The sequence below is a fragment of the Streptomyces sp. JJ36 genome (assembly GCF_021696945.1).
GTDB lineage: Bacteria > Actinomycetota > Actinomycetes > Streptomycetales > Streptomycetaceae > Streptomyces.
The window spans coordinates 1-57,671 of record NZ_JACYHE010000025.1 but is presented as its reverse complement, the minus strand read 5'-3'; the positions used below and the strand labels follow the sequence as shown (position 1 = coordinate 57,671).

42 protein-coding genes (1 of these 42 running past the window's edge) are annotated in these 57,671 nt (G+C 74.2%); 10 read left to right on the top strand and 32 right to left on the bottom strand.

All coding sequences use genetic code 11. The annotated features are described in order from the left end of the window. Positions 1 to 761, top strand: the 3' portion of a protein-coding gene (lexA, locus tag HOY81_RS12760) for a transcriptional repressor LexA (RefSeq protein ID WP_237320431.1). It extends 37 nt beyond the left edge of the window; 761 of the gene's 798 nt are visible here — the last part of the coding sequence; its start codon lies beyond the left edge, outside the window; the stop codon is at positions 759 to 761. A 160-nt stretch (positions 762 to 921) separates the two neighbouring features. Here the strand turns inward: lexA and HOY81_RS12755 are convergent, their stop codons facing one another. The 4 genes from HOY81_RS12755 to HOY81_RS12740 all read right to left on the bottom strand — a co-directional run bounded on the left by HOY81_RS12755 (position 922) and on the right by HOY81_RS12740 (position 7,820). Continuing rightward, a complete protein-coding gene (locus HOY81_RS12755; RefSeq protein WP_237320430.1) occupies positions 922 to 2,934 on the bottom strand; it encodes an ATP-dependent DNA helicase in 2,013 nt (670 codons plus the stop codon). A 50-nt stretch (positions 2,935 to 2,984) separates the two neighbouring features. Continuing rightward, complete coding sequence (locus tag HOY81_RS12750) at positions 2,985 to 4,757, bottom strand: IucA/IucC family siderophore biosynthesis protein (RefSeq protein ID WP_237320429.1); 1,773 nt, start codon at positions 4,755 to 4,757, stop codon at positions 2,985 to 2,987. 15 nt (positions 4,758 to 4,772) lie between these two features. Further along, positions 4,773 to 5,531, bottom strand: coding sequence for a GNAT family N-acetyltransferase (locus tag HOY81_RS12745; RefSeq protein ID WP_237320428.1), 759 nt, complete (start codon positions 5,529 to 5,531; stop codon positions 4,773 to 4,775). A gap of 219 nt (positions 5,532 to 5,750) precedes the next feature. Further along, complete coding sequence (locus HOY81_RS12740) at positions 5,751 to 7,820, bottom strand: IucA/IucC family siderophore biosynthesis protein (protein ID WP_237320427.1); 2,070 nt, start codon at positions 7,818 to 7,820, stop codon at positions 5,751 to 5,753. Between the two features lie 269 nt (positions 7,821 to 8,089). Between HOY81_RS12740 and HOY81_RS12735 the strand changes: the two genes are divergently transcribed. Continuing rightward, on the top strand, positions 8,090 to 9,271 hold the full coding sequence (locus HOY81_RS12735; RefSeq protein ID WP_237320426.1) for a serine protease: 1,182 nt from the start codon (positions 8,090 to 8,092) through the stop codon (positions 9,269 to 9,271). A gap of 26 nt (positions 9,272 to 9,297) precedes the next feature. Further along, the gene (locus HOY81_RS12730) at positions 9,298 to 10,488 is read left to right on the top strand and encodes a serine protease (RefSeq protein ID WP_237320425.1); all 1,191 of its coding nucleotides are present in this window, start codon (positions 9,298 to 9,300) and stop codon (positions 10,486 to 10,488) included. Positions 10,489 to 10,603: 115 nt separating this feature from the next. Here the strand turns inward: HOY81_RS12730 and hflX are convergent, their stop codons facing one another. The 6 genes from hflX to miaA all read right to left on the bottom strand — a co-directional run bounded on the left by hflX (position 10,604) and on the right by miaA (position 18,737). Then, positions 10,604 to 12,100, bottom strand: coding sequence for a GTPase HflX (hflX, locus tag HOY81_RS12725; RefSeq protein ID WP_237320424.1), 1,497 nt, complete (start codon positions 12,098 to 12,100; stop codon positions 10,604 to 10,606). Positions 12,101 to 12,256: 156 nt separating this feature from the next. Then, a complete protein-coding gene (locus HOY81_RS12720; RefSeq protein WP_237320423.1) occupies positions 12,257 to 13,753 on the bottom strand; it encodes a M1 family metallopeptidase in 1,497 nt (498 codons plus the stop codon). 90 nt (positions 13,754 to 13,843) lie between these two features. Next, on the bottom strand, positions 13,844 to 16,084 hold the full coding sequence (locus HOY81_RS12715) for a bifunctional (p)ppGpp synthetase/guanosine-3',5'-bis(diphosphate) 3'-pyrophosphohydrolase (RefSeq protein WP_237320422.1): 2,241 nt from the start codon (positions 16,082 to 16,084) through the stop codon (positions 13,844 to 13,846). 194 nt (positions 16,085 to 16,278) lie between these two features. Beyond that, positions 16,279 to 17,145: a diaminopimelate epimerase gene (gene dapF, locus HOY81_RS12710; RefSeq protein ID WP_237320421.1), complete on the bottom strand. Its 867-nt coding sequence runs from the start codon at positions 17,143 to 17,145 to the stop codon at positions 16,279 to 16,281. A gap of 86 nt (positions 17,146 to 17,231) precedes the next feature. Next, complete coding sequence (locus tag HOY81_RS12705) at positions 17,232 to 17,681, bottom strand: hypothetical protein (RefSeq protein ID WP_237320442.1); 450 nt, start codon at positions 17,679 to 17,681, stop codon at positions 17,232 to 17,234. Between the two features lie 108 nt (positions 17,682 to 17,789). Next, positions 17,790 to 18,737: a tRNA (adenosine(37)-N6)-dimethylallyltransferase MiaA gene (gene miaA, locus HOY81_RS12700; RefSeq protein WP_237320420.1), complete on the bottom strand. Its 948-nt coding sequence runs from the start codon at positions 18,735 to 18,737 to the stop codon at positions 17,790 to 17,792. 317 nt (positions 18,738 to 19,054) lie between these two features. Here miaA and HOY81_RS12695 point away from each other — a divergent pair, with 317 nt between their 5' ends. Next, on the top strand, positions 19,055 to 19,273 hold the full coding sequence (locus tag HOY81_RS12695) for an antitoxin (protein WP_237320441.1): 219 nt from the start codon (positions 19,055 to 19,057) through the stop codon (positions 19,271 to 19,273). 146 nt (positions 19,274 to 19,419) lie between these two features. Here the strand turns inward: HOY81_RS12695 and HOY81_RS12690 are convergent, their stop codons facing one another. Together HOY81_RS12690 and miaB are read right to left on the bottom strand one after the other, a co-directional pair. Further along, positions 19,420 to 20,145, bottom strand: a complete 726-nt coding sequence (locus HOY81_RS12690) for a class III extradiol dioxygenase subunit B-like domain-containing protein (protein ID WP_237320419.1) — start codon at positions 20,143 to 20,145, stop codon at positions 19,420 to 19,422. A 145-nt stretch (positions 20,146 to 20,290) separates the two neighbouring features. Then, positions 20,291 to 21,781 (bottom strand): tRNA (N6-isopentenyl adenosine(37)-C2)-methylthiotransferase MiaB, encoded by a 1,491-nt coding sequence (gene miaB, locus HOY81_RS12685; RefSeq protein ID WP_237320418.1) that lies wholly within the window; start codon positions 21,779 to 21,781, stop codon positions 20,291 to 20,293. Positions 21,782 to 21,858: 77 nt separating this feature from the next. On the opposite strand from miaB, the gene HOY81_RS12680 reads away from it, so the two are divergent. Together HOY81_RS12680 and HOY81_RS12675 are read left to right on the top strand one after the other, a co-directional pair. Next, positions 21,859 to 22,869 carry a TAXI family TRAP transporter solute-binding subunit gene (locus HOY81_RS12680; protein ID WP_237320417.1) on the top strand — a complete coding sequence of 337 codons (1,011 nt, stop codon included), beginning with the start codon at positions 21,859 to 21,861 and terminating at the stop codon, positions 22,867 to 22,869. A 160-nt stretch (positions 22,870 to 23,029) separates the two neighbouring features. Then, the gene (locus tag HOY81_RS12675; RefSeq protein ID WP_237320416.1) at positions 23,030 to 26,083 is read left to right on the top strand and encodes a glycoside hydrolase family 38 C-terminal domain-containing protein; all 3,054 of its coding nucleotides are present in this window, start codon (positions 23,030 to 23,032) and stop codon (positions 26,081 to 26,083) included. 129 nt (positions 26,084 to 26,212) lie between these two features. On the opposite strand, the gene HOY81_RS12670 is transcribed toward HOY81_RS12675, so the two are convergent. The 5 genes from HOY81_RS12670 to HOY81_RS12650 all read right to left on the bottom strand — a co-directional run bounded on the left by HOY81_RS12670 (position 26,213) and on the right by HOY81_RS12650 (position 31,378). Next, a complete protein-coding gene (locus HOY81_RS12670; protein WP_237320415.1) occupies positions 26,213 to 27,874 on the bottom strand; it encodes an FAD-dependent monooxygenase in 1,662 nt (553 codons plus the stop codon). Between the two features lie 190 nt (positions 27,875 to 28,064). Next, positions 28,065 to 28,961 carry an amino acid ABC transporter permease gene (locus tag HOY81_RS12665; protein ID WP_237320414.1) on the bottom strand — a complete coding sequence of 299 codons (897 nt, stop codon included), beginning with the start codon at positions 28,959 to 28,961 and terminating at the stop codon, positions 28,065 to 28,067. Beyond that, a complete protein-coding gene (locus tag HOY81_RS12660) occupies positions 28,958 to 29,626 on the bottom strand; it encodes an amino acid ABC transporter permease (RefSeq protein ID WP_237320413.1) in 669 nt (222 codons plus the stop codon). Before HOY81_RS12660 ends, HOY81_RS12665 begins: the two co-directional genes overlap by 4 nt. A 77-nt stretch (positions 29,627 to 29,703) precedes the next feature. Further along, entirely contained in the window at positions 29,704 to 30,534 is an 831-nt protein-coding gene (locus tag HOY81_RS12655) for a glutamate ABC transporter substrate-binding protein (RefSeq protein ID WP_237320412.1), read from the bottom strand. A 52-nt stretch (positions 30,535 to 30,586) separates the two neighbouring features. Next, the gene (locus tag HOY81_RS12650; RefSeq protein WP_272892717.1) at positions 30,587 to 31,378 is read right to left on the bottom strand and encodes an amino acid ABC transporter ATP-binding protein; all 792 of its coding nucleotides are present in this window, start codon (positions 31,376 to 31,378) and stop codon (positions 30,587 to 30,589) included. A gap of 283 nt (positions 31,379 to 31,661) precedes the next feature. On the opposite strand from HOY81_RS12650, the gene HOY81_RS12645 reads away from it, so the two are divergent. Further along, a complete protein-coding gene (locus tag HOY81_RS12645; RefSeq protein WP_237320411.1) occupies positions 31,662 to 32,372 on the top strand; it encodes a response regulator transcription factor in 711 nt (236 codons plus the stop codon). A 23-nt stretch (positions 32,373 to 32,395) separates the two neighbouring features. Further along, a complete protein-coding gene (locus HOY81_RS12640; protein ID WP_237320410.1) occupies positions 32,396 to 33,790 on the top strand; it encodes a HAMP domain-containing sensor histidine kinase in 1,395 nt (464 codons plus the stop codon). A gap of 365 nt (positions 33,791 to 34,155) precedes the next feature. Here HOY81_RS12640 and recX read toward each other — a convergent pair whose 3' ends face one another. The 7 genes from recX to HOY81_RS12605 form a co-directional block, all read right to left on the bottom strand. Continuing rightward, positions 34,156 to 34,752 (bottom strand): recombination regulator RecX, encoded by a 597-nt coding sequence (gene recX / locus HOY81_RS12635; RefSeq protein ID WP_237320409.1) that lies wholly within the window; start codon positions 34,750 to 34,752, stop codon positions 34,156 to 34,158. Positions 34,753 to 34,755: 3 nt separating this feature from the next. Further along, on the bottom strand, positions 34,756 to 35,886 hold the full coding sequence (gene recA / locus HOY81_RS12630) for a recombinase RecA (protein ID WP_237320408.1): 1,131 nt from the start codon (positions 35,884 to 35,886) through the stop codon (positions 34,756 to 34,758). Positions 35,887 to 36,139: 253 nt separating this feature from the next. Next, positions 36,140 to 37,408, bottom strand: a complete 1,269-nt coding sequence (locus HOY81_RS12625) for an AI-2E family transporter (protein WP_237320407.1) — start codon at positions 37,406 to 37,408, stop codon at positions 36,140 to 36,142. Positions 37,409 to 37,463: 55 nt separating this feature from the next. Continuing rightward, on the bottom strand, positions 37,464 to 37,658 hold the full coding sequence (locus HOY81_RS12620; RefSeq protein WP_237320406.1) for a DUF3046 domain-containing protein: 195 nt from the start codon (positions 37,656 to 37,658) through the stop codon (positions 37,464 to 37,466). Positions 37,659 to 37,700: 42 nt separating this feature from the next. Then, the gene (locus HOY81_RS12615) at positions 37,701 to 38,018 is read right to left on the bottom strand and encodes an AzlD domain-containing protein (protein WP_237320405.1); all 318 of its coding nucleotides are present in this window, start codon (positions 38,016 to 38,018) and stop codon (positions 37,701 to 37,703) included. Beyond that, positions 38,015 to 38,830 (bottom strand): AzlC family ABC transporter permease, encoded by an 816-nt coding sequence (locus tag HOY81_RS12610; protein ID WP_237320404.1) that lies wholly within the window; start codon positions 38,828 to 38,830, stop codon positions 38,015 to 38,017. The genes HOY81_RS12615 and HOY81_RS12610 overlap by 4 nt, the downstream gene beginning before the upstream one ends. Positions 38,831 to 38,840: 10 nt before the next feature. Next, a complete protein-coding gene (locus HOY81_RS12605) occupies positions 38,841 to 39,716 on the bottom strand; it encodes an AraC family transcriptional regulator (protein ID WP_237320403.1) in 876 nt (291 codons plus the stop codon). A 45-nt stretch (positions 39,717 to 39,761) separates the two neighbouring features. Here HOY81_RS12605 and HOY81_RS12600 point away from each other — a divergent pair, with 45 nt between their 5' ends. After that, positions 39,762 to 44,531 carry an ATP-dependent helicase gene (locus tag HOY81_RS12600; protein WP_237320402.1) on the top strand — a complete coding sequence of 1,590 codons (4,770 nt, stop codon included), beginning with the start codon at positions 39,762 to 39,764 and terminating at the stop codon, positions 44,529 to 44,531. A gap of 39 nt (positions 44,532 to 44,570) precedes the next feature. Next, positions 44,571 to 45,410 carry a DNA-formamidopyrimidine glycosylase family protein gene (locus HOY81_RS12595; RefSeq protein WP_237320401.1) on the top strand — a complete coding sequence of 280 codons (840 nt, stop codon included), beginning with the start codon at positions 44,571 to 44,573 and terminating at the stop codon, positions 45,408 to 45,410. Between the two features lie 491 nt (positions 45,411 to 45,901). On the opposite strand, the gene HOY81_RS12590 is transcribed toward HOY81_RS12595, so the two are convergent. The 8 genes from HOY81_RS12590 to HOY81_RS12555 form a co-directional block, all read right to left on the bottom strand. After that, entirely contained in the window at positions 45,902 to 46,294 is a 393-nt protein-coding gene (locus HOY81_RS12590) for a helix-turn-helix domain-containing protein (RefSeq protein ID WP_237320400.1), read from the bottom strand. Positions 46,295 to 46,446: 152 nt separating this feature from the next. Then, a complete protein-coding gene (locus HOY81_RS12585; RefSeq protein ID WP_237320399.1) occupies positions 46,447 to 47,001 on the bottom strand; it encodes a CinA family protein in 555 nt (184 codons plus the stop codon). Then, positions 46,991 to 47,644 carry a CDP-diacylglycerol--glycerol-3-phosphate 3-phosphatidyltransferase gene (pgsA, locus tag HOY81_RS12580; RefSeq protein WP_237320398.1) on the bottom strand — a complete coding sequence of 218 codons (654 nt, stop codon included), beginning with the start codon at positions 47,642 to 47,644 and terminating at the stop codon, positions 46,991 to 46,993. The genes HOY81_RS12585 and pgsA overlap by 11 nt, the downstream gene beginning before the upstream one ends. Then, positions 47,641 to 49,185 carry a 30S ribosomal protein S12 methylthiotransferase RimO gene (gene rimO / locus HOY81_RS12575; RefSeq protein ID WP_237320397.1) on the bottom strand — a complete coding sequence of 515 codons (1,545 nt, stop codon included), beginning with the start codon at positions 49,183 to 49,185 and terminating at the stop codon, positions 47,641 to 47,643. The genes pgsA and rimO overlap by 4 nt, the downstream gene beginning before the upstream one ends. Positions 49,186 to 49,288: 103 nt before the next feature. Beyond that, on the bottom strand, positions 49,289 to 50,128 hold the full coding sequence (locus HOY81_RS12570; RefSeq protein ID WP_237320439.1) for a helix-turn-helix domain-containing protein: 840 nt from the start codon (positions 50,126 to 50,128) through the stop codon (positions 49,289 to 49,291). A 195-nt stretch (positions 50,129 to 50,323) separates the two neighbouring features. Beyond that, positions 50,324 to 53,113 carry a DNA translocase FtsK gene (locus tag HOY81_RS12565; protein WP_237320396.1) on the bottom strand — a complete coding sequence of 930 codons (2,790 nt, stop codon included), beginning with the start codon at positions 53,111 to 53,113 and terminating at the stop codon, positions 50,324 to 50,326. A gap of 135 nt (positions 53,114 to 53,248) precedes the next feature. Then, the gene (locus HOY81_RS12560; RefSeq protein WP_237320395.1) at positions 53,249 to 53,932 is read right to left on the bottom strand and encodes a two-component system response regulator; all 684 of its coding nucleotides are present in this window, start codon (positions 53,930 to 53,932) and stop codon (positions 53,249 to 53,251) included. A gap of 245 nt (positions 53,933 to 54,177) precedes the next feature. Continuing rightward, positions 54,178 to 57,671, bottom strand: a 3,494-nt coding sequence (locus HOY81_RS12555) for a HAMP domain-containing protein (protein ID WP_237320394.1), incomplete at its 5' end; no start/stop codon positions are given.

Here is a 57,671-nt window from a genome sequence, read left to right as displayed (position 1 = left end):
ACCGCGCCGTCACGACACTCGACGAAACGCCGTCGCCGGTGCCGGGCGACGCAGGGGACCCCCCACCCCCGGAGGGGCCCCAGCCCACCCGCGCGCTCCCCGGCCGGCCGCCGGGCATCCGCGCGGACAGCTCCGGTCTCACCGACCGGCAGCGCCGGGTGATCGAGGTGATCCGTGACTCGGTGCAGCGCCGTGGCTACCCGCCGTCCATGCGGGAGATCGGGCAGGCGGTCGGCCTCTCCAGCACCTCCTCGGTGGCCCACCAGCTCATGGCGCTGGAACGCAAGGGCTTCCTCCGCCGGGACCCGCACCGGCCCCGCGCCTACGAGGTCCGCGGCGCCGAGACCCCCGCCCCGCAGAGCACCGCCGACACCGCGGGGAAGCCTTCGGCGTCCTACGTTCCCCTGGTCGGCCGCATCGCGGCCGGCGGCCCCATCCTGGCCGAGGAGTCGGTCGAGGACGTCTTCCCGCTCCCGCGTCAGCTCGTGGGCGACGGGGAGCTGTTCGTGCTGAAGGTCGTCGGCGACTCCATGGTCGACGCCGCGATCTGCGACGGCGACTGGGTCACCGTGCGCCGTCAGCCCGTCGCGGAGAACGGCGACATCGTCGCCGCCATGCTCGACGGCGAGGCGACCGTCAAGCGCTTCAAGCGCGAGGACGGCCATGTGTGGCTGCTCCCGCACAACGCCTCCTACCAGCCCATCCCCGGTGACGAGGCGACCATCCTCGGCAAGGTCGTGGCCGTGCTCCGCCGCGTGTGACCACGCCTCCCTGTACGGGCCCCGGGACCCCTGCGCCGGTCCCGGGGCCCCGCTGCGTCGGAACCCGGCGGACGCCTGCGGATCGCCGTCCCTCATCGGCGCGGCCGCCCGGGGACCGACGCGCAGACAGGTGCCTGCCGCCGAAGGCGGGCCCGCCCTCTCAGCCCTCGCCGGCCGCCCGGTCGATGGCGGCCAGCGACCGCCGTACCTGGTTCCGGTCCGTGGTGTACCAGAAGTCCGGCATGGACGCCCGCAGGAAGGAGCCGTAGCGGGCCCGCTCCAGCCGGGGGTCGAGCACCGCGACCACGCCCCGGTCCCCCGAGGCCCGGATCAGCCGCCCGGCACCCTGGGCCATCAGCAGCGCCGCATGGGTCGCCGCCACGGCCATGAAGCCGCTGCCGCCGCCCTCCTCCACGGCCTTCTGGCGGGCGCTCATCAGCGGGTCGTCCGGGCGCGGGAAGGGGATGCGGTCCATCACCACGAGCTGGCAGCCGGCGCCCGGAACGTCCACGCCCTGCCAGAGGGAGAGGGTCCCGAAGAGACAGGTGCCCGGGTCGTCGGCGAACCGCCGGATCAGCTCGCCCAGCGTCTCCTCACCCTGCAACAGGATCGGCAGCTCGAGCCGCCCGCGCAGCTCCTCCGCCGCCGCCTGGGCGCCCCGCATCGAGGAGAAGAGCCCGAGGGTCCGTCCGCCGGCCGCCTCCACCAGCTCGGCCAGCTCGTCGAGCATGTCCCGGCGGGACCCCTCCCGGCCGGGCGGCGAGAGATGGGTGGCGACATAGAGGATGCCCTGCTTGCGGTAGTCGAACGGCGAGCCCACGTCCAGGCCGCGCCACGGGGGAGTCACCCGCGTCTCGTCGCCGGAGTCGCCGGAGTCGCCGGCCGTCCCGGCGTCCGGACCCGCCGTCCCCTCCGGGGCGAGGCCCAGCGAGGCGCCGACGCCGTTGAAGTCGCCGCCGAGCTTCAGGGTGGCCGAGGTCAGGACGACGGAACGGTCCGCGAAGAGCTTCTCCCGCAACAGGCCGGCCACCGACAGCGGCGCCACCCGCAGCGAGGCGCCGAACCGGTCGTGCCGCTCGCACCACAGCACGTCGTAGGCGTCGGCCTCCACCATCCGCCCGGCGACCTCGTGCACGTTCTCCAGGGAGGCCAGCGCCTGCTTGCGCACGGCGTCCTCGTCCTGCACGGAGCGGTCCCGGGTGTCGCCGAGAGCGGTGAGACAGGTACGGGCGGCGTCGCGCAGCAGCATCAGGGCGTGTGCGAGATCCTCCGGCAGCTCCGTCAGCCGGCCCGGGAGGGCCAGCTCCATCAACCGCTCGAACGACTCCGCCGCGGTCTGCAGGCCGTCCGCGGCCTTCTCGTCCACCAGCTTGGCCGCCCGGCGGACCGCGCGATGGACACCGCCCGGGGTCAGCTCGCCCGTGGCCACCCCGGTGACCCGGGAGACCAGCTCGTGGGCCTCGTCCACGACCAGCACGTCGTGCGGAGGGAGCACCGGGGCGCCCTCGATGGCGTCGATGGCGAGCAGCGCGTGGTTGGTGACGATCACCTCGGCGAGCTTCGCCCGCTCCCTGGCCGCCTCGGCGAAGCACTCGGCGCCGTATGCGCACCGGGAGGCGCCCAGGCACTCCCGGGCCGAGACCGACACCTGCGACCAGGCCCGGTCGGAGACGCCGGGCGTCAGGTCGTCCCGGTCGCCCGTCTCCGTCTCGTCCGACCAGTCGCGCAGGCGCAGCAGGTCCTTGCCGAGCCGGCTCGTCGGGGCCGCGGCCTCGAACGGATCGAAGAGCCCGTCCTCCTCTTCCTGCGGCACCCCCTCGTGCAGACGGTGCAGACAGAGGTAGTTCGACCGGCCCTTGAGCATCGCGAACTCCGGCCGGCGGCCCAGCAGCGGCCGGAGCGCCTCGACCGTCCGGGGCAGGTCGCGCTGCACGAGCTGCCGCTGCAGCGCGAGGGTGGCCGTGGCGACCACGACGCGGTCGCCGGCCGCCAGCGCGGGCACGAGATAGCCGAGGGACTTCCCGGTGCCGGTGCCCGCCTGCACGAGCAGGTGGCTGCCGTCCGCCACGGCCTCGGCGACGGCTTCGGCCATGGCCACCTGGCCGGGGCGCTCCGAGCCCCCGACGGCGGTGACGGCGGCATGGAGGAGTTCGGTGAGGGCGGGCTTGCTCATAGCTCGTACAGCCTACGCGCCGGCACCGACAACGGGCCCGGCGGCGGGTCTCACGGCCCGTGCAGCGGGTTGGGCACGGTCCCGTGCACGGCGGCGTGCGGACGGTCGGGGCGGTCCCGGTAGCCGTCCAGATGCAGCCGGTTGCGGTTCAGGCAGAGCCGCTCGATGCGCGGGGTGAGCAGGTCGAAGGTCTCGAAGCGGTTCTTCAGCCCGGGGAAGCGCCGGTGGTGGCGGCGGATCTCCTCGCGCACCAGGGCCCAGAAGTCGTCCTCCGGGACCCCGAGCTGCTCCTCGCAGAGCGGCGCGAGGTAGCGGAAGACGCCGACGAACAGCCCCGCATGGATGAACTGGGTGAGGAAGGACGGGTCCTCCGTGAGCAGGACGGCGCGCACCTCCTCGGGCATGCCCGCGTGCTCGGGCAGCGGCTCGGCGCTGACGTTGATGTCGTCCACGAAGTCCTTGATCGCCAGCCGGACCGGCACGTCGTCCGTGTCGAAGACGACGACGGCGTTCTCGCCGTGCGGGGAGAAGACGATGCCGTAGCGGTAGAGGAAGTGCAGCAACGGCGGCAGCAGGGCGGCGAAGAGATGCCGCAGCCAGACCGTCGGGGGCAGCCCGGAGCGCTCCACCAGCTCCGCGGTCAGGGCCCGGCCCGACGGGTCGGTGTGCAGCAGGGCAGCGAGGGTGCGGGCCCGTTCGCCGTGGTCGAGCCGCGGCCCCAGGGGCTCCCGCCAGATGCAGCCCAGCAGCTCCCGGTACTGGTAGGGGACCTGCGGCAGTGCGTCGTACACCGGGTGCGGCACCGCGACCGAGGCCACCTCGCCGAGCAGGATCACCCGGCAGTCGTCGCGCAGGAACGGGTCGTCGTCCCGCAGCGCGTGCACCCAGGAGGTGACGGCGGGCGCCGCCAGCGTCCGCTCCGTGGGCAGGCCGCGCCAGACCAGGGTGTTCAGCACGGAGAGCGGCAGCTTGACGGTGTGCCGGTCGGGGCGGCCGGCGTTCAGGAAGGTGCGCACGGACTGCTGCGGCAGCCGCACGTCGTCATCGGCCTCCAGCGGGACGATGGCACCCCGCGCGAGATCGGCCGCGAAGAGCGGCACGATCGTTTCGTCCCACTGCCACGGATGCACGGGGAGCAGCAGGTGGTCCGCGGGCTCGCGCCCCTGGGCGCGGAGGATCGCCTCGAAGCGGCCGCGGGTCGCCGGCCCCAGCTCCTGTGCGTAGAGGCGGTCCGGCTCGGCCAGCGCACGCACTCCTCGGTAGACCGCACGGTCGCGGTGCACGGCGATCCAGGGAAGCCTGCGGGGCGTACGGGCTTCCGGCGCCCAGCGCTCCGCGTCCACGGCGGAGAAGCCGAGCCGGCCCTTGTTCGCGACGAGCCAGGGGTGGCCGGTCTGGTGGCCCTCCAGCTCGGCGTAGCCGAGGTCGGCGAGGTCGGCGGCGCTGAGCGCGTCGGCGGCCAGCCGGACGTCCGCGGTGAGGGTGGCGGTCAGTTCCCGGATGAGGTGGCCGGTGGTGTCGCCGGCCAGCCCGAGGACCCCGTCGTGCGCCCGGGCGAGGAAGTGGAAGGGGTCGGTGGCGGGCGTCAGCGACGCGGGGTCGATGCGCCAGTGCCCGTACGCGCCCCTGCGGGCCCGGAAGCGCAGGGTGAGGTCGGGGGCCACGGCGAGCCGATAGCCGTCCGGGCCCTCCGGTTCGGGACGGATGATCTCCTCGTAGGCGAATTCGGCGAGCATCTTCACGAGCAGTTGCCGAGCGGCTCGGTCCCACGCGTCCTGATCGAGGCCGTGGGGCAGCCGCAGTGCGGCGGGGTGCTGGGGCACCGGGACGTCTCCTTGTCAGTGGCCGTCGCGCTGGGCGCGATCGCGGATCATCAGTGCCGCGCGCTTCCCCGGCAGGTCCACCTCCGCGGAGAAGCGGAAACCCGCGCCGAGGAAGGCGGCGATCGAGGGGGTGTTGCGCAGGTCGGGCTCGGCCAGGACACGGGTGCAGCGCGGCCGGTGGCCGAGGACGAGGTCGCGCACGGCGCGGAGCAGGACGGTGCCCAGACCGCGGCCGCGGTCGGCGACGCGGCCGATGAGCAGGTGCACCCCGGTGTCGTGCGGCCGGGCGGGGTAGTGCCGCGCGAGCGGGTCGAGGTCGGCGCGGTAGATCTCCCAGTAGCTCATGGGGGTGCCGTCGAGGACGCCGAGGCACGGCAGGCTGCGCCCGTCGCCGTCGAGCTGGGCGCGCAGGTGCACGGCGGTCCGCTCCTCCTCCCCGGCGAGTTCCCAGAAGGCCGCGACGGCCGGATCGTTCATCCACGCGGTGATCAGCGGGAGGTCCCGGCGGAGGCGGACCGGCACCAGCTGGAAGACCCCGCGAGGCGTGCTGGCGGCGGGCCACTCCGCGACGTCGTCCAGGAGGTCCGGATCGAGGAGCCGGGCCCCGGGGCGCGCGCGGCCGGCCGGAGGCGGCCCGGCCGGCGGCGCCTCCCCGGCCGGGAACGGCGCCGGGAGCTCGGAAGGCAGCGCGAGGTCGAGCGTGTCCTCGGTGCTGGAGGAGCGTGCCGCGGCGCCGCGGGACGCTCCGGTGCCGGGGGCGCCACGCCCCGGCACCCCCTCCGGAGCGGGAGAGGGTGTCCGGGACGGCGCGCGCCCGGAAGCGGGAGCCCCCCGGTCCGGAGGCGGCGGTTCCGCGGCGGCCGGTTGCGGGGGCGCCGTCTCCGCAGCGGACGGCTCCCGTGGCGCCGCCTCCGGGCGGGCCGGTGCGGCGGTTCCGGCAGGAGGTCCCGGGGCCGGTCGCGGAGCGCTGGATTCCATGCCGGTGCCTCCCGGTCAGGAAGCGAGCGGGTTACGGACGCTGACGTAGACGGACTGGGTGTCGACCGGTCCGACCAGCTCGTCCATGCCGTGCAGGCGGGTGAGGAGGTTGGCCTTGCAGCGCAGCACCGGCGCCCGGAGCAGCAGCGCGGGCAGCGGCGACGCGGGGGTGCCGGGCGGCGGGCAGGCCTCGCCGTCCAGGAAACCCCGGAAGGCCGCGAGGAGCAGCCGTTCGTCGGCGAGTCCCTGCGAGCCGAAGGCGCCGACGAGGCCGAGCACGTTGTTGATGCCCAGGTAGTAGGCGAAGCGCTCGTCGGTCACCTCGTCGGCCACGAAGGAGTCGCTGGCGACGCCCGCGCCCGGAAGCCGGTCCTCCAGGGCCTGACGGTGCGACACGCGGAAGTAGTACCCCTGGTTGTCCCGGTAGCGCCCGCCGCGGGGCCAGCCGTCGGAGTCCAGCAGTACCAGGGTGTTCTGCTGGTGCGCCTCCAGGGCGATGCCGGCGCGGGCGTCGAGCCACAGCACCGGCCGGACGACCGACTCCAGATAGCGCAGGAACCACTCGGCCGCGACGGCGGCGACAGGCCGGCCGGTCTGCCGGGCCAGGCCCTCCACGACCTCGGCGAGCCGGGACCGCAGTGCCTCGCCGCCGCCGGGCCACGGCCGGGGCGAGGTGAGCGCGGCGACGCAGAGAGCCTCGTCGCGCGGGGCGAAGGGGTTCTGCCGGAACACGGTGTCGAGGCCGGGCACCGGTTCGCCGCCGGGGGTGTTCACCCCGAGCCAGGCAGGGTCGCGGACGATGTCGAAGGCCGGGTGCGCCGCCCGCCACTCGGCGCCGAGGCCGGCGCGCAGGATCCGGTGCACCTCGACGCCCCGCAGCAGTTCCTTGCGGAGGTTCTCCCGGCGGGAGTTGGTGATCCGGAGCCCCAGCGAGAGCTTGACCATCGCCGGCGCGCCGGGCCGGTGCACGGTGCGCACGGAGGAGGTGGGGTGCCAGGCCTCGCCCAGCGGGCCCAGGTCGCGCAGCAGTCCCGCGGCGAGCAGCTCCGCGACCTCCGGGCGGTGCCGGAGCTCCCGCGCCTGCCAGGGGTGCAGCGGCAGCGGCGCGAAGCCCTCCGGGACCCGGCCCGCGGCGTCATCCCCCAGCAGGCGCGCGGCCAGCCGGGCGGCCGGCACGGGGCTTTCGTGCCGGTCCACCGTGTGCCCGGCGCCCCCGGCAGGGTCCGGCGGCCCGCCATCCTTGTCGGCTGCCTCCGGGCCGTGCTCGTGCCAGGCGGAGTCGGTGGCGAGCACCGCGGGGTCGACGGCCATCCAGTGCAGCGGGAAGGAGCCGCGCAGCTCGGGCGAGTACGTCCGGGCCTCGGCGTCCGAGAGCCCCTCCCGGCTCTTGGGCGTGGGGTGCAGGGGGTGGCCGAGGAGGAGCGACTGCTCGCCGGCGAGGAAGAGCCCGGTCCCCGGCGGGGGCCCGGGGTCCGCGCGCCGGTCCGCGAGGAAGTCCGCCGTACGCCGGACGCTGTCGGCGACCCGGCCCACCAGCTCGGTGCTCTCCCCCGCCGGTCCGGCGCCGCCGCAGTACGCGGCCTCCCGGCCCAGCAGGGCGGCGAGCGTCACCGCGTCCAGGGGCACGGCGTCCGGGGGCGCACCGTCCAGCAGCGGACGCCCGAGCCGGTGCCAGCCGGTGGCCGACCAGTGGCGTACGGGGACCCGGAGCTCCGTCCCGGCGGAGTGCAGGGGAAGGCGGAGCTCGTCGTCGTCGGGGCGCGGCAGGTCGTTCTCCCGGACCCAGCAGCGCAGCAGGTTCTCCACCGCGGCGGCGTCCGCCGCGGCGGCGGGGTCCGGGTCCTCCAGCGGATCGAGCGGCTCGGTGAGCGCGGTGTGGTCCGCCGTCCCGCGCAAGGGGTGCCGGGCTCCGTCGCCGGGCTCTGCGGCAGGTGGCGGGCAGGTGCCGACACCGGCGCCGGCCGGCTCGGGGGAGGTGCGGCGGGGCTGGCGCGGGACCGCGGGGTCGATGAGCCGCGCGAGGCGTTTGCGGACCGGGCTCCGCCCGTCGGCGGGGTTCTCCTGCGGTCCGGAGCGCGCGTTCACTGCTGCTGCCTCCTGTGGTGTCGGTGCCGGGGCGCCGGCGAGCGGCCGTTGACCCCCCGTCACCTGTCAACGAAGAGAGGGGCGACAGATCACGGCCGGGCCCGAAGATCGTTCGGGTTGTGAAGATCCAGGTCATGGTTTCGGCGGAACCGGGGACCCTGCCCGGCCCGTCCCCCACCTCACCGGGCATAGTTGGGTGGCCTCGCCGACCGGGCGGGGCCATGACACATCTCCGGGCAAGACGAAAGACAACAGGGGGAGTTCCATCCATGTCAGCGACAGGGAGTTCCGTGCGTCGCTGCGGACGACCGGTCTTCGCCGCGGCCGCCGTGGCCGCGCTGGCGGTCACCGCGACGGCCTGCGGGCCGGACGAGGGCGGCTCGAACGCCAAGCCGAGCGCATCCAGCACCCAGCAGCCCGCTCAGGACCTGCAGGACGAGCTGGGGCTTCCGGACAAGCTTCCGAAGGATCTCCCCGCCGGTCTGCGGGACCTGGAGAAGTGGAAGGACGGCGCCTGGAAGAACTGGGACCGGGACGACTGGCTGCGTGAGGCCCGGGAGTTCATCAACCCGATCATCGAGGACTTCTGGGACCCGGACCGGATGGACGACGCGGAGGAGACCGACCGCGACGTCGACGAGCCGGAGGTCGACGAGGGCGTCACGGACCCGGCCCCGGAGCCCGTGCAGGCCGCGCCGCAGCAGACGCCGTACACCGGCGAGGCCCCGCCGGTCGGCAAGATCTTCATGGAGACCCCCAAGGGGCCGATGGCCTGCTCCGGCACCGTGATCGCGGATCCCGCGAACCCGGGGAAGTCGAACCTGGTGGCCACCGCCGGGCACTGCGTGCACGCGGGCAAGGCCGGCGGGTGGTACCGCAACGTGGTCTTCGTCCCGCACTTCAACAGCAAGGGCGCGCCCAACGAGGCACTGGAGAAGGCCCCGCGGAAGGAGGTCGTGCCGCACGGTGTCTGGTGGGCCAAGCACGCCCGCACCACGCAGCACTGGATCGACGAGGGCGCCGCGGTGGGCGGCGCCGGCGCCGCGCAGGACTTCGCGGTGCTCCGGGTGCAGCCGGAGGACCGGCGCGACAGCACCCTCGAGGAAGCGGTCGGCGGCTCCGTGCAGGTGGACTTCGGCACCCCGTCCGTTCAGGGCATCCCCGGCCTCACGGCGCACGGCTACCCGGCCGCGCCCCCGTACAGCGGCGAGAAGATGTACAGCTGCGCGGACGCACCCGGGCGCCTGACCATCGATGCCTCCCAGCCGACGATGTACCGGATCGGCTGCACCATGACCGGTGGCTCCTCCGGCGGGGGCTGGCTCAGCGAGGACGGGAAGAAGCTGCTCTCCGTCACCTCGATCGGTCCGGCCACGAACGACTGGCTCGCCGGGCCGCGGCTGGGCGAGAAGGCCGAGGGCGTGTTCGACGCCGTGACGAAGCTCAAGTGAGCGCGACCCGGAGGAGCACACCGCACATGGCATCCCATCTGAGCCCGCGCCGCCGCCGGGTGGCGGCCCTCGCGGGAGTCGTCACCGCTCTCGCCCTCACCGTCACCGCCTGCGGCGGCGACTCCGGCTCGTCCGCTTCCGCCGACCGGAAGAACGAGGCGGCGGACGCCGCGAAGGACGGCGGCGGTCTCACCGACAAGCTGCCGGAGGATCTGCCCGGCTCCATCGACGACCTCGACCAGTGGCGGAAGGACGGCTGGAAGAACTGGGACAAGGACCAGTGGCTGCGTGACGCCGCCGACTTCGTCAATCCGTACGTCCCGGACCACTGGAGCCGGAAGCGGGTCGAGGAGGCGAAGGGCAGCGAGAACGCGGTCGGTCCGGACGTCGAGACGGCCGGTGCCACCGGCCCGGTGCCGTCCCGCGTACAGGCCGAACAGGTCGCCACCCCCTACACGCAGAACGCGGCGCCGGCCGGCAAGATCTTCATGGAGACCCCCAAGGGGCCCGGGGTCTGCTCCGGCACGGTCGTCAAGGACCCGCGCAGTCCCGGGAAGTCCAATCTGGTGGCCACCGCGGCGCACTGCATCCACGGCGGCCGCAGCGGGGGCTGGTTCCGCAACATCATGTTCGCCCCCGCGTTCAACAACGACGGACTCTCCGCCTCCCGGCTCGACGGCGCGCAGCGGAGCGCCCTGTACCCGTACGGCCAGTGGTGGGTGGAGTGGATCCAGACCACCGACTACTGGATCAGCAAGGGCGACTCGAGCAACGGCAACGGAGCCCAGCAGGACTTCGCCGTGCTCAAGGTCCGCACCAACCCGGACACCGGCAAGTCGCTGGAGGAGACCGTCGGCGCGGCGGTGAAGGTCGACTTCGACGCGCCGCCGATCGACCGGTTCGCGGGCGTGAGCTCGTACGGCTACCCGGCGGAGGCGCCGTACCAGGGCGCCCGGATGTTCCGGTGCACGGACAAGCCGAGCCGCTACTCGCTGGACCCGTCGCAGCCGCCGATGTACTGGATCGGCTGCACCATGACCGGCGGGATGTCCGGCGGCGGCTGGTTCGCCGAGGGTTCGGACGGCAAGGCGCAGCTCGTCTCCGTCAACTCGCTGATCAACCGTCCGGACGTGTCCTGGGCGACGGGCCCGCGCCTCGGCGCGGCGGCCGAGGGCGTGTTCGACGCGATCAGCAAGAAGTTCGCCGGCCGGAGCTGACCGGCCCCGCGTACGGCACACGGGAAGCCCCGTCCCTCGCCCGGGCGAGGGACGGGGCTTCCCGTCGGTCGGTCCACTCGTGGCGGGCGGGTACGCCCGCCACGAGTGCCGGGGCTCAGGCCTTCCCGGCCGGGAGACAGGCCCGCAGCTCGGCGGCGAGCTCCTCGTGCACCCGCGCGGTGAGCAGCGTGCCCTCCCCGGTGTGCTGCTCGGAGAGCACCTCGCCCTCCGTGTGGGCACGGGAGACCAGGGCACCGGCGGTGTACGGCACCAGCACCTCCAGCTCGACCGAGGGGCGCGGCAGCTCCTCGTCCAGCAGGGCCCGCAGCTCGTCCACGCCCTGCCCGGTGCGGGCGGACACCACGAGCGCGCGCGGCTCCTGCCGGAGCAGCCGCTGCAGCACCAGCGGGTCGGCGGCGTCGGCCTTGTTCACCACCACGATCTCGGGGATGTCCGTGGCGCCGACGTCCCGGATCACCTCGCGCACGGAGGCGAGCTGCTCCTCGGGCGCCGGATGCGAACCGTCCACCACATGGAGGATGAGGTCGGCGTCCGCGACCTCCTCCATGGTGGAGCGGAACGCCTCCACCAGGTGGTGGGGCAGGTGCCGCACAAAGCCCACGGTGTCGGCCAGGGTGTAGAGCCGCCCGCCGGGCGTCTCCGCGCGGCGCACGGTGGGGTCGAGGGTGGCGAAGAGGGCGTTCTCCACCAGCACGCCCGCGCCGGTGAGGCGGTTGAGCAGCGAGGACTTGCCGGCGTTGGTGTAGCCGGCGATCGCGACCGAGGGCACCTTGGCGCGCCTGCGGTGCTGCCGCTGGACCTCACGGCCGGTCTTCATCTCCGCGATCTCCCGGCGCATCTTCGCCATCTTCTCGCGGATCCGCCGCCGGTCGGTCTCGATCTTGGTCTCACCGGGACCACGGGTGGCCATGCCGCCGCCCGCGGACCCGGAGCCGCCGCCGCCCATCTGCCGGGAGAGCGACTGGCCCCAGCCACGCAGCCGCGGCAGCATGTACTGCATCTGCGCGAGGGCGACCTGTGCCTTGCCCTCGCGGGACTTGGCGTGCTGGGCGAAGATGTCGAGGATCAGGGCGGTGCGGTCCACCACCTTGACCTTGACGACGTCCTCGAGGTGGATGAGCTGGCCGGGGCTGAGCTCACCGTCGCAGACCACGGTGTCCGCCGCGGTCTCCAGCACGATGTCGCGCAGCTCGTCGGCCTTGCCGGAGCCGATGTAGGTCGCCGGGTCCGGCTTGGCCCGGCGCTGGATGACGCCGTCCAGGACGAGGGCGCCCGCCGTCTCGGCGAGCGCGGCCAGCTCCGCCAGGGAGTTCTCGGCGTCCTGGGCCGTGCCGGAGGTCCACACACCCACGAGGACCACGCGCTCCAGGCGGAGCTGCCGGTACTCGACCTCGGTGACGTCCTCCAGCTCCGTGGAGAGCCCGGCCACGCGACGTAGCGCCGCCCGGTCGGAGCGGTCGTACTGCTCGCCGTCCCGCGCGCCGTCGGTCTCGTCACTCCACGCGGCGTCCTCCGCCATCAGGGCGTCGGCGCGGCGGTCCGCCTCGGCGAGGGCCCGGCCGGGGCGTGGAAGAGAGGAAGAGAGGGTCAAGGGCATCCTTCGGTCGTCGTCGGTGTGCTCAGGAGACGCTCAGCACGTTCACGAGGTGCGCCTGAGGGCTCATGAGGCGCAACGCCCGCGATGCCCGGGTCATTCCCCGGTGCGGCCGCCGCACGCCGTCGATGGTGGCACGCCGGGGCACCGCCGTCACCCGGATTTGCGGGTCCGCCACTGTGGGTGACCGGGCATCGGCGGGGTGCGTTCCCCGTGCAGCCAGCCCCGGAAGAAGGCGTCCAGGTCACGCCCGGAGACCTCCTCGGCGAGCCGCACGAAGTCCCGGGTGCCGGCCACCCCGTCCCGGTGCCGGGCGGTCCAGGCGCGCTGGAGCCGCCGGAAGTCGCGGGTGCCGACCTCCTCCCGCAGGGCGTACAGCACCAGTGCCGAGCCGTCGTACACGCTCTTCCGGAAGAGGCCCGTCCGGTCGCCGGGGCGCAGCGGCCGCGGGTCGGCGGGCGGCCCGTACCGTTCCCGCCACTCGTCCGAACGGGCGTACGCGCGGCGCATCCGCTCCGCCACCGGGGTGCCGCCGCGGTGCTCGGCGTAGTGCCACTCGTACCAGGTGGCGTGGCCCTCGTTCAGCCACAGGTCTGCCCAGCGGCGCGGGGCGACGCTGTTCCCGAACCACTGGTGGGCCAGCTCGTGCACCATCACCGACTCCCGGTACCAGTCCGGGAAGGAGTCGCCGGCGAAGAGCCGCCGCTCGAAGAGGGAGAGGGTCTGGGTCTCCAGGGCGAAGCCGGTGCGGGCGTCGGCGACCAGCAGTCCGTACGTCTCGAAGGGGTAGCGGCCGAGGCGCCGCTCCAGCCAGCGGAGCTGCCCCGGGGTGCGGGCGAGCCAGGGCTCCAGCCCGGCGCGGTGCCGGGAAGGCACCACGTGGCGCAGCGGGAGGCCGTGCGGACCGGCGGCCCGCACCACGTCGGAGCGGCCGAGGGACACCTGTGCCAGCTCGGTGGCCATGGGATGCCGGCTGGTGTACGTCCAGGTGGTGCGCGCCTTCGTGTGCCGCGCACCGGTGCGGACGCCGTTCGCGACGGCGGTGACGCCGCGCGGCGCGGTGAGCCGGAAGGTGAAGCGGGCCTTGTCCGAGGGGTGGTCGTTGCAGGGGAAGACGCGGTGCGCCGCGTCCGCCTGGTTGGCCATGACCAGGCCGTCCCGGGTACGGACCCAGCCGCCGCGGGAGCCGTCCGTGGGGCTGGTGTGCCGGATGTCGACCCGCAGCAGGGCGCCGCGGCGCAGCGGACGGTCCGGGGTGAGCACCAGGTCCTCGCCCACCGTGGTGTGCCGGACGTCCCGCCCGGCGATCCGTGCGGAGCGGACCTCGCCGCCGGAGAAGTCGAGGTTGACCCGCTCCAGCCGGTCCGCGGTGACGCGGGCGGTGATCCGGGTGCGGGCCCGCAGCGGGCGGTCGTGGTCGCCGCCGTAGCGGAAGGCCAGGTGATACGCGCGCACGTCGTACCCCGGGTTGCCCAGGGCCGGGAAGAGGCGGTCGCCGACGCCGAGGGCCCGGGGCCCGGGGACCGCGGCGGCGACCAGACTCAGGGTGACGGCGGCGGAGGCGAGGGCCGCTGCCGTGCGGCGGCGGAGCGTGCGGGGCCGGCCGGGGCCGCCGGGCCGGGTGCCGGGGGCGGGGGTGGCGGTGCTCATGGAGCACTGCTATCAGCACGCCGGCGGCCGCCCCGGGTGCCGCTCCCGCGGCCCGCCGGAAAGCCCCCGAACGGGGTCCGCGCGCGGGTGTCAGCCGGTGGAGAGGCGGCGGACTGCGCGGCTCACGTCGTAGACGCCGGGCACCCGCCGCATGGCCCGCATCAGGTCGGGCAGGCCCGAGGCGTCCGGGAGCTGGAGCGTGTACGTGTGCCGCACCCGCTGCTCGCAGGGTGGGGCCACGTCGGCGGCGACCACGGCAGCACCCTGCGCCGCGATGGTCTCGGTCAGGTCGGCGAGCAGCCGGGGCCGGCCGAAGGCCTCGGCGAGCAGGGTGACCCGGCAGCCGGAGGCGTGGGTGCGCCACCGGACGGGCACCGGAGCGCGCCCGGCGGCGGCCATCCGTACGACGGTGTGGCAACTGTCCCGGTGGACCGTGACCGCACCGCCGCGCACCGGGAAGCCGGTGACGGCGTCGGGCGGCACCGGGGTGCAGCACCGGGCGAGCCGCACCGGGGCGCCGGGGTGGCCGGTCACCACGGGCGGCGGCTCGGGCGGCGGACCGGGCGGCGGACCGGCGCGCGAGCCGGCCGGGGCCCCGCTCTCCGTGGCGGCTGCGGGGACCTCCGGGCGGCCGGTGCCCGGGACCTCCGGGAGACCCACGGGAGCCGGCTCCGGGCCTCCGCCGCCGGCGGAACCGGATGCCTCCGGAGCGTCGCCCTCCGGCTCCGCGGGGCCGGCGGCGTCGTCCCCCTCCGCGGCTCCGGGCCGTACCGGCTCCGGCGGGTGCGCGGCCAGCCACCGGCGGATGGCGATGCGGGCGGCCGGGGTGCGTGCGTGCTCCAGCCACTCCGGGGCGGGGGCGTGGGCGCCGGACGCGGAGGCCGGCGCCAGGAAGGGCTGCACGGCGTCGCCGTCCCGCAGCACGGTGCTGAGCGCCGCCAGCCGGCCGTTGACCCGGGCGCCGATACAGCGGTGGGCGGCCTCCCCGTGCAGCGCGTAGGCGGCGTCCACGCAGGTGGCACCGGCCGGCAGCGGCAGGGCGCGGGCCGCCTCGGTCTCGGCGGGGGCGGCGGGGTAGACCGTGATCTCGCGGTCCTCCGCGAGCTCGTCCCGCAGCTCCGTCCAGAAGGTGTCCGGGTCCGGCGCGTGGCTCTGCCACTCCAGCAGCCGGGAGAGCCAGCCGGGCCGGGTGGGGTCCGCGCGCTCCCCGTCCGGAACGGCGTCGGCCTGCCCGGAGGGGGCCGTGTGCGGGTCGCCGAGCGCCACCACGCCGGCCTCCGCGACCCGGTGCATCCGGTGGGTGCGGACCAGGACCTCGGCGACCCTGCCGCCCGCGTCGGCGAAGGCGGTGTGGAGCGACTGGTAGAGGTTGAACTTGGGGACCGCGATGAAGTCCTTGAACTCCGAGATCACCGGGGTGAAGCAGGTGTGCAGCTCGCCCAGGACGGCGTAACACTCGGCGTCCTCGCCGACGAGGATGAGCAGCCGCCCGAAGTCGCAGGCCCCCAGCGCACCCCGCTTGCGGAGCAGGCGGTGCACGGAGACCGCGTGCCGGGGCCGGATGAGGACCTGCGCGTCCAGGGAGGCCTCGCGCAGCGTGGCGCGGACGGCGCCGGCGACCTCGGTGAGCGGGTCGCGCCGGGCGGTGTGCTCCCGGATGAGCTGCTGGGTGCGGCGGTGCTCCTCCGGCAGGAGGATGGCGAAGACCAGGTCCTCCAGCTCGCGCTTGAGCGCCTGCACGCCCAGGCGTTCGGCGAGCGGGATCAGGACGTCCCGGGTCACCCGGGCGATGCGGGCCTGCTTCTCGGGACGCATCACGCCGAGGGTGCGCATGTTGTGCAGCCGGTCCGCCAGCTTGATGGACATCACCCGGACGTCGCTGCCGGTGGCGACCAGCATCTTGCGGAAGGTCTCCGGCTCGGCCGCGGCGCCGTACTCCACCTTCTCCAGCTTGGTGACCCCGTCGACGAGGTGGCAGACCTCGGCGCCGAACTCCGCCTTCACCTGCTCGAGCGTCACCTCGGTGTCCTCGACGGTGTCGTGCAGCAGGGACGCCGTCAGCGTGGTGGTCTCCGCGCCGAGTTGCGCGAGGATCAGCGTCACGGCCAGGGGGTGGGTGATGTAGGGCTCGCCGCTCTTGCGGGTCTGGCCGCGGTGGGAGGACTCGGCGAGGACGTACGCCCGGCGCAGGATGTCCAGGTCGGCGCCGGGGTGGTGGGCGCGGTGGACCTGGGCGACATGCTCGATGGCGTCCGGCAGACCGCCGCCCCGGGGCCCGGAACGCGCCAGCGCGGCCCGGCTGAGCCGCCGGAGGCTTCGCACCGCGTCCATGGCATCTCCCGGTCGTGCCGCTCGTCCCGCTCGTGCAGGCCCGTTCCCCTCCGGTGATGCTACCGAGCCCCTCACATAGTGCTGACCGGCTCTTCCACACCGTGACCGGGATCACCCAATCGAGCGACGGGAGCGGGAGGTTGGGGCGCACACGGCGATATGCCGCGCGCCTCCCGCGTACGCCCGTCGCGCGCTCAGCCGGCGAGCCAGTCCGGGTCCAGGCCGCCCTCCGCGACGATCACGGCCGGGCCCGTCATCTCGATCTCGCCGTCGGCGCGCTCGGTGATCACCAGCCGCCCGCCCGGCACGTCCACCGTGTACGTCGCCGGGACGCCGTCCGTGGCGGGGTCGGCGCCGTCCCGGCGGGCGGCGGCGACCATGGCCGCACAGGCGCCCGTACCACAGGAACGGGTCTCCCCGGAGCCGCGCTCGTGCACCCGGAGGGCGACATGCCCGGGCCCGCGGTCCACGACGAACTCGACGTTCGTCCCGTGCGGGTAGGCGGCCGCGGGGGCGACCAGCGGCGGCTCCCGCAGCGGGCCGGCGTCGCCGAGGTCCCCGACGAAGGCGACGGCGTGCGGATTTCCCATCCCGACATGCCGGGCGGGCCAGCTCCGCTCCCCCACGGTGACGGTGACCTCGTCGGCCGGGAGCACGGCCCGGCCCATCTGCACGGTGACGGCGCCGTCCTTGGCCAGGTGCACGCGCCGCACGCCGGCCCGGGTGGCCACGGCCAGATCACCGGCCGAGACCAGTCCGGCCCGCTCCAGACAGCGGGCGAAGACCCGCACGCCGTTCCCGCACATCTCCGCGACGCTGCCGTCGGCGTTGCGGTAGTCCATGAACCACTCGGCCTCTTCGGCCAGGGCCCGGCCCTCCGGGTGCCGGGCGGAGCGCACCACCCGCAGCAGCCCGTCCCCGCCGATACCGGCCCGCCGGTCGCACAGGCGGGCGACGACGTCCGCGGGCAGTTCCAGGACGCCGTCCGGGTCGGGGAGGATGACGAAGTCGTTCTCGGTGCCGTGGCCCTTGAGGAACGGCACCTGCCGCGCGATGCTCACAGTCCCGATCGTACGGGGTCGCGCGGGGACCGGGACGGGCCCCGGTGCCTTCCGGCGGACCTTCTCGTGCCCGCGCCGGACAGGCCCTAAGCGAGCCGGGCGACCCGCCAGACGGCCAGCGCGGCGAGGGTGCCGATGATCACCGTGTAGAGGAGAACCACCCGCCAGTCCGCGCGCTGACCCGATCCCGGCCCGGGCAGTCCGGGCCAGCGCTGCCCGACGCGACGGGCGGCCATCACGCCCCAGCCCGCGGCGCAGCCGAAGATCAGCAGGCCCAGCATGGAGACCACGGCGCCGGACCGGGCGCCGGGCTCGAAGGCCAGGGGAAAGGCGAACATCAGCGAGCCGAGCGCCCCCAGCACGACCACCGGGGCGAGCTGCCACAGCCGCATCCGGCGCGGAGGCCGCAGCTCGTGCGGCTCCACGGGCGGCTCCTCGGGGCCCTCGCCGAACTCGTCGGTGTCCGTCTCCGGAGCGTCGAGCGGGTTCACGTGCTCGACCTTGATCTCTTCGTTGTCACGAGGGCCGGCCTCCATCGCCACGCGCCCTCCCCACTACCGCTGCTTCGGCTCCACCGATGCTCGATGATGGCACGTCCGGAGTGCGCGACCCGCCGCCCGGGACGTCCCGATGCCATCACGTGATCAGGCTGTGACCGCTCGTTCGAGCAACGCGAGAGCCCGCCCGTTGAGTTCCCGGCGGTCGCCGGCCGCGCCGCTGAGCCAGTGCACCCGGTGGTCGCGACGGAACCAGGAGTCCTGCCGGCGGGCGAAGCGCTTGGTGGCGCGTACGGTCTCCACGCGGGCCTCCTCCTCGGTGCATTCCCCCGCGAGCGCGGCCAGGACCTGCTGGTAGCCCAGGGCCCGGGACGCCGTGCGCCCGTGGCGCAGGCCGGCGCCCTCCAGCGCCCGCACCTCGTCGACCAGCCCGGCCTCCCACATCCGCCCGACACGGTGGGCGATCCGCTCGTCCAGCTCCGGCCGGGCGACGTCCACCCCGATCTGGAGCGTGTCGTAGACCGCCTCGTGCCCCGGCAGGTTCGCGGTGAACGGACGGCCGGTGATCTCGATGACCTCCAGGGCGCGCACGACGCGCCGCCCGTTGCTCGGCAGGATGGCCCGGGCGGCCGCCGGGTCGGCAGCCGCCAGCCGCGCGTGCAGCGGGCCCGGCCCGACCGTGGCGAGCTCCTCCTCCAGCCGCGCCCGCACCCGGGGGTCGGTGCCCGGGAACTCCATCACGTCGATGGCGGCGCGCACATAGAGCCCGGACCCACCGACCAGCACCGGGACCCGGCCGGCGGCGAGCAGCCGGTCGATCTCCTCGCGGGCCAGCCGCTGGTACTCGGCGACGCTGGCCGTCTCGGTGACGTCCCAGACGTCGAGCAGACGGTGCGGCACACCGCGCCGCTCCGTGGCGCTGAGCTTGGCGGTGCCGATGTCCATGCCGCGGTAGAGCTGCATGGAGTCCGCGTTGACGACCTCGCCGCCCAGCTCGCGGGCGAGGGCGACACCGAGATCCGACTTTCCGGCCGCGGTGGGCCCCACCACGGCGACGACCTGGGGGGAGGAGGGGCGGGTGGGTGGCGTGGTCACGGGCCCAGTCTCGCAAACCCCACCGGGCCGGACCGCACGCCCGGGGGGACCGGACCCGGACGCCCTCCGGAGACCGCGGCCCGCGGTCTCCGGCAAGGGGGCCCGCAGGGGCGGGGCCGCTCCCGCGCACGGCGCGGACCGCGGGAAGCACGCGTATCGTCGATGGTGCGGAGATGAGGTTTCGCCCGTTTTGCGTTCGCCGGACGGTGCACCCGAGGGGCGGACGACGCCCCGGCGGCTCCCGCCGGACGGTGGTCGGACGTGGCGGGCGAGGCGCCCGTACCCGCACGAGTACGTCACGAGGAAGGGTGACCGCCATGGGCTTCATGGACAAGGTCAAGGGCATGCTCGGCCAGCACGGTGACAAGGTCGAACGTGGCGTGGACAAGACCGCGGAGACGGTGGACCGGAAGACCGGCGGCAAGTACACCGACAAGATCGAGCGCGGCACCGGCAAGGCCAAGGAATCCATGGACCGCATGTCCGAGGACCGGCGCCGGGACGAGGGCGGGGGGCAGGGCGGCCCCGCCGCCTGAGGGCAGTCCCGCCCCCGCACACCGGCCGTGGCCGCACGCCCCGCGGTGCGCGGCCACGGCCGGCGTGCGGCACGGCGGCGGGCGCGACGAGGGGGCCCGCAGGGAGCACCGGGACCCGCCGGTCGCGCACGTACGGGCCGGGCCGCTCAGGACCAGCCGGCCACCAGATACCCGACCCCGTACGGCGCCGCGTCGTACAGCAGCCGCCCGCTCAGCCCCGCGTCCTCCGCGGCCCCGGCCAGCACCTGCCAGGAGGCCCGCCCGGAGACCTGGAGCTCGTACGCCAGTTCCTCGTCCAGCTCCAGCAGCCCGGACACGTCGGCGGCGCCCAGCGCCCGTGCCGCTGCCGCGTCGAACGCGGTGGCCCGCTCGTCGAACCAGCCCGGGGCCTTGAGGGTGCGGCAGGCCGAACCGTCGCCCAGCACCAGCAGCGCCACCCGCCCGGCGGTCGCCGCCAGGTCGCGGCCGGCCGCGGCGCACCGCTCACGGGACAGCGGCTCCCCCACGCCCAGCCCCTCCACCGGAGCGGAGGACCAGCCGGTGCGCTCCAGCAGCCACGCCCCGACGGCCAGCGACGGGGGCAGCGCACGCCCGTCCCCGCCGCCCGGCCCGCCCTCCGGCGGCTTGCCGAGGGACACCTCCAGGTCCACCCCGAAGCTGCGGAAGGAACCGCGGGCGCCCTGCGGGTGGACACCGCGGGCGGCCTGCTCGGCCGGGCCCACCACGACGAGCCGGTCCGCCCGGGCGGCGGCCAGCACACCGATCACGTCGTAGCAGGCGGCACGGGCGTCGTCCATCTCCGGGGCGGCTCCGGCGGCCACCTCGGGCACGAGCAGCGGCGGGCAGGGGCACACGGCGGCGGCGACAAGCATGGACGGCAGCTTACGGCCTGCCGCGCCCGCCGGCCCTCACCTCACCCGTTGCTCCGGCGCCCGCGCGCGCTCCCGCACGGCGGCGGGCGTCGCCACGGTGCACCGCGCGGCGGGCGCCTCTCTCACCCGTACGACGGACCCCGGGTCAGCAGGCCGTGCACCCCCCTCCGGCGGGAGCGGGCGGCTGCTCCGGCACGCCCACCGTCGGCAGCCCGAGCATCACCCCGGAGGTCTCCCGCTGCGCCGCCCCCTCCTGCTGCCGCTCCCAGGCGTCGCCCGCACGGGTCCGGCGGACCGCGAGCGGCGCGGACTCGGCCAGCAGATGGTGCGGCGCGGCGTAGCTGACGCACACCGAGGCCACGTCCCCGGGGCGCACCGGCTCCTCCGGCCGCGCGAAGTGCACCAGCCGGTTGTCGGGCGCCCGGCCCGACAACCGCCGGGTGAGGTCGTCCTTCCGGCCGCCCCCCTCGGCGACCATGACCTCCAGCGTGCGGCCGACCTGCTTCTTGTTCTCCTCCCAGGAGATCTCCTCCTGGAGGGCGACCAGCCGCTCGTAACGCTCCTGGACCACGGCCTTGGGGAGCTGCCCGTCCATCTCCGCCGCCGGGGTGCCGGGCCGCTTGCTGTACTGGAAGGTGAACGCCTGGGCGAACCGCGCCTCCCGCACCACGTGCAGCGTCTCGGCGAAGTCCTCCTCCGTCTCGCCGGGGAAGCCGACGATGATGTCCGTGGAGATCGCGGCGTCCGGGATGGCGGCCCGCACCTTCTCGATGATCCCCAGGAAGCGCTCCTGCCGGTAGGACCGGCGCATCGCCTTCAGCACCCGCGAGGAGCCGGACTGCAGCGGCATGTGGAGCTGCGGCATCACGTTGGGCGTCTCGGCCATCGCGGCGATGACGTCGTCGGTGAAGTCACGCGGGTGCGGGGAGGTGAAACGGACCCGCTCCAAACCCTCGATCTGCCCGCAGGCACGCAGCAGCTTCCCGAAGGCCTGCCGGTCCCCGATGTCGCTGCCGTAGGCGTTGACGTTCTGCCCGAGCAGGGTGATCTCGCTGACGCCCTCCGCGACCAGCGCCTCGACCTCGGCCAGGATGTCGCCCGGGCGGCGGTCCTTCTCCTTGCCGCGGAGCTGCGGGACGATGCAGAAGGTGCAGGTGTTGTTGCAGCCGACGGAGATGGAGACCCAGGCCGCGTACGGGCTCTCCCGCCGCGTGGGGAGCGTGGAGGGGAACGCCTCCAGCGACTCGGCGATCTCGACCTGCGCCTCCTGCTCGATCCGGGCGCGTTCCAGCAGCACCGGCAGCTTGCCGACGTTGTGCGTGCCGAAGACCACGTCGACCCAGGGCGCCCGCCGCACGATCGTCTCGCGGTCCTTCTGCGCCAGGCAGCCGCCCACCGCGATCTGCATCCCGGGCCGGGCGGCCTTCTTCGGCGCGAGCTGTCCCAGATTGCCGTACAGCCGGTTGTCGGCGTTCTCCCGCACCGCGCAGGTGTTGAACACGACGACGTCGGCCGCCTCGGCCTCCTCCGGCGCCCGTACGTAGCCCGCTTCCTCCAGCAGGCCCGCCATCCGCTCGCTGTCGTGGACGTTCATCTGGCAGCCGAACGTCCGCAGCTCGTAAGTCTTCGCAGTCATCTCAGTCCACAGGGTACGTGCTGGCGCCGGGGCGGGCCCCACTGCCGTCCGGGAGACCGGGGTGGCAGGATCGCGGCATGTCCGGAACCACCCGCGCCGGCGCCGGCCGGCCCACCCCGCGCCGCCGTACGCTGCTGCGCGCGGGCGCGGCGGCGGGGGCACTCGGAGCCGCGGGCTGGTGGCTGCTGCCGGACGGCGACGGCGGCCCGCGGGGCCGGATCACCTTCGCCACCGGCGTGCCCACCGGGGTCTACGAGCGGTACGGCACGCTGCTCGACCGCCGCCTCGCCCGCGATGTGCCGGCGCTTCGGATGCGGCTGGTGCCGAGCCAGGGCTCCGTACAGAACATCGACATGCTGATCTCCGGAAGGGCCGACGTCACCATCGCCCAGTCCGACGCGGTCGCGGCCTATCTGAACCGCGGCGGGCGGGACGCGGGGCGGCTGCGCGCCTGCGCTCGGCTCTACGACGACTACATGCAGCTCATCGTCCCCGCGGACGCGCCGGTCCGGGACGTCTCCGGGCTCCGGGGGCTGCGGGTCGGCCTGGGCGAGGCGCGTTCCGGGGTCAGCCTGTCCGCGGGCCGGCTGCTGGCGGCCGCCGGGCTGGGCGGTCCGGAGGACCTGACGCGGGTGGCGGCCGGCATCGACGAGATGCCCGGGCTGCTGGAGCGGGGGGAGCTGGATGCCTTCTTCTGGTCCGGGGGGCTGCCGACCTCCGCGATCCAGCAGCTCGCCGCCCGGCTGCCGGTCCGGCTGGTGCCGCTGGGCGGGCTGCTGTCCCTGCTGCACGGCATGAAGCCGGAGACCCGGCACTACCGGGCCGCGGTGGTGCCGGCCGACGCCTACCCCGGTGTGCAGGGCGGCGAGCCGGTGCCGACGGTGGCTATCGCCAACCTGCTGGTCACCACCGACCGCATGGACGCCGGGCTGGTGGAGGCGCTCACCCGGTCGCTGATCAACAGCCGGGACCAGATCGGCAGCGAGGTGCACGCGGCGCAGAAGGTCGATCTGCGCACCGCGATCTACACCGACCCGCTGCCGCTGCACCGGGGCGCGGAGCGGTACTACCGCGCGGTCAAGCCCTGACCCGCCCCGGCTCGCCCCTACGCCGGGTGCCGGGGGCGGACGACGGCGTGGCGCATGGGCGGGTACGGATGCGGGGAGGCCCCGGGCAGGCCGCCCGAGCAGACCGCCTGAGCAGACTCCCCGAGCAGATCGCCGTCGCCCGAGCGAAGGAGCCGCCGACATGCACGACGACCGCCGGATCGTCGAAGCCCGCCTGCGCCGCGTGCTGGAGGAACGGATCAGACCGGCCGTGCACACCGCGCCGCGTCCGCTCACCGTGGAGCGCTGGGAGGCGCCGGGCGAGCCGGTGCCGGTGGCCGAGGCGCTGACGGCGCCGTACGAGCCCGCCGCACCGGGAGCGGAGTGGGGGCCGGCATGGGGCACCACCTGGTTCCGGGTGACCGGCCGGGTGCCCGCGGAGTGGGCGGGCCGCACCGTGGAGGCGGTACTGGACCTGGGCTTCGACCGGGACATGCCGGGTTTCCAGTGCGAGGGCCTGGTGCACCGGGCGGACGGCAGCACGGTGAAGGGGCTCAGCCCGCGCAACGCCTGGGTGCCCGTCGCCCGCCCCGCCGCCGGCGGCGAGGCGGTGGAGCTGCTGGTCGAGGCCGCGTCCAACCCGGTGCTCAACACCCCGCAGACGCCGACGTACCAGGGAGACGTCCGCACCGCGCACGACCGCCCGCTGTACCGGCTGGGCCGGATGGACCTCGCCGTCTTCGAGGCCGGGGTGTGGGAACTGGTACAGGACCTGGAGGTGGCGGGTGGACTGATGCACGAGCTGCCGGTGGAGGACGCCCGCCGCTGGGAGCTGCTGCGCGCCGTCGAACGCGCTCTCGACGCGGTCGACCTGTCCGACGTGCCGGGCAGCGCGGGGCGCGCGCGGGAGCACCTGGCCGGCGTGCTCTCGGCGCCGGCCCGGGCCTCGGCGCACCGGATCAGCGCGGTGGGGCACGCGCACATCGACTCGGCCTGGCTCTGGCCGCTGCGGGAGACGGTCCGGAAGGTCGCGCGCACCGCCGCGAACATGGTGGCGCTGATGGACGAGCACCCGGAGTTCGTCTTCGCCATGTCCCAGGCCCAGCAGTTCGCCTGGCTCAAGGAGCACCGGCCGGAGCTGTACGCCCGGGTGCGGAAGAAGGTGGCGGACGGGCAGTTCGTGCCGGTCGGCGGCATGTGGGTGGAGTCGGACACCAACATGGTCGGCGGCGAGGCGATGGCCCGGCAGTTCCTGCACGGCAAGAAGTTCTTCCTGGACGAGTTCGGGGTGGAGACCCGGGAGGTGTGGCTCCCCGACTCCTTCGGCTACACGGCGGCGCTGCCGCAACTCGTCCGGCTGGCCGGGGCGGAGTGGTTCCTGACGCAGAAGATCTCCTGGAGCGAGACCAACCCCTTCCCGCACCACACCTTCTGGTGGGAGGGCATCGACGGCACCCGGGTCTTCACCCACTTCCCGCCGGTCGACACCTACAACTCCGATCTGAGCCCGCGCGAGCTGGCACACGCGGCCCGGAACTACCGGGAGAAGGGCGCGGCCTCCCGCTCCCTGGTGCCCTTCGGCTGGGGCGACGGCGGCGGTGGCGCGACCCGCGAGATGCTGGCCCGGGCCGCGCGCCAGGCAGACCTGGAGGGGTCCCCGCGGGTGGCGGTGGAGCGCCCGTCGGCGTTCTTCGGGCAGGCGCACGAGGAGTACGGGGGCCCCGGGCAGGCGCCGGTGTGGGCGGGCGAGCTCTATCTGGAGCGGCACCGCGGCACCTACACGTCGCAGGCGAGGACCAAGCAGGGCAACCGGCACAGTGAGTCGCTGCTGCGCGAGGCGGAGCTGTGGTCCGCCACCGCCGCGCTGCGCCGGGCCGGGTACGCGTACCCGTACGAGCGGCTGGACCGGCTGTGGAAGACGGTGCTGCTGCACCAGTTCCACGACATCCTGCCGGGCTCCTCCATCGCCTGGGTGCACCGGGAGGCCCGGGAGACCTACGCCCGGGTCCGCGCGGAGCTGGAGGAGATCACCGGCGCCGCACAGCGCGCGCTGGCCGGCGAGGGCGGGCAGGAGCTGGTCTTCAACGGCGCCCCGCACGCCCGGGACGGCGTCCCGGCGGGCGGAGCGGCGCCGCGGGCCCGTACGGGCGCCGCGGTCACCGTGGCGGAGCGGGACGGCGGCGGATGGGTGCTGGAGAACGGGCTGCTGCGGGTCGGCGTCGACCGGCGCGGGCTCGTCGTCTCGGCGGTGGATCTGGCGAGCGGACGGGACGCGATCGCGCCCGGCGCGGCCGGAAACCTGCTCCAGACCCATCCCGACTTCCCCAACGCGTGGGACGCCTGGGACGTCGACGCCTTCTACCGGCACAACGTCACCGACCTCACCGGCGCCGATGCGGTGTCGCTCTCCGCGGGCGGCGCGACGGGCGGCGAGCCGGCCACGGTCCGGGTCGTCCGCTCCTTCGGCGACTCCTCGGTGGTGCAGCTCCTCACGCTGCGGCCGGGCTCACGGGTGCTGGAGATCGACACCGAGGTGGACTGGCGGGAGACGGAGACCTTCCTCAAGGCCGCGTTCCCGCTGGACGTGAAGGCCGACCGGTCGGCGGCGGAGACCCAGTTCGGCCACGTCTTCCGGGCCACCCACGTGAACACCTCCTGGGACGCCGCGAAGTTCGAGATCTGCGCCCACCGCTGGGTGCAGGTGGAGGAGCCCGGCTGGGGCGTCGCGCTGGTCAACGACTCGACGTACGGACACGACGTGACCCGGGACGTGCGCGCGGAGGACGGCGGTCAGACCACCACGGTCCGGCTCTCGCTGCTGCGCGCCCCGCGCTACCCGGATCCGGAGACCGACCACGGACTCCACCGGATGCGCTGTGCCCTGGCGCCGGGCGCCGGCATCGGCGACGCGGTGCGCGAGGGGCACCGCATCAACCTCCCGGAACGCACCGTGCGGGGCGCCGGCGCGCCGGTGGCGCCCCTGGTCTCGGTCACCGGGGAGCAGGTGGTGGTGGAGGCGGTCAAGCTGGCCGAGGACCGCAGCGGCGACGTGGTGGTCCGGCTCTACGAGTCGCACGGCGGCCGGGCCCGCACCACGCTGACCCCTGGTTTCGCGACGGCCGGTGTGGCGGTGACCGACCTGCTGGAGCGCCCGCTCGGCGGGGCGGACGGCCGGCCGGAGCCGGCGGCGGACGGCTCGCTGGAGCTGACCCTGCGCCCGTTCCAGATCCTCACCCTGCGGCTGACCCCGGCCTGAGCCCCGGGGCGGGCTGTGCGGACGCGGGCCGAGCACCGGGCCGGGCGGGCCGTACCGGAGCGGCGCGGCGGCCCGCGGCGCCCGCGGAACGGGGGTCAGGCCCCCCGCCGCGGCGCAGGCGGGCCCGGCTCAGCCCTGCCCGGCCGCGGTGCCGGCCGGGTCCGCGGCGTCCCGTCCCCCGCCCAGCAGGGCGTCGGCGCAGGCCACGAGCTCGTCCGTACGGGCGCCGTGGAGCGCGGCGACCAAGTGCCCGTCGGGGCGCACCAGCAGGACCGTGTGCGGGGCGGCGCCCGGGTACTCCTCGGCGACGAGGAGCTCGGCCCGGAGCGGCAGCGCCTCGACGGCGGCGGCGAGCTCCGGCATCAGCCCGGCCTGAAGCCAGTGCCGGCTGTCCCAGACGCCGGTGCCCGGGGCGACGAGCAGGACCAGCAGCTCCCCGCCACGGCCGCCGAGACGGGACCGCAGCCGCGTCCGGGTGCCGTCCAGCGCGGTGACCGGCACGTCGGTCACGGGTGCGCCCGGGCGGGTGCGGGCCGGCACCGGGGTGACGGCGGCGGGTGGCGGGGCCAGCGGCGAACCGGGGTATTCCGGTGGGCCGCCGAGCCGGCCCCGGCCGAGATGGCCGTCGGTCAGCAGTTCGAGGGCCGCGCGCTCGGCCCCCGGGAGCAGCGTACGCAGCCCGCCGCCGGCCCGGCGCACCAGCGGCAGCGCCTGATCGACGGCGCGCAACCGGGCCGCCACCGCGCTCCGCCGCTCGGCCTCGTAGCTGTCCAGCAGCCGCTCGCGGGCCGCGGCGCCCGGGCCGCGGGGTCCGTCGTGCCAGGCGAGGGCGAGCTTCCAGGCCAGGTTGGCCGCGTCCCGCAGCCCCTCCTCCACCGCCTGCACGCCGAGCGCGCCGAGCAGGTGGGCCGCATCCCCGGCGAGAAAGGCACGTTCGGCGCGCCAGTGCCGGGCGAGCCGCTGGTGCGCCGTGTGCACGCCGGTGTCGAGCAGCTCGTACGCCGGCCCGCTGTCGGCGTCTTCACGCCCCCCGGTCCGCTCCCCGGGCGCCCAGGCGGCCAGGGTCTCCTGAGCGCGGGTCAGCAGGTCCTCCGGGGTGACCACGGGTCCCCGGGGCGGCAGCAGCCAGTCGAACCGCCAGACCCCGCCGGAGAGCGGCCGGGCCGTCACCTCCCCGCCGGCGCCCGGCGGGTCGCGGTGCAGCACGGCCTCGTCCGGCCGGGGCAGCCCGGTGCGCAGCGCGGCGACGGCGTGCCGTTCCACGGCCGTACGCCCCGGGAAGCGGACGCCGAGCAGCTTGCGCACCATGGACCGGGCGCCGTCGCAGCCGACGAGGTGGCTGCCGCGCCACCAGGTGCCGTCCGGGCCGCCGGTCTGCGCGGAGACGCCGGTGGCGTCCTGCTCCAGGCGGATCAGCCGGCTCCGGGGCACCAGGTGGACCAGCCGCTCCCCCGCCACCGTGGCGCGCAACGCGATCTCCAGGCGGTGCTGTTCCAGATGGAGCGGCGCCACGTCGTCTCCGGGGTCGGCGTGCCCGGGGCCCCCGGACTCGACACGCTCCAGGCACTGCTGCCGCCGCTCGGTCCGCCACGCACGCCAGCGCACTCCGGCACCCGGCAGGGGCGGCAGCCAGGCGACGGTAGGAGCGCTCAGCACACAGGTGCGCGCGGAGCGGCGTACGACCTCGCCCGCACCGGCGTCGAGCACCACGGTGGGAACGGAGTGGCGCGCGAGCGCCAGTGCCAGCGCGAGGCCCACCGGGCCCGCGCCGACGACGATCACCGGGTCCACGGCGGGGGGACCTCGCTGTTCTCACAGGGCCGACGAACATGCAGAAGGGGAGCGGAGGGAGCCCGGTGCGCGATCACAGCGGTATGCAACCCACTGCCCGTTCCCCCGTCAAGCGAGGGGGAACGGGCAGCGTAACGCGGGTCGCGGGACGGCTCCGCGGCGGGTGTCCGGGCGCGGTGCCGGCCCGGAGCTACTCCTTGGTCACCGGCTCCTCGTACTCCATGTCCTCGGTGGCACCGCCGTGCACCACCGCGCCGGTGGTGCGCTTGCCGCGCCGGATGCGGGCCTCGATCCAGGAGGCGAGGTTGGTGAGCAGGAAGTTGAGCGCGATGAAGATGACGGCGACCGCCGTGAACGAGGCGATGGTGTTCGCACCGTAGTTCGCGCTGATGTTGCTGACCTGGTTCATCAGGTCGTCGAAGCCGAGCATCGCGCCGCCGAGCGCGGTGTCCTTGACGATCACCACGAGCTGGCTGACCAGCGCCGGCAGCATGGCCGTGACGGCCTGCGGGAGCAGCACGTAGGACATGGTCTGCCCCTTGCGCATGCCGATGGCCTTGGCCGCGTCGGTCTGGCCGGAGGGCAGCGACAGGATGCCCGCCCGCACGATCTCGGCGATGACCGAGCCGTTGTAGAGCACCAGACCGGTCACCACCGCGTAGAGCGGGCGCACCTCGGACTCGACGGTGGTGAACTGGGCGTACATCTGGTTGGCGAAGACCATCATCAGCAGCACCGGGATCGCGCGGAAGAACTCCACGACCACCCCGGCGGGGGCACTGACCCAGCGGTGGTCGGAGAGCCGGGCGATGCCGAGCAACGCGCCCAGCGGCAGCGCGATGACGATGGCCAGCCCCGCAGCCTTGAGGGTGTTCGCCAGACCGGGAAGGAGGAAGGTCGTCCACACCCGGGAGTCCGTGACGAACGGGCTCCACTTCTCCTCGGTGAGCTGGTCCTTGTCCGCCATGGTGTCCAGCACCCACCAGCCCACCAGGACCAGCGCGCCGAGAAAGACCACCGTGTAGGCGACGTTGCGGACCTTGGCGCGCGGCCCCGGCGCGTCGTACAGGACAGAGAGGTTGCTCATCGCTTCACCGCCACGCGCTTGCTCACCCAGCCGAGGAGAAGGCCGGTCGGGAGGGTGAGGATGATGAATCCGAAAGCGAAGACCGCGAAGACCAGGAAGAGCGCGTCGCTTTCGTTCTCGATCATTTCCTGCATCAGCAGGGCCGCTTCGGAGACGCCGATCGCGGCGGCGACCGTGGTGTTCTTCGTCAGCGCGATCAGCACGTTGGCCAGCGGCGCGACGACGGAGCGGAACGCCTGCGGCAGCACGACCAGGGTGAGCACCTGGACGAAGCTGAGGCCCAGGGCACGCGCGGCCTCCGCCTGGCCCACCGGCACGGTGTTGATGCCGGAGCGCAGCGACTCGCACACGAAGGTGGCGTGATAGGCGACCAGGCCGAGGATGGCCAGCTTGAAGCCGATCTCCTTGGACGTCCCGCCGCCGAGTTCCACGCCGAGGGTCTGGTACAGCCCCAGCGAGGTGGCGACGATGATCACCGTGAGCGGAGTGTTCCGCACGGTGTTGATGTACACGGTGCCCACCGCCCGCATCAGCGGAACCGGGCTCACACGCATGGCGGCCAGGATGGTCCCCCAGATCAGGGACCCTATCGCCGAGTACACGGCGAGCTGGACCGTCACCCAGAAGGCCGCCCACAGGTCGTAACCGTCAAGAAAGTCGAACACGTTCTCCCGCGCTCTCGCCGTGGAAGCGGGGGCGCGCCGCCCGGGTCAGGCGGCGCGCCCCGCTGCCGTTGCCGTCGTCAGCTCTTCTCGGTGATCTCCGGGGCCTCGCCGTAGTCGTAGCCGGCCGGGCCGAAGTGCTTCTCGGCGAACTTCTTCCAGGAGCCGTCCTCCACCATCTTGCGGAGGGCGTCGTTCACCTTCTTCTGCATCTCGGTGTCGCCCTTCTCCAGGCCGATGCCGTACGGCTCGTCGCTCAGGTTCAGGCCGAGCAGCTTGAACTTGCCCTGGTGGGAGTCCTGGGAGGCGTAGCCGGCCAGGATGCTGTCGTCCGTGGTGATGGCGTCGACGGCCTTGTTCTCCAGACCGGTGAGGCACTGGGAGTAGGTGCCGTACTCCTGGAGGTCCGCCTTGGGCGCGAACTCGTTCTTCACGTTCTGCGCGGAGGTGGAGCCGGTGACGGAGCAGAGCTTCAGCTCGCTGTCGTTGAGGTCCGACTCCTGGGAGACGTCGTTGTAGTCCTTGCGGACCAGCAGGTCCTGGTGGGCCATCAGGTACGGGCCCGCGAAGCTGACCTCCTCCTTGCGCTCCGGGGTGATCGAGTAGGTGGCGGCGATCAGGTCGACGTCACCGTTCTTGATCAGGTTCTCCCGGTCGGCGCTGGGGGCCTCCTTCCAGGTGATGTCCTTGGCCTTGTACCCGAGCTCCTTGGCGACGTACGTGGCGACGTCCACGTCGAAGCCGGTGTAGTCACCGTCCTTGGTCTTCAGGCCGAGGCCGGGCTGGTCGAACTTGATGCCGATGGTGATCTCGTCGCCGTCGGAGCCGCTGTCACCCCCGCCGCAGGCGGTGGCGGTGAAGGCGAGGGCGACGGCGGCAGCGGCGGCGATGCCGCTCTTGCGGAGAGTCATGGTGAACATCCCTACGGTTCTCGGTGGTGTACGGGCCGCTGAGCGCCCGGGCTCAGTGGTGGAGGATCTTGGAAAGGAAGTCCTTGGCGCGCTCGCTCCGCGGACTGCTGAAGAACTGATCGGGGGTGGCCTCCTCGACGATCCTGCCGTCGGCCATGAAGACCACCCGGTTCGCGGCGGAACGGGCGAACCCCATCTCGTGGGTGACGACCACCATGGTCATCCCGTCCCGGGCGAGCTGCTGCATGACCTCCAGCACCTCGTTGATCATCTCGGGGTCCAGGGCGGAGGTGGGCTCGTCGAAGAGCATCACCTTCGGGTCCATCGCCAGGGCCCGGGCGATGGCCACGCGCTGCTGCTGGCCGCCGGAGAGCTGCGCCGGGTACTTGTCGGCCTGGTTGGCCACCCCCACCCGGTCCAGCAGTGCGCGCGCCTTCTCCTCGGCCGCCTGCTTGCCCGCCCGGCGCACCTTGAGCTGGCCGAGCGTCACGTTCTCCAGCACGGTCTTGTGCGCGAAGAGATTGAACGACTGGAAGACCATGCCGACGTCCGCCCGCAGCCTCGCCAGCTCCTTGCCCTCCGCGGGCAGCGGCTTGCCGTCGATGGCGATGTAGCCGGAGTCGATGGTCTCCAGCCGGTTGATCGTGCGGCAGAGCGTGGACTTGCCGGAACCGGAGGGGCCGATCACGACGACGACCTCACCGCGCTCGATGGTCAGGTCGATGTCCTGGAGCACGTGCAGTGCGCCGAAGTGCTTGTTCACGTTGTCCAGCACGACCAGGCCGCTGGGCGCCGACTCCGGTCGTCCGGCGTCCCCGTCCTTGGTCACCGATACTTTGCTCATCGGCGTGTCGCTCCGTCCTCGTCGGTTGCGAGGACCTTAGTGACCCGTCGCCACCAGCGTCATTACATCTGAGGGGAAATTGAGCATAACGATATGACCAGGCCGGAACACGCTACGTGAAGGAGAGCGCCACGGGCGTTCCGGTCGCGTACCGGCTGCATAACGAACCCTCGCGGCGGCCGGGAGCCACTTGACTCACCTGCGCAGATCCGGGTGGATGCAGAGCCGGAGCGCCGTCGCGGCCGCCACCGCGACACCCGGTAAGGAGGAGAGAGGAGGCGCGGTGAGACTGCTGCTCGTCGAGGACGACGACCGTGTGGCGGCGGCACTCTCCGCCGTGCTCGCCCGTCACGGCTTCGAGGTGGTGCACGCCCGGGACGGGGAGACCGCGCTCGGGAAGCTCCTGCCCGACGCCGCCGGACCGCCCTTCGGCGTGGTCCTTCTGGACCTCGGGCTTCCCGACCAGGACGGCTTCGAGGTCTGCGGCCGCATCCGCTCTCTGTGCTCCACCCCCGTGATCATGGTCACGGCGCGGTCGGACGTACGCTCCCGCATCCACGGCCTGCATCTCGGGGCCGACGACTACGTGGTCAAGCCCTACGACACCGGTGAGCTGCTGGCCCGCATCCATGCGGTGAGCCGGCGCACCGCTCCCGAGGAGAACGGCCGGGCGCCGCGGGAGGAAGCCCCGCGCCCCCCGGCACTCCACCTCGGGCCGGTCACGATCGAGCTGCCGACCCGCCGGGTCCGGGTGGACGGCGAGAACGTCGCCCTCACCCGCAAGGAGTTCGACCTGCTCGCGCTGCTCGCACAGCGCCCCGGTGTGGTCTTCCGCCGGGAGCAGATCATCAGCGAGGTCTGGCGCACCAACTGGGAGGGCACCGGGCGCACCCTGGAGGTGCACGTCGCCTCGCTGCGCTCCAAGCTGGGGCAGCCGGCGCTCATCCAGACGGTGCGCGGGGTCGGCTACCGCCTCGTCGAGCCCGCCGCCTGACCCGGCGGAACCGGACCGGCACCGTGCGTTCCCGCCTCCTCTCCCTCCTCATCGTGCTCTTCACCGGGGTGCTGCTGGCCCTCGGCTTTCCGCTGGCCGCCAGTCTCGCCGCCGCCGAACAGCAGCGCATGGTGGTGGACCGGATCGACGACACCGCCCGCTTCGCGTCGCTGGCCCAGTTCGTCACCGCACGCAGCGAGCCCGGCGAGCGGCTGGCGACGCTCCGCCGGGAGCTGCGGCGCTACCACGATCTGTACGGCATCCGGGCCGGCGTCTTCTACCGGGACGCGCGGGCCATGGCCAGCGCACCGGAGGACTGGCGGGTGCCGCCCACCGGCCCCGGCCAGGAGGCCTTCCGCGAGGCGCTCGCCGGGCGGCGCAGTCACGACCCGGCGCAGGTGTGGCCGTGGCAGGAGGACCGGAGGGTGGCGATCGCCTCCCCGGTCATCCGGGACGGCGATGTGGCGGCGGTCGTCTTCACCGACTCCCCCACCGGGCCGCTGCGTTCCCGGATCCTGCACGGATGGCTGCCCATCGCCGCCGGGGAGGCGGCGGCCATGCTGCTGGCCGTCGCCGCGGCGCTGATGCTGACCCGGTGGGTGCTGCGGCCCGTGGAGACGCTGGACCACGCCGCCCACGAGATCGCCACCGGGAAGCTCAAGTCCCGGGTGGCGGCCGCCGGCGGGCCACCGGAGCTGCGGCGGCTGGCGCGGTCGTTCAACGAGATGGCCGACCGGGTGGAGGAGATCCTGGAGCAGCAGCGTGCCTTCGTGGCGGACGCCTCCCACCAGCTCCGCAACCCGCTCTCCGCGCTGCTGCTGCGGATCGAGCTGCTGGGACTGGAGCTGCCGGAGGGCAACCAGGAGTTCGCCTCGGTGCAGGCGGAGGGCAAGCGGCTGGCGCAGGTGCTGGACGGACTGCTCGATCTGGCGCTGGCCGAGCACAGCCCGGCGGACCTGCGGCTGACCGACGTGGCGGAGCTGGCGGCGGAGCGGGTGGCCGCCTGGGAGCCGGTGGCCGCGCGGGCCGGGGTGACGCTGCGCCGGGCCGGGCCCGCGGCGCTCACCGGCTGGGCGGATCCGGTGGCGCTCTCCAGCGCGCTGGACGCCGTGGTGGACAACGCCGTGAAGTTCACCCCGGAGGGGGGCGAGGTCACGGTGCGCGCGGCGGCGGCCGGGGAGGAGGTGACGCTCGAGGTGGCCGACGGCGGTCCGGGGCTGAGCCCGGAGGAGCTCGACCGGATCGGGGATCGCTTCTGGCGCAGCGGCAGCCATCAGAACATCGCGGGCTCGGGCCTGGGGCTGTCCATCACCCGGGCGTTGCTCGCCGCCGGCGGGGCGAGCCTGAGCTTCGCCCCGAACACGCCACGCGGGCTGCGTGCCACCGTGACGATGCCCCGGGAGGCCCCGGAGGACTGACCGCGTGGGCGGTCGCCGGGTGCGTGCGCGAGCCGCCGGGAGCGGCAGTGCGGCCGCCGGCGGGGACCGAATCCGCGTGCGACGGCCCGGGCCGCCGAGCACGGACCCCGGATGACGGTGCGCCGGGCACGGGCGGGGGCCGCTTCGGCATGCAGGTGCGCGGGCTGCCGCACGTGCAGATGTGTCAACCACCGGGTACGAGAGCCCTTCCGCAGGCGCGCGCGAGCCACCCTGGTCACCGGCCGCGCGTATGCGCAGGCCACCGGACACCGGCGGGCGCGAGCCGCCGGTACGCCCGGTGCGCCCCACACGGTGGGGCCACAGCCGGAGGGAGCCGATGCGGACCAGGACCCGCGCCGGGCAGGTCAGGGCTCCGGGAGATGCCGCTCCAGCTCCTCAGGGTCCTCCCCCTCCTCCTCGAGCGCCTGCCGGACGACGCGGAGCGCCAGCCCCTCGGGGTAGCCCTTGCGTGCGAGCATCCCGGCGAGGCGCCGGATGCGCTTCTCCCGGGCCAGGCCGCGTGTCGCGCGCAGCCGGCGCTCGATCAGGGCGCGGGCGGTCTCCTCCTCCCGGTCCGCGTCGAGCTGTCCGACGGCTTCCCGGACCAGCCCGGCGTCCACGCCTTTGGTCCGCAGCTCGCGGGCGAGCGCGCGCCCGGCCAGGCCCCGGCTGTGGTGCCGGGACTCCACCCATGCCTCGGCGAACGCGGCGTCGTCGATCAGGCCGACCTCCTCGAAGCGTCCGAGCACCTCCTCGGCCACCTCGTCCGGGATCTCCTTCCGGCGCAGCGCGTCCGCCAGTTCGCGGCGGGTGCGCGGCGTCCCGGTGAGCAGCCGCAGGCAGAGGGCGCGGGCGCGCTCCGCGGGATCGCGGGAGGTGCGGCGCGGTGGCCCTGCCTCGGCCCTCGACGAGGCAGGGCCACCGCTGTCCTGGGGTTCCGGCCAGTCGCTGCGCCGTGTCACGGGTCAGCTCTTGGCCGCGGCCGCCTTGGCCGCCGGCTTGCCCTTGGCCGGCGCCGTCTTGGCGGTCTCGGCCGGGGCCGCCGCCGGGCCGGCCTCGCCCGCCGCGTCCGCGCCGGGCCCGGCCACCGGCTCCTCAGGGCGCACCCCGATGCCCAGCTTCTCCTTGATCTTCTTCTCGATCTCGTTGGCCAGGTCGGGGTTGTCCCGGAGGAAGTTACGGGCGTTCTCCTTGCCCTGGCCGAGCTGATCGCCCTCGTAGGTGTACCAGGCGCCGGACTTGCGGATGAACCCGTTCTCCACGCCCATGTCGATCAGGCCGCCCTCGCGGCTGATGCCCTGGCCGTAGAGGATGTCGAACTCCGCCTGCTTGAAGGGCGGCGCGACCTTGTTCTTCACCACCTTGACCCGGGTGCGGTTGCCCACCGCCTCGGTGCCGTCCTTGAGGGTCTCGATCCGTCGGATGTCCAGCCGCACCGAGGAGTAGAACTTCAGGGCACGGCCGCCCGTGGTCGTCTCCGGGGAGCCGAACATCACGCCGACCTTCTCCCGGAGCTGGTTGATGAAGATCGCCGTGGTCTTGGAGTGGCTGAGCGCACCGGTGATCTTCCGGAGCGCCTGGCTCATCAGCCGGGCCTGCAGGCCGACGTGCGAGTCGCCCATCTCACCCTCGATCTCCGCGCGCGGCACCAGGGCGGCGACGGAGTCGATGACGATCAGGTCGAGCGCCCCGGAGCGGACCAGCATGTCGGTGATCTCGAGCGCCTGCTCGCCGTTGTCCGGCTGGGAGAGGATCAGGCCGTCCACGTCGACCCCGAGCTTCTTCGCGTACTCCGGGTCCAGGGCGTGCTCGGCGTCCACGAACGCGACGGTGCCGCCCTGGCGCTGGGCGTTGGCCACCGCGTGCAGGGTCAGGGTGGTCTTGCCGGAGGACTCCGGGCCGTACACCTCGACCACGCGGCCCCGCGGCAGGCCGCCGACCCCGAGGGCGACGTCGAGTGCGGTCGACCCGGTGGGGATCACCTCGACGGGCTCGTCCGGCCGCTCGCCGAGGCGCATCACGGCGCCCTTGCCGAATTGCCGTTCAATCTGCGCGAGCGCGGCGTCGAGCGCCTTCTCGCGGTCGGTTCCTGCCATGGGTGCCACCCGGTTGTTCGCTTGAGTCGATCGCTTCACGTCCACCGACGCTAGCGCCTGCCACTGACAATCCGCCCGGGCCTCGCCCGGGACGCCCTCTGCCCGGGACGCCGGCCCGCAACGGCACGCCGCCCGGCCCAGTCCGACACGCTGCCCAGCGCCGCTCCACGGAGCGGCCCCTCTATAAGAATGGCTGTTCGATTTTTGTGTCAAGTCACCCGGCTTTCCTGTGGATGACGGGCGAAACCCCAGTTCAGGACCGTCTTCTGAGGCGCCGTTCACGGGCCGGCGGCTCCAGCGCCCGCGGGTCGGTCACGTCGTAACGGCGTACATAGGCGCCGAGAAACCCCTGGAGCGTCGCGGTCGCCGGCACCGCGACGAGCGCACCCACCAGCCCCAGCAGCGCCGTGCCCGCGATCACGGAACCGAAGGCCACCGCGGGATGGATGTCCACCGTCCGCGCGGTGATCCGCGGCTGCAGCAGGTAGTTCTCGAACTGCTGGTAGACCACCACGAAGCACAGCACCCACAGCGCCGCCCAGGGGTCCATCGCGAAGGCCAGCAGCACCGGGAGCGCGCCGGCCAGGTAGGTGCCCACGGTGGGCACGAACTGCGAGACCACTCCCACCCAGAGCGCGAGCGCGGGCGCGTACGGCGCTCCGAGGAGCTCGAGGAAGACGTAGTGCGCGAGCCCGGAGACCACGGCCATCAGGCCGCGCGAGGCGAGATAGCCGCCGGTCTTGGCCGCGGCGATCTCCCACGCCCGCAGCACCTCGGCCTGCCGGGCGGGCGGCAGCACGGAGCAGAGCGCCCGGCGCAGCCGCGGACCGTCGGCGGTGAGGTAGAAGGCGAACAGGAAGACGGTCAGCAGTTGGAAGACCCCGCCCAGGAGCGTGGCCGACAGTCCCCAGACGTCGTCCGCGTTCTCCGCCACGTAGCCGCGCACCCAGTCGGAGCCCAGCACGCCCTGCTGGAGCCCGCCGGCCGCGAGATCGGTGTGGAAGGTGGCGTTCACCCAGGCCAGAAGGGTCTCCAGGTGGGAGGGCAGGCTCGCGACGATGCGCGTCACCTGGTCGGCGAGGACGGAGCCGAGCGCCGCCACAAAACCCGCACCGGCCGTCAGCACCCCCAGGAACACCAGCCCGGTGGCGATGCCGCGGGGCACCCCGCGGGTGGCGAGCCGGTCCACGGCGGGCTCCAGGGCGAGGGCCAGGAAGAAGGCCACCAGGAGGTCGAGCAGCAGGGTGGAGAGCCGGGTGAAGGCCCAGCCGGCCAACTGGAGGCCGCCCAGCAGCGCCAGCCCGAGGACCAGGGCGCGCGGCAGCCAGCGGGGCATGCCCGGCGCCGCCCGGAACGGTTGCTGCGCAACCGCGGGGTCCGGGGAATCCTCCGCGGCACCGGCGCCCGCAGGCCGGGCCCGGTCCGCGGCGGGCTCGCCGGCCGGGTCCTCGCCGCCGGGTGGTTCCGGGCCGTGCGCCTGCGGGCCGTCCCCGGCGCCCGTCCCCTGCGCTGTCGCTGACACGGGTGGATTGTCCCGTATATCCGACCGGCGGGCGGGGAGGGCGCACCCGGGCGGCTCACCTCTTCTCCGGGGGTACCTCCATCGCCGTACACACCGCCCGCCACACGTCCTTCGCCTCCCATCCGGCCGCCAGGGCCTCGTGGACGGTACGTCCGCCGAGTTCGGACATCACGTGATCACGGGCGAAGGAGTCGGCGTACGCCTCGCCGAAGTGCTCCGCCATCCGCTGCCAGAAGACCGTCAACCGCATGCGTGCAGTATCCCCCGCCCGGCCCGGGGCCGGGCGCCGCCGTCAGCCTGCAAGCGCCCGTACCCCCGCGGTGACCAGCACCGCGGCCGCGATCACCACCAGGAACGGGGCCCGCAGCAGCAGGGCCACCGCGGCCGCCCCCAGCCCGGCGGCGCGCGCGTCCAGCAGCAGTGCGCTCCCGTCGCTGAACGTCTGCTGCGCGGTGAGCGCGGCGAGCAGCGCCACCGGCAGCAGCGCCGCCAGCCGCCGGACGACCGGCCGCTCCAGCACGGTGGCCGGCACGGACAGCCCCAGCAGCTTCACCAGGTAGCAGCCGGCCGCCGTGAGCCCCACGGCCACCCACACGCCCGTCCCGCTCACCGGGCGTCCCCTTCCCCCGCCGTCCCGGCCGTCCGCGAACCGCCCGGCCCGTGCCGCCGGCACAGCAGGACGAGCGGCGCGGCCAGCGCCGCGGCGAGCACGGGCACCCCGGCGGGCAGCACGGGCAGCAGCGCCAGCCCCAGCACCACCGCCAGCCCCGCGGTGCATCGCTCCGTGGTGCCCCGCAGCATGGGCGCGAGGAGGGCCAGGAAGACCGCGGGACCCGCCGCGTCCAGGCCCCAGGCGCTCAGGTCGCCGAGGGCGGAGGCCCCCGCCGCGCCGAGCAGGGTGGTCAGGTTCCAGAGCAGGTAGAGCGTCGCGCCGGTGACGGCGAAGCCCAGCCGGGTGGCGCGCCTGCCCCGCTGAGCGAGGGCGACGGCCGCCGTCTCGTCGATGACCCAGTGGGCGGCCGGCGGCCGCAGTGCGCGGGGCAGCGCCAGCAGGGTGGAGAGCCGGAGCCCGTAGAAGGCGTTGCGCACGCCGAGGAAGAACGCGCCGGTCGCGGCGGTCAGCGGGGTGCCGCCCGCGGCGATCGCGCCGACCAGGGCGAACTGCGAGGCACCGGTGAAGACGAGCAGGCTCAGCACGCAGGTCTGGGGGATGCTGAGGCCTGCGCCGACGGCGGTCACGCCGAAGGCGAAGCCGGTGGGCCCGACGGCGAGCCCGACGCCGAGGGCGTCGCGCACCACCGCCCGGTCGCCGCGGCCGTCCGCCGGCGCCGCCCCGGGCCCGGGAGAGGTCTGGCAGGGAGAGGGTTCCGGATGCGGCCCGCACGGTTCCGGGGCCGGCACCGCGTCTGTTCGCCGATCCACACCGGTGACCCTAGGAGCGGCCCGGACCTGCGGTCTTGTACGTTCTTGCGCGCTCCCGCCGGTACGCGCCGGGCGGCACACCGACGATGCGCCGGAAGTGCCGGCCCAGGTGCGGCTGATCGGTGAACCCGACCGCGACCGCGGCCTCGGCCGGCGGCAGGCCGTCCTCCAGCAGCCGCCGGGCCCGGCGGACCCGGGCGTCGGTGAGCCAGGCGTGCGGCGGCATGCCGTGGGTCTCGCGGAAGGAGCGGAGCAGCGAGAAGGGGCTCACCCCGAGCTCCGCCGCGAGCTGTTCCAGGGTGGGTGGCTCAGCCATCCGCTGCTCGAGGATCTCCCGGGCGCGCAGAGCGTTGCGTGCGCCCGCCGTACGCACCGCGCGCTGGGGCAGGTCGCGCCCGTTCCGCTGGAGGAGCCGCGCGACGGCCGTCCGCAGCAGCGAGTCGGCGGCCAGCGCGTTCCCCTCCTCCGCCGCCCGGTGCACGCCGGCGATGAGGCGGGCGGTCCCCGGGTCCCGGACGACGGTCTCGGCGAAGCCGGCGGTGCCCCGCAACGCGGTCGTCTCCGCGGCGACCTGCGCGACGGTGCGGGCGCTCGTGTAGAGCGTGGCGTAGGCCCAGCCCTCGGGCACGCCCGCGCGTGCGGTGTGCGGCACCTCCGGGTTGATCATGACGACACTCCCGCGGCCGACCCGCTCCGTGCCGTGCGGCATCCCCACCTCCTCGACACCGCCGGTGATCGCGCCGAAGACATAGCCGTCGTGGGCGTGCCGCGGGAAGAACTGACCGACGTAGCGGGCGCGCAGCAGGTCCAGGCCGGGCAGCTCCTCGTAGCGCCAGTGCCGTGCCCACTCGTCCCGCCCCAGGGCACCGCCGGTCCCGCTCACCATGCCTTCATTGTGAGCGCTGTCGGTGGCCGGGTGCAGGATGGGGGCATGGCTCAGCGATCGGCCCGGGGGCCGGAATCCCCGGTCCTGGAATCCTTCTCCCCGGCGACCCGCGCGTGGTTCACCGGGGCCTTCCGGGCGCCGACGGCGGCGCAGGAGGGAGCCTGGCGGGCGCTCGCCGAGGAGTCCGACGCCCTGGTGGTGGCCCCCACCGGCTCCGGCAAGACGCTCGCGGCCTTCCTGGCCTCGCTGGACCGGCTGGCCTCGGTCCCGCCCCCGGCCGACCGGCTCCGCCGCTGCCGTGTGCTCTACGTGTCGCCGCTGAAGGCCCTCGCGGTCGACGTCGAGCGGAATCTGCGCTCCCCGCTGACCGGCATCCGGCAGGAATCCGTGCGGCTCGGGCTGCCGGAGCCGGAGATCCAGGTCGGCATCCGCTCCGGGGACACCCCGGCCGCCGAGCGGCGGGCCCTCGCCCGGCGCCCCCCGGACATCCTGATCACCACGCCCGAGTCGCTGTTCCTGATGCTCACCTCCGGCACCCGGGAGGCGCTGTCCGGCGTCGAGACGGTGATCCTGGACGAGGTGCACGCGGTCGCGGGGACGAAGCGCGGCGCCCACCTCGCCCTCTCCCTGGAGCGGCTCGACGAGCTGCTGGAGCGCCCGGCACGCCGCATCGGCCTCTCCGCGACGGTGCGCCCGGTGGACGAGGTGGCCCGCTTCCTCTCCCCGCAGCGCCCGGCGACGATCGTGCAACCGCCGTCCGGCAAGGCCTTCGACCTCTCCGTCGTGGTGCCGGTCGAGGACATGGGAGAGCTCTCCGGCGCACCCGCGCAGGACGGCGGCCCGGGCGGCGAGCGGCCGTCCATCTGGCCGTCGGTGGAGGAGCGCATCGCCGACCTGGTGCAGGCTCACCGGTCCACGATCGTCTTCGCCAACTCCCGCCGGCTGGCCGAGCGCCTGTGCAACCGGCTGAACGAGATCGCGTACGAGCGTGCCACCGGCGAGCCGCTGCCCGAGCACCACGCCCCCGCCGAGCTGATGGGCGGCTCGGGTGCCGCCGAGGGGGCACCACCGGTGCTGGCCCGTGCCCATCACGGCTCGGTCTCCAAGGAGCAGCGGGCGCAGGTCGAGGAGGAGCTGAAGGCGGGGCGGTTGCCGGCCGTGGTCGCCACCTCCAGCCTGGAGCTGGGTATCGACATGGGTGCGGTGGACCTGGTGATCCAGGTGGAGTCCCCGCCCTCGGTGGCCTCCGGACTCCAGCGGGTCGGCCGGGCGGGGCACCAGGTCGGCGCGGTCTCCGCCGGTGTGGTCTTCCCGAAGTACCGCGGCGACCTGGTGCAGTCCGCGGTGGTCACCGAGCGGATGCGGGAGGGCGCCATCGAGGCGCTCCGCGTCCCGGCGAACCCGCTCGACGTCCTCGCCCAGCAGCTCGTCGCCATGACGGCGATGGACACCTGGGACGTGGACGAGCTGCTGGCGGTGGTGCGGCGGGCCGCGCCCTTCGCCTCGCTGCCGGAGTCGGCGTACACCGCGGTGCTGGACATGCTCGCCGGGCGCTACCCCTCGGACGCCTTCGCCGAGTTGCGGCCCCGGGTGGTGTGGGACCGCGTCGCGGGCACGGTCACCGGGCGTCCGGGGGCCCAGCGGCTGGCGGTCACCTCCGGCGGTACCATCCCCGACCGCGGCCTCTTCGGGGTGTTCCTCGCCGGCGCCGACCCGAAGAAGGGCGGCGGCCGGGTGGGCGAGCTGGACGAGGAGATGGTGTACGAGTCGCGGGTGGGCGACGTCTTCACCCTGGGCACCACCGCCTGGCGGATCGAGGACATCACCCGCGACCGGGTGCTGGTCTCCCCCGCGCCCGGGCAGCCCGGGCGGCTGCCGTTCTGGAAGGGCGACCAGCTCGGCCGCCCGCTGGAGCTGGGCCGGGCCCTCGGCGCCTTCCTGCGGGAGCTCGGCGGCCTGTCCCCGGAGGACGCCTCCGCCCGGCTGGCCCGGGCCGGGCTCGACGCGCTGGCGGTGCGCAACGTCCTGGCGTATCTGGAGGAGCAGCGCGCCGCCTGCGGCCACGTGCCGGACGACCGCACCATCGTCGTGGAGCGCTTCCGGGACGAGCTGGGCGACTGGCGGGTGGTCGTCCACTCGCCGTTCGGCGCCCAGGTGCACGCGCCGTGGGCGCTGGCCCTGGGTTCCCGGCTGACCGAGCGGTACGGCATGGACGCGCAGGTCATGCACGCGGATGACGGCCTCGTGCTGCGCCTGCCCGACGCCGACCTGCTGGGCCTGGACCTGCTCGACGAGGGCCGCGGCGGGGACGCGGCGTACGACGGCGAGCAGGCCCCCGTCGGCGCCGAGGACGTCGTCTTCGACAAGGACGAGGTGGACCGGGTGGTCACCGACCAGGTCGGTGGCTCGGCGCTGTTCGCGGCCCGCTTCCGGGAGTGCGCCGCGCGGGCGCTGCTGCTCCCCCGGCGGAACCCGGGACGGCGCACCCCGCTGTGGCAGCAACGGCAGCGGGCCGCCCAGTTGCTGGAGGTGACTGCCGAGTTCGGCTCCTTCCCGATCGTGCTGGAGGCGGTGCGGGAGTGCCTGCAGGACGTCTTCGACGTGCCGGGGCTCACGGAGCTGATGGGCGACGTCGAGGCCCGCCGGGTGCGCCTGGTGGAGGTCACCACGCCGGAGCCGTCGCCCTTCGCCCGCTCGCTGCTCTTCGGCTATGTGGCGCAGTACCTCTACGAGGGGGACTCCCCACTGGCCGAGCGCCGGGCCGCGGCCCTCTCGCTCGACTCCCGGCTGCTGGGCGAGCTGCTGGGCCAGGCGGAGCTGCGGGAGCTGCTGGACCCGCGGGTGCTGGCGGAGCTGGAGGACGAGCTCCAGTGGCGCACGGAGGACCGCCGGGCCAAGGACCCGGAGAGCGTCGCCGACCTGCTGCGGGTGCTGGGGCCGCTGACCGGTGCTGAGCTGGCCGAGCGGGGCGCGGAGCCCGGCTGGGCGGAGGAGCTGGAGCGCGCGCGGCGGGCCATCCGGGTGCGCGTCGCCGGGGAGGAGCACTGGTCGGCGATCGAGGACGCCGGGCGGCTGCGGGACGCCCTGGGCGCCGCGCTGCCGGTCGGTGTGCCGGAGGCGTTCACCGAGCCGGTGCCGGACCCGCTGGGTGATCTGCTCTCCCGCTATGCGCGCACCCACGGCCCCTTCACCTCGGGGGAGGCCGCAGCCCGCTTCGGGCTGGGCACCGCGGTGGCCGAGGGGGTGCTGCGGCGGCTCGCCGCCGGCGGACGCCTGGTCGAGGGGGAGTTCCGCCCGATCGTGCCACACGACCACCCCGAGTACGACGCGCTGCACTCCCGGGGGCATGTCCGCGTCGGCCAGGAGTGGTGCGACGCGGCGGTGCTGCGCCGGCTCCGGCGGCGCTCGCTCGCGGCGCTGCGGGAGGAGCTGGAGCCGGTGCCGCCGCCCGCGCTGGCGGCGTTCCTGCCGCGCTGGCAGCACCTGGGGACGGGGAGCCTGCACGGCCTCGACGGGCTGGTGCGGGCGGTCGAGCAGCTCCAGGGGGCGCCGGTGCCCGCCTCCGCACTCGAGAAGCTGGTGCTGCCCGCCCGGGTGCGCGGCTACGCACCGGCCCTGCTCGACCAGCTCACGGCCTCCGGCGAGGTGGTCTGGTCCGGCGCGGGCGCCCTGCCGGGCAAGGACGGCTGGGTCGCCCTGCACCTGGCGGACACCGCTCCGCTGCTGCTGCCCCCGCCGCTCCCGCTGGAGCTGTCGCCGCTGCACCAAGCGGTGCTGGACGCGCTGCAGGGCGGGTACGGGCTGTTCTTCCGGCAGATCGCCGACCAGGTGCGGGCGTCCCACCCCGAGTGCTCCGAGCCGGAGCTGGCCACGGCGCTGTGGGATCTCGCCTGGTCCGGGCGGCTCACCAACGACACGGTGGCGCCGCTGCGCTCCCTGCTGGGCTCGGGCCGCACGGCGGGCTCGACGGCGCACCGCGCGCAGCGCGCCGTACCCCGCGGCCGGTACGGCGCGCTGACCGGTGGGACCCGTCCCGCCGGCACCCGGAACGGCCCGCCGACGGTGGCCGGCCGCTGGTCACTGCTCCCGGAGCCCGAGCCGGAGCCCACCCGCCGGGCGCACGCGCTGGCCGGCACGCTCCTCGACCGGCACGGCGTGGTGACCCGCGGCGCCGTCCAGGCCGAGGGGGTGGCCGGGGGCTTCTCCGCCGCGTACCGGGTGCTGTCGGCCTTCGAGGAGCGCGGGCAGGCCCGGCGGGGCTATGTCGTCGAGGGGCTGGGGGCGGCCCAGTTCGCCATGGACGGTGCGGTGGACCGGCTGCGTACGGTCAGCCGGCGCCGGGAGCACGGCGAGCCGGCCGGGTTCCCCGCCGGCCGGCCGGCGGGCGAGGGCGACCGCGCCGCCCGGGCCGTGGTGATGGCGGCGGCCGATCCGGCGAACGCCTACGGGGCCGCCCTCCCCTGGCCGGCGCCCCCGCCGGGCGCGACGCACAAGCCCGGCCGGAAGGCGGGCTCGGTGGTGGTGCTGGCCGACGGCGAGCTGCTGCTCTACATGGAGCGGGGCGGCAAGACGCTGCTGGCGTGGCCCGGGGAGGGCGAGGGCGCGACGGGCGGTGCGGGCGAGGAGCCCGGCTCGCGGGCCCGGCTGGAGGCGGCGGTGACGGCCCTCGGGGAGGCGGCCCGCGGCGGCACGCTGGGCACCCTCACCGTCGAACGGGTGAACGGCGTCGCCGCGCTCACCTCCCCGGTGGCTCCGCTGCTGGAAGCAGCGGGATTCCACCCGACACCGCGCGGCCTGCGGATACGCGCCGGCTGAGGCGGCCGGGAACGGCGGGCCTCCTGCCAGGATGGAAGCATGCCCGAGGGAGACACCGTCTGGCGCACGGCGCACGAGCTGCATGCCGCCCTGGCCGGGGAACCGCTGGTCCGCAGCGACCTGCGGGTGCCACGGTTCGCCACCGCGGATCTCACGGGCCGCCGCACCCTGGACGTCACACCTCGGGGGAAGCATCTGCTGGCTCGGCTGGAGGGCGGCCTCACGCTCCACTCGCACCTGGGCATGGACGGCTCCTGGCGGGTGCACGCGGCGGGCGAACGCCGCCGGGGCGGCCCGGAGCACCAGATCAGGGCCGTGCTGGCCACGGCGGCGCACACCGCGGTGGGATACCGGCTCCCGGTGCTCGAGCTGCTCCGCACCGCCGAGGAGGAGCGGATCGTGGGCCATCTGGGCCCGGACCTGCTGGGTCCGGACTGGGACGCCGGGGAGGCGCTGCGCCGGCTGCTGGAGCGCCCGGAGCGACCCGTCGGGGAGGCGCTGCTGGACCAGCGCGTCCTCGCGGGCATCGGCAACGTCTACCGTTCCGAGCTGTGCTTCCTGGCCCGCCGGGTCCCCTGGGCCCCGGTGGGCACGCTGCCGGCTCCCGAGCGGCTGCTCGCCCTGGCGCACCGGCTGCTGCGGGACAACCGCCTGCGCCTCGCCCGCAGCACCACGGGCCGGGACCGCCGGGACCACCGGCTCTGGGTGTACGGCCGGGAGCACCGCCCCTGCCGCCGCTGCGGCACGGCCGTCCGGGCGGGCGAGCTGGGCCCGCCGGACGCGCTGCGCATCGCCTACTGGTGCCCGGGCTGCCAGGTCGAGCCGGAGTGCGCGGAGCCGGGCGGGGCGGAGCCGGGCCGGCCGGCTCCGGAGCGCTGAGGGCGCGAGGTCCGTCCCCGGGGCGTGACATGCACGGGGATCACGCTCAGCCCCCAGCCGGAGGCGGCGAGCGAGGCCTCCAGCGGGCCGGAGTCGCCCGGTCGGGCGACGAGCCGCCACAGGGCCCAGCACCAGGCCGCGGTGCCGGAGAGGCGCAGCAACCGGCCCGAGGTCCGCCGCAGCGCCCCGCCGGATATGCCCATGACCGACCGCCTTCCGCGGGCCGGGCCCCGCCCCGGCCGTCCGTCGGACCGATGGTCCCGCACCGACGGCAGAGGCGCGACCACAGGGAACGCATTCCCGGCGCCCCGTACGCCCAGGGGCTCGCGTCCGGGGTCCGGCGGGCCCGGGACCCCGGCCGCGGGGGCGTACGTCCGGTGCGCCCCCGGCATGCGAACGGCCCCGCAGGTCTCCCTGCGGGGCCGCACCCGGTGCCCGGGTGAGTTCGCGTGCGCGGGGCGGCGGTGCCGCGCGCCCCGGCGATGCTGCCGTCAGGCCGCGACCACGTCCACGGCCTCGGCCGGCGCCTTGATGGTGACGCGCTCCTCGGGAACGCCTGTGACCGAGGTCACAGACGGCATGCGCTCGACCGGGTTCAGCATCGCGCGCATCGGGGCCGGGACGGTGTCGCTCGCGGCCGACTCGGCGAGTTCGGCGAGCGCCAGCTCGTCGCTGACCTCCCGCATGACCTCCGACATCCGCACGTCCAGCGCGTCGCAGATGGACGACAGCAGTTCGGAGGAGGCTTCCTTCTGGCCGCGCTCGACCTCCGAGAGGTAGCCGAGCGACACCCGTGCCGACGAAGAGACTTCGCGCAGGGTTCGGCCCTGGCGTTGGCGCTGCCGACGCAGCACGTCACCCAACAGGCGACGGAGCAGAATCATAGGTGCTCCTCCCTCTACAACGCGCGGCGTCTTCTGCGTGCCCACTGCTGCGGACTGCGCGGCATGCTGCTGGCCGACCGCGTGACCGCATCCTTCAGGCTCCACCGTACCCCCTCGGGCTGCACCCGTGCGGGGAGCGATGTCGTGTTCACTCAGGGCTGCAAACATCCTTCCTCCCCGTTCTGTTCCGTATCCTGTGTCCCCGCATTCCCGGTGAGTTCGTCGTAGAGCAGCGCGAGCACGGCCGAGACGCTGCCGGCCCGGATGCCGGCCCGGTCCCCGTGCAGGCCGAGCGGCCGGCACCGGGCGGAGCCGTCCGGTCCCGCGGCCGCCACGTACACCGTGCCGACGGGCCGTCCGTCCTGCGGATCCGGGCCCGCCACTCCGGTGGTGGCGATGCCCCAGTCGGCGCGCAGCATGCGCCGCACGCCCCCTGCCATCTGACGTGCCACCTCGGGATCCACCGCGCCCCGGGTGTCCAGCAGTGCGCCGTCCACGCCCAGCAGGTCGCGTTTCAGCTCGGTGGCGTACGCCGTGACGGAGCCGCGGAACACCCGGGAGGCGCCCGCCACTCCGGTGAGCCCGGCCGCCACCAGTCCGCCGGTCAGGGACTCGGCGACGGCGAGCGTCTGCCCGCGACGGGCCAGCACCTCCAGAACTGCGGCCGCGGGCTCCCCGCCGGCGGACGCTCCCGGCTCACTGCCCATCGCGCGCCAGGTCCCGCTCCACGGCCCGCCCGGCCCGCCGCAGCACCACCGCCTGGCGCACGTAGTCCAGGCCGGTGCCCACGGTGAGCACCACGGCCAGCCCCATCACCCACCAGCGCAGCGAGGCGAGCGGGCCGGTGAGCGCCAGCACGTACATGCCGACCGCGACGCCCTGGGCGAGGGTCTTCAGCTTCCCGCCCCGGCTGGCCGGGATCACCCCGTGCCGGATCACCCAGAAGCGCATCAGCGTGATGCCGAGCTCCCGGACCAGGATCACCACGGTGACCCACCAGGCCAGGTCGCCCAGGGCGGAGAGGCAGACCAGTGCGGCACCCATGATCGCCTTGTCGGCGATGGGGTCCGCGAGCTTCCCGAAGTCCGTGATCAGGCCGTGGCGCCGGGCCAGCTCACCGTCGAACAGGTCGGTGATCATGGCGATGGTGAAGGCGGCCCAGGCCAGGGACCGCCACGCGGGGTCGTGGCCTCCCTCGGCGAGCATGAGCAGCACGAAGCACGGGACCAGCAGCAGCCGCACCATGGTGAGGATGTTGGCGATGTTCCACAGGCTCACCTTCCGCACCGGGGCGGTGCGGGAACTCGCCACCGAGCCGCCGCCGGCTGCGGAGGCCGGCACTCCGGTCATCCGCTGGCCTCCTCACTCCCGCTCGGCAAGGGCTCGGCGAACAGATCCACTCCCTCGGTCGCGACCACCTTCGCCTCGACCATACGTCCGACCGCGGCACCCCGGCAGGGCGCACCGGTGAGCAGTACCTGCCCGTCCGTCTCCGGCGCCTGGTGCGCGGCACGGCCGGACGGCCCCTCGGCGTCCCCGGAGAGCTCCCCGGCGGCGTCCGCGGCGGGGTCCCCGACACCGGCGGACCCCGCCGACTCGACCAGGACCCGCACGGTCTCCCCGACCCGCTCCTCGGCACGCTGGGCGGTGAGCTCCTCCGCGAGCCGGGAGACGCGTTCCAGCCGCTCCGCGACCACCTCCGCCGGGTTCTTGCCCGGATAGCCCGCGGCCTCGGTGCCCTCCTCGTCCGAATAACCGAAGACGCCGACGGCGTCCAGGCGCGCCGCGGTGAGGAAGCGCTCCAGCTCGGCCACGTCCGCCTCCGTCTCACCGGGGAAGCCGACGATGAAGTTGGACCGGACGCCGGCCTGCGGCGCCCGGCTCCGGATGGACTCCAGCAGCTCCAGGAAGCTGTCGGTGTCGCCGAAGCGGCGCATGGCCCGCAGCACCCCGGGCGCGGAGTGCTGGAAGGACAGGTCGAAGTAGGGGGCGACCCCGTCGGTTCCGGTCAGCACGTCGAGCAGCCCGGGGCGCATCTCGGCGGGCTGCAGATAGCTCACCCGGACCCGTTCGATGCCGTCCACGGCGGCCAGCTCGGGCAACAGACTCTCCAGGAGCCGGATGTCGCCCAGGTCCTTGCCGTAGGAGGTGTTGTTCTCCGAGACCAGCATGATCTCCCGGACGCTCTGCCCGGCGAGCCAGCGCGTCTCGTTCAGCACGTCGGACGGGCGGCGGGAGATGAAGGAGCCGCGGAAGGAGGGGATCGCGCAGAACGAGCAGCGCCGGTCGCAGCCCGAGGCCAGCTTCACCGAGGCGACCGGGGAGTCACCGGTGCGGCGCCGCAGCGGCGGCCGCGGCCCGGAGGCCGGCGCCACCCCGGCGGGGAGATCCCCCGGCCCCGCGGGCTCCGCCTCCGTGCCGCCATGGCCGGGAAGGGCGACCGTCTGCCCGGCCTGCTGCCGGTCGGCGGGGCTGACCGGCAGCAGGCGGCGGCGGTCGCGCGGGGTGTGCGGGGCGTGGATGCCGCCGGAGACGATGGTGCGCAGCCGGTCGGAGATGTGGGTGTAGTCGTCAAAACCGAGCACGCCGTCCGCCTCGGGCAGCGCCTCGGCCAGCTCCTTGCCGTAGCGCTCCGCCATGCAGCCGACCGCGACCACGGCCTGGGTCCGCCCGTGGTCCTTGAGGTCGTTCGCCTCGAGCAGCGCGTCGACGGAGTCCTTCTTCGCGGCCTCGACGAATCCGCAGGTGTTGACCACGGCGACATCGGCCTCGGCGGCGTCCTCCACGAGGTCCCAGCCATCGGCCGCCAGGCGGCCGGCCAGCTCTTCCGAGTCCACCTCGTTGCGTGCGCAGCCGAGCGTGACAAGGGCGACGGTACGGGGTTCCGGCATGCCCTCAGCCTACGTCGTCCCCAGCCGCGCTCCCGCCGCGCCCTGCGTCCCCGGCCCGCCGCGCGGGGCCGCGCGGCGGGCCGGGGACGCGGGAAGCGGCAGGTCAGCCCTGCTCGGGATCGCCGCGGGTGTAGGTGACGCGCTCGACGTTGCCGACGTCGCCGAGCCGCTCGACCTCCTTGCCGTTGACCCAGAGCTTGACCGCGCCGGCGTTGCCCAGCACCAGGTCGAGCTGCTCGTCGTCGGTGAAGGTCTTGGACTCGCCGTCCTTGAGGACTCCTTCGAAGAGCAGCTTCCCGCTGTGGTCCTCGGCGGAGATCCAGCTGTTCCCCTCGTCGGCCTCCATGCGGACCGTCACCTTGTCGGCGGGCACCCCGGCGACGGCGCTGTCGGACGGCTCGGGCTTGGGGTCGGCGGGCCGGGACGGGTCGGTCTGCGGCTTCTTCGGCTCGTCGGCGGGCTTCTCCGCGGAGCTGTCCTCGGCGACGGTGTTGCCGGAGGGGTCGTCGCCGCCGTTGAACAGGGTGAATCCCACGAATCCGACGACCGCGACGATGGCCGCGACCATGGCCGCGGTCCAGTTCGGCCGGCGCGGCTCCGGCCGGATCCGCTCCGCCTCGAAGAGCGTCGCCGCGGAGGGACTCTCCGGCCGTCCGCCGTGCTCCTCGTCGTACTGCCGGACGAGCTCGTCGCCGTCCAGCCCCACGGCGCGGGCCAGCGTACGGACGTGGCCGCGGGCGTACACGTCGCCGCCGCAGCGGCTGAAATCGTCGTCCTCGATCGCGTGCACGATCGGGACACGTACTCGGGTGGACGAACTGACCTCGTCCACGGTCATCCGGGCGTCGACACGGGCCTGCTGGAGGGCTCGGCCGACCGAGGGACGACCGGAACGGCCCGATTCGGGGACTTCGGGTTCGGGGGCTTCGGGGGAGTTGCCGATGGACACGGGGGCGCCTTTCGAGCGTGTAGCCACCTGCCGGACGTTCAGTCTAGGGGGGTCGCAAAAGGGTGGGGCAACCGGGCGGACGCGGATTGTCCGCCATCAGGAGTGGGGTACCACCTGACGGCCGGACATCCCTCGGCCCACCCTTCCCAGTTGACGTACGGGACCGGGAATCGGTTGCCTGAATCACCCTTACGAGTCAGTCTCCCCGCGGATCGCCGCCAGCACTCCATCCAATTCATCCGGTTTGACCAGGACGTCCCGGGCCTTGGAGCCCTCGCTCGGCCCCACGACGTTCCGGGACTCCATCAGGTCCATCAGCCGCCCGGCCTTCGCGAAGCCCACTCGCAGCTTCCGCTGCAGCATCGACGTGGAGCCGAACTGCGTCGAGACCACCAGTTCGGCCGCCTGGCAGAGCAGGTCCAGGTCGTCGCCGATGTCCTCGTCGATCTCCTTCTTCTTCGTCTGCCCGACGAGGACGTCGTCCCGGAAGACCGGCGCCATCTGCGCCTTGCAGTGCTCCACCACCCCCCGGACCTCCTCCTCGGTGACGAAGGCCCCCTGCATCCGGGTCGGCTTGCTCGCCCCCATCGGCAGGAACAGCCCGTCGCCCTTGCCGATCAGCTTCTCCGCGCCCGCCTGGTCCAGGATCACCCGGCTGTCGGCGAGGGAGGAGGTGGAGAAGGCGAGCCGGGAGGGCACGTTCGCCTTGATGAGTCCGGTCACCACGTCGACCGAGGGGCGCTGGGTGGCGAGCACCAGATGGATGCCGGCGGCCCGCGCGAGCTGGGTGATCCGCACGATCGCGTCCTCGACGTCGCGCGGCGCCACCATCATCAGGTCCGCCAGCTCGTCCACGATGACCAGCAGGTACGGATACGGCGCCAGCTCCCGCTCGCTGCCCTCCGGGGCCCGGGCGCGGCCGTCGCGGACGGCGGCGTTGAAGTCGTCGATGTGCCGGTAGCCATAGGCGGCCAGGTCGTCGTAGCGCAGGTCCATCTCGCGGACCACCCACTGCAGCGCCTCGGCAGCCTTCTTCGGGTTGGTGATGATGGGCGTGATGAGGTGCGGCACGCCCTCGTAGGCGTTGAGCTCCACCCGCTTGGGGTCGATGAGCACCATCCGCACGTCCTCCGGGGTGGCCCGCACCATCACCGAGGTGATGAGGCAGTTGATGCAGGAGGACTTGCCGGAGCCGGTGGCGCCCGCGATCAGGATGTGCGGCATCTTCGTCAGGTCCGCCGGGACGTAACCGCCCTCGACGTCCTTGCCCAGGCCGACCACCAGCGGCGCCTCCTCGCCGCTGGCGTCCGCCGAGCGCAGGACGTCCCCGAGGTTCACCATCTCGCGGTCGGTGTTCGGGATCTCGATACCGACCGCGGACTTGCCCGGGATGGGACTGATGATCCGCACGTCCGGGCTGGCCACGGCGTAGGCGATGTTCTTGGTCAGCGCCGTGATCTTCTCGACCTTGACCGCCGGGCCCAGCTCCACCTCGTAGCGGGTCACGGTCGGCCCGCGGGTGAAGCCGGTGACCGCCGCGTCGACCTTGAACTCCGTGAAGACCGTGGTCAGCGATGCGACGACGCGGTCGTTCGCCTCGCTGCGGGTCCGCCCCGGCCCCCCGCGCTGCAGCAGGTCCAGCGGCGGCAGGGCGTAGGTGACGTCTCCGGAGAGCCGGAGCTGCTCGGCCCGCGGGGGCAGCGACTCCGGCTCCGCCGGGGCGGACGCCTTGGTCAGGTCGGGCACGGGGGTGCGCTCGGTGGGCTCCTCGCCGTCCCGGGCTCCCGGGACGGCGCCCGCGCCGGCGGTCTCCCGTCTCCGGCGCTCCTCGGCGACCCCCTGGGTCAGGTCGGCGACCAGCGGGGAAGGCTGCACCCCGTGCAGCACCGCGCCGTCCAGCGAGGCGGCCGCCGCGGCCGCCACGTCCACGGCTCCCCGCGAGGGGCCGGTGGCGGGCTCCGCCGTCCCGTCCCCCGCGGCGTACCGGTCCGCGCCGGGCGCCGCCGCCCCGGACCGGCCGCGGCGCGTCCGCCGGCTCTCCAGCGCCGCCTGCTCGGCGGCGTCCGGGCCGGCACCGGATCGCGGCCCGCGGCGTACGGCCGGGGTCCGGCCGCCGTGCGGCGCGCCGTCCGCGGCGTACGGGTCCGCCTCGCCGTACGGGTCGTCGTCCTCCTCCGGCTCCGCCACCACGCCGAGCCGTACGCCCAGGGCCCGCAGCCGCTGCGGCACGGCGTTCACCGGGGTCGCGGTCACCACCAGCAGCCCGAAAACGGTCAGCAGCACCAGCAGCGCCACGGTCAGCGCCTCCCCGACGGTGAAGAGCAGCGGGGCGGAGGTGCCCCAGCCGATCAGCCCGCCGGCGTCCCGGACGGCCTCCGCGCCCTCCCCCCGGGAGGGCGCGCCGCAGCCGACGTGCACCAGGCCCAGCACGCTCACCACCAGCGCCGAGAGCCCGATGACGATGCGCCCGTTGGCCTCCGGCTGCTCCGGGTGCCGGATCAGCCGTACGGACATCCCGCCCAGCAGCAGCGGGACGAGCAGGTCCAGCCTGCCGAAGGCGCCGGTGACGAGCAGCTCGACGAGCTCGCCCACCGGACCCCGCAGACTCGACCAGGTACCCGCGGCGACCACCAGGGCGAGGCCGAGCAGCAGCAGCGCGAGACCGTCCTTGCGGTGCGCCGGGTCCAGGCCACGCGCACCCTGTCCTATGCCCCGGAAGAGCGCGCCGACGGCGTGGGCCAGCCCGAGCCAGCAGGCGCGCACCAGCCGGTAGACACCGCCGGTGGGCGACGGCGCGGGCCTGGGCGCCGCCTTGGGCGCCGGCCGCTTCGCCGCCGCCTTCTTGGCGGGGGCCTTCTTCGCGGGGGCCTTCTTGGCGGCCTTGTGCGGCGTGCCCTTGCCGGCCGGGGCCTTCCTGGCCGCGGCCTTCTTGGCGGGCGCCTTCTTCGCGGCCTTGCCGGCGGGCGTACGTGAGGCCATGGGCCTGAGATTACCGAAGTCGCCGGTACGGAGCACGGACACCCGTGCCGACCGCGGTGCACCCGGCGACCGGTGACGCGCCATCAGCGCTGTCCCCCGGCGGCCGTCCGCCGGAAGGCTCCGGCGGACGCCGCGTCAGTTCTGCGAGGGCAGACGGGCCGTGGAGTCTCCGCCGGCCCCCGGCTCCAGGGCATCGAGCGCCTTGCGCAGACCGCTCAGCTTGCGCTCCAGGTGGGCCGCGGTGGCCACCGCGGCGGCGTCGGCGGAGTCTCCGAGCTGCTTGGAGAGGGCCTCCGCCTGCTCCTCCACGGAGGCGAGCCGGGCGGAGAGCTCGGCGAGCAGCCCCGGCGACTCCTGATCGCTCCCGGCGCCGGGCGCACGGCCGCCGTCGAGCTGGAGCCGCAGCAGCGCCGCCTGCTCGCGGAGCTGGAGGTTCTTCATGTAGAGCTCGACGAAGACGGAGACCTTCGCCCGGAGCACCCACGGGTCGAACGGCTTGGAGATGTAGTCGACGGCACCCGCGGCATAGCCGCGGAAGGTGTGGTGCGGACCGTGGTTGATCGCCGTGAGGAAGATGATCGGGATGTCCCGGGTCCGCTCGCGCCGTTTGATGTGGGCGGCCGTCTCGAAGCCGTCCATCCCGGGCATCTGGACGTCCAGCAGAATGACCGCGAAGTCGTCCGTCAGCAGCGCCTTGAGCGCCTCCTCCCCTGACGATGCCCGCACCAGCGTCTGATCGAGCGCCGAGAGGATCGCCTCCAGCGCCAGCAGATTCTCCGGCCGGTCATCGACCAGGAGGATCTTGGCCTTCTGCACCATGGCCCGTCCTCCTCGTCCCGGCAGCTCACCGGACGCCGCCCCTGGGAGCGGCCCCGTCTGGCCGCCCGTCCTTGTGCCGGTCATGGTAGCCGCACCCAGCGGCCCGCCACACCCTGTCACCGTGATGTCACTGTGCACGTACCGGGAACGCACCGGGGGACCAGAAGGTTCCCCGATTCCCTCGTTTCCACACTTTCCCGACCACAGTCCGTCAGCACCGTGCCGTCACAGGGCACGGTGCCACATCAACGCGTGTTCATCCACTGCGCCATGACGGACAGCAGATGATCGGTGTCCACCGGCTTGGTGACGTAGTCGGAGGCCCCGGACTCGATGCTCTTCTCCCGGTCCCCCTTCATCGCCTTCGCCGTCAGCGCGACGATCGGCAGCCCGGCGAACTGCGGCATCCGCCGGATCGCCGCCGTCGTGGCGTACCCGTCCATCTCCGGCATCATGATGTCCATCAGCACCACCGCGACGTCGTCGTGCTGCTCCAGCACCTCGATGCCCTCCCGGCCGTTCTCGGCGTAGAGCACCTGGAGCCCGTTCTGCTCCAGCACGCTGGTGAGAGCGAAGACGTTCCGGATGTCGTCGTCGACGATCAGCACCTTGCGGCCCTCGAAGTCCGAGTACGGCACCGGCTCCACCAGATCCTGGCCGGCGTCCTGCCACGCCTCACCGGTCTCCTGCGGCTGCGCCGCACCGGTGGGCGCCGGAACCGCCGCCGGCTCGTCGTCCGCGCCGGAGGACGGCGCCTGCCGCTCCGCAGCACCGGCCTCCCGCCGGCGGCGCACCAGCGCGGCCGCGGCCCGCTCCGCCGGGGACGCTCCCTCCTCACCGGGGGACGCCTCCTCCTCACCGCGGGCCCCCTGCGGCCCCGCGGAGGCACCGGGAGACCCGTTCCGGGCGTCCGGGCCCCCGGCGGCGGCGTCCGCCTCGCCGGCCGAGAGGCCGGCGTCCGCATGCTCGCGGGCGGCCGCGTTGCCCGCCGCCTCCTGCGCCGCCGCGAGCGCGAGCGGCGCCGGTCCGCTGTCGAGCTGGGCGTACCCCTGCGGCGGCAGCTCCACCGGGTGCAGCGGCAGGTAGAGCGTGAAGGTGGAGCCGCGCCCCGGCTCGCTGGCGGCGTAGATCTCGCCGCCGAGCAACCGGGCGATCTCCCGGCTGATGGACAGGCCCAGCCCGGTGCCGCCGTACTTGCGGCTGGTGGTCCCGTCCGCCTGCTTGAACGCCTCGAAGATCACCCGCATCTTGCCGGCCGCGATGCCGATGCCGGTGTCGGTCACCGAGAAGGCGATCAGCGGGGCGTCCGCGTCCTGCAGGGCGCCACTCTCCAGCATCTGCTCCCGGATGGAGTCCGGCACGTCCTCCTGCGCCGAGCGGATCACCAGCTCCACGGCGCCGGAGTCGGTGAACTTCACCGCGTTCGACAGCAGGTTCCGCAGCACCTGGAGCAGTCGCTGCTCGTCGGTGTGCAGCGTGGCGGGCAGCTCCGGGGAGACCCGCACGGAGAAGTCGAGCCCCTTCTCCGCGGTCAGCGGGCGGAACGTGGCCTCCACGTAGTCGACGAGCTGGACGAGGGCGATCCGGGTCGGCGACACGTCCATCTTGCCCGCCTCGACCTTCGACAGATCGAGGATGTCGTTGATGAGCTGCAGCAGGTCCGACCCCGCGCCGTGGATGGTCTCGGCGAACTCCACCTGCTTCGGGGAGAGGTTCCCCTCCGCGTTGTCGGCGAGCAGCTTGGCGAGGATGAGCAGCGAGTTCAGCGGCGTGCGCAACTCGTGCGACATGTTCGCCAGGAACTCGGACTTGTAGCGCATCGAGACGGAGAGCTGTTCGGCGCGCTCCTCGAGGATCTGCCGCGCCTCCTCGATCTCCCGGTTCTTGATCTCGATGTCGCTGTTGGTCTGCGCGAGCTGCTCGGCCTTCTCCTCGAGCTGCGCGTTCGACTCCTGGAGCGCCTTCTGCCGGTTCTCCAGCTCCGCCGAGCGCTCCCGGAGCTGCTCCGTCAGCTCCTGCGACTGCCGCAGCAGCACCTCGGTCTTGGTGTTGACGCTGATGGTGTTGACGCTGGTCGCGATGACCTCGGCGATCTGGCTGAGGAAGTCCTTCTGGATCTGGGTGAAGGGCTGGAAGGCGGCCAGCTCCACCACTCCCAGCACGGTCCCCTCGAAGATCACCGGCAGCACGATCACATGCGCCGGCGGCGCCTCGCCCAGCCCCGAGGAGATCTTCAGATAACCCGGCGGCGCGTTCTCCACCAGGATGGTCCGCTTCTCCTCGGCCGCCGTGCCGATCAGCGACTCGCCGGGGGCGAAGGTGGTGGGCATGGTGCCGGGCCCGTAGCCGTAGCTGCCCAGCATCCGCAGTTCGTACGAGCCGTCCTCCGCCGCCCCGATGTCACCGGCGCCAATGTCCTCCTTGCCGCCGCTGGGCACGGCCACGAAGAAGGCCCCGTGCTGGGCGGAGACCACCGGGGTCAGCTCGCTCATGATCAACCGGGCCACGTCCTCCAGGTCGCGGCGGCCCTGCATCAGCGCCGAGATCCGCGCGAGGTTGCCCTTGAGCCAGTCCTGGTCGGTGTTGGCCAGCGTGGTCTCACGCAGGTTGGTGATCATGGTGTTGATGTAGCCCTGGAGCTCCAGGATCTCCCCGGCCGCGTCCACGTCGATACGGACGTTGTGGTCGCCGCGGGTCACCGCGGTGGCGACCTCGGCGATGGCCCGCACCTGGCGGGTGAGGTTGCCCGCCATCTCGTTCACCGACTCGGTGAGGTCCTTCCACACGCCGGCCACGCCCTGCACCCGCGCCTGCCCGCCGAGCTGGCCCTCGGTGCCCACCTCACGGGCCACCCGGGTCACCTGCTCCGCGAACGACGAGAGCTGGTCCACCATCGTGTTGATCGTGGTCTTCAGCTCCAGGATCTCGCCGTTCGCCTCGATGTCGATCTTCTTCGTGAGGTCGCCCCTGGCGATGGCGGTGGTGACCATGGCGATGTTCCGGACCTGGCCGGTGAGGTTCGACGCCATCGAGTTCACCGACTCGGTGAGGTCCTTCCAGGTGCCCGAGACGCCGACCACCCGGGCCTGGCCGCCCAGCACGCCGTCGGTGCCCACCTCTCGGGCCACCCGCGTCACCTGCTCCGCGAAGGAGGACAGGGTCGTCACCATCGTGTTGACGGTGTCGGCGAGCTGCGCCACCTCGCCGCTGGCCTCGACGGTGACCTTCTTCGTCAGGTCGCCGTTGGCCACCGCGCCCGCCACCTGCGAGATGTTCCGCACCTGGCTGGTGAGGTTGTTCGCCATCAGGTTGACGTTGTCGGTCAGGTCCTTCCAGATGCCGGAGACGTCCCGCACCCGCGCCTGGCCGCCGAGGATGCCCTCGGTGCCCACCTCACGGGCCACCCGGGTCACCTGCTCCGCGAACGACGAGAGCTGGTCCACCATCGTGTTCACCGTCGTCACCAGGGCGAGGATCTCGCCCTTGGCGTCCACGGTGATCTTCTTGGACAGATCACCCTGCGCGACGGCCGTCGTGACCTCGGCGATGTTCCGGACCTGCGAGGTCAGGTTGTTCGCCATGAAGTTCACGGACTGCGTGAGGTCCTTCCAGGTGCCCGAGACGCCCTTGACCTCGGCCTGGCCGCCGAGGATGCCCTCGGTGCCCACCTCGCGCGCCACCCGCGTCACCTGCTCCGCGAACGACGAGAGCTGGTCCACCATCGTGTTGATCGTGGTCT

Excerpts from the sequence above, each read along its gene's own strand:
- HOY81_RS12755 (WP_237320430.1), bottom strand. The coding sequence starts at position 2,934 with ATGAGCAAGCCCGCCCTCACCGAACTCCTCCATGCCGCCGTCACCGCC.
- HOY81_RS12735 (WP_237320426.1), top strand. The coding sequence starts at position 8,090 with ATGTCAGCGACAGGGAGTTCCGTGCGTCGCTGCGGACGACCGGTCTTC.
- HOY81_RS12730 (WP_237320425.1), top strand. The coding sequence starts at position 9,298 with ATGGCATCCCATCTGAGCCCGCGCCGCCGCCGGGTGGCGGCCCTCGCG.
- HOY81_RS12720 (WP_237320423.1), bottom strand. The coding sequence starts at position 13,753 with ATGAGCACCGCCACCCCCGCCCCCGGCACCCGGCCCGGCGGCCCCGGC.
- HOY81_RS12715 (WP_237320422.1), bottom strand. The coding sequence starts at position 16,084 with ATGGACGCGGTGCGAAGCCTCCGGCGGCTCAGCCGGGCCGCGCTGGCG.
- HOY81_RS12705 (WP_237320442.1), bottom strand. The coding sequence starts at position 17,681 with ATGGAGGCCGGCCCTCGTGACAACGAAGAGATCAAGGTCGAGCACGTG.
- HOY81_RS12695 (WP_237320441.1), top strand. The coding sequence starts at position 19,055 with ATGGGCTTCATGGACAAGGTCAAGGGCATGCTCGGCCAGCACGGTGAC.
- HOY81_RS12690 (WP_237320419.1), bottom strand. The coding sequence starts at position 20,145 with ATGCTTGTCGCCGCCGCCGTGTGCCCCTGCCCGCCGCTGCTCGTGCCC.
- miaB (WP_237320418.1), bottom strand. The coding sequence starts at position 21,781 with ATGACTGCGAAGACTTACGAGCTGCGGACGTTCGGCTGCCAGATGAAC.
- HOY81_RS12680 (WP_237320417.1), top strand. The coding sequence starts at position 21,859 with ATGTCCGGAACCACCCGCGCCGGCGCCGGCCGGCCCACCCCGCGCCGC.
- HOY81_RS12675 (WP_237320416.1), top strand. The coding sequence starts at position 23,030 with ATGCACGACGACCGCCGGATCGTCGAAGCCCGCCTGCGCCGCGTGCTG.
- HOY81_RS12665 (WP_237320414.1), bottom strand. The coding sequence starts at position 28,961 with ATGAGCAACCTCTCTGTCCTGTACGACGCGCCGGGGCCGCGCGCCAAG.
- HOY81_RS12655 (WP_237320412.1), bottom strand. The coding sequence starts at position 30,534 with ATGACTCTCCGCAAGAGCGGCATCGCCGCCGCTGCCGCCGTCGCCCTC.
- HOY81_RS12650 (WP_272892717.1), bottom strand. The coding sequence starts at position 31,378 with ATGAGCAAAGTATCGGTGACCAAGGACGGGGACGCCGGACGACCGGAG.
- recA (WP_237320408.1), bottom strand. The coding sequence starts at position 35,886 with ATGGCAGGAACCGACCGCGAGAAGGCGCTCGACGCCGCGCTCGCGCAG.
- HOY81_RS12620 (WP_237320406.1), bottom strand. The coding sequence starts at position 37,658 with ATGCGGTTGACGGTCTTCTGGCAGCGGATGGCGGAGCACTTCGGCGAG.
- HOY81_RS12605 (WP_237320403.1), bottom strand. The coding sequence starts at position 39,716 with ATGGTGAGCGGGACCGGCGGTGCCCTGGGGCGGGACGAGTGGGCACGG.
- HOY81_RS12600 (WP_237320402.1), top strand. The coding sequence starts at position 39,762 with ATGGCTCAGCGATCGGCCCGGGGGCCGGAATCCCCGGTCCTGGAATCC.
- HOY81_RS12595 (WP_237320401.1), top strand. The coding sequence starts at position 44,571 with ATGCCCGAGGGAGACACCGTCTGGCGCACGGCGCACGAGCTGCATGCC.
- HOY81_RS12590 (WP_237320400.1), bottom strand. The coding sequence starts at position 46,294 with ATGATTCTGCTCCGTCGCCTGTTGGGTGACGTGCTGCGTCGGCAGCGC.
- HOY81_RS12585 (WP_237320399.1), bottom strand. The coding sequence starts at position 47,001 with ATGGGCAGTGAGCCGGGAGCGTCCGCCGGCGGGGAGCCCGCGGCCGCA.
- pgsA (WP_237320398.1), bottom strand. The coding sequence starts at position 47,644 with ATGACCGGAGTGCCGGCCTCCGCAGCCGGCGGCGGCTCGGTGGCGAGT.
- rimO (WP_237320397.1), bottom strand. The coding sequence starts at position 49,185 with ATGCCGGAACCCCGTACCGTCGCCCTTGTCACGCTCGGCTGCGCACGC.
- HOY81_RS12565 (WP_237320396.1), bottom strand. The coding sequence starts at position 53,113 with ATGGCCTCACGTACGCCCGCCGGCAAGGCCGCGAAGAAGGCGCCCGCC.
- HOY81_RS12560 (WP_237320395.1), bottom strand. The coding sequence starts at position 53,932 with ATGGTGCAGAAGGCCAAGATCCTCCTGGTCGATGACCGGCCGGAGAAT.